This window comes from Bradyrhizobium sp. Leo78, assembly GCF_059512425.1.
On the sequence record NZ_JCAMOT010000025.1, the window covers coordinates 57,672 to 113,590 of the forward strand.

At 63.8% G+C, this 55,919-nt stretch carries 57 protein-coding genes, 2 tRNA genes and 1 pseudogene (2 of these 60 cut by a window edge); 34 read left to right on the plus strand and 26 right to left on the minus strand.

Going from position 1 to position 55,919, the window contains the following annotated elements; all coding sequences use genetic code 11:
- Positions 1–496: the 5' end (the start) of an ABC transporter substrate-binding protein gene (locus AC5ZG1_RS27570; protein WP_496134638.1), read on the minus strand. 722 nt of this gene lie to the left of the window's left edge; only the first 496 of its 1,218 coding nucleotides appear in the window; the start codon lies at positions 494–496; its stop codon lies off the left edge, out of view.
- Between the two features lie 154 nt (positions 497–650).
- Positions 651–1,178: an oxidoreductase gene (locus tag AC5ZG1_RS27575; protein ID WP_496134639.1), complete on the minus strand. Its 528-nt coding sequence runs from the start codon at positions 1,176–1,178 to the stop codon at positions 651–653.
- A 440-nt stretch (positions 1,179–1,618) separates the two neighbouring features.
- Here AC5ZG1_RS27575 and AC5ZG1_RS27580 point away from each other — a divergent pair, with 440 nt between their 5' ends.
- Positions 1,619–2,353 carry a helix-turn-helix domain-containing protein gene (locus AC5ZG1_RS27580; protein ID WP_496134640.1) on the plus strand — a complete coding sequence of 245 codons (735 nt, stop codon included), beginning with the start codon at positions 1,619–1,621 and terminating at the stop codon, positions 2,351–2,353.
- A gap of 285 nt (positions 2,354–2,638) precedes the next feature.
- Here the strand turns inward: AC5ZG1_RS27580 and AC5ZG1_RS27585 are convergent.
- The 4 genes from AC5ZG1_RS27585 to mnmA form a co-directional block, all read right to left on the minus strand.
- A tRNA-Met gene (locus AC5ZG1_RS27585) sits at positions 2,639–2,715 on the minus strand.
- 157 nt (positions 2,716–2,872) lie between these two features.
- Positions 2,873–3,232: a hypothetical protein gene (locus AC5ZG1_RS27590; RefSeq protein ID WP_130225247.1), complete on the minus strand. Its 360-nt coding sequence runs from the start codon at positions 3,230–3,232 to the stop codon at positions 2,873–2,875.
- 47 nt (positions 3,233–3,279) lie between these two features.
- Entirely contained in the window at positions 3,280–3,918 is a 639-nt protein-coding gene (locus AC5ZG1_RS27595; protein ID WP_496134641.1) for a class I SAM-dependent methyltransferase, read from the minus strand.
- 19 nt (positions 3,919–3,937) lie between these two features.
- Entirely contained in the window at positions 3,938–5,116 is a 1,179-nt protein-coding gene (gene mnmA / locus AC5ZG1_RS27600; protein ID WP_130225246.1) for a tRNA 2-thiouridine(34) synthase MnmA, read from the minus strand.
- A 383-nt stretch (positions 5,117–5,499) separates the two neighbouring features.
- On the opposite strand from mnmA, the gene AC5ZG1_RS27605 reads away from it, so the two are divergent.
- Positions 5,500–7,056, plus strand: coding sequence for a flagellar hook-length control protein FliK (locus tag AC5ZG1_RS27605; protein WP_496134642.1), 1,557 nt, complete (start codon positions 5,500–5,502; stop codon positions 7,054–7,056).
- Between the two features lie 11 nt (positions 7,057–7,067).
- Positions 7,068–7,826, plus strand: a complete 759-nt coding sequence (locus AC5ZG1_RS27610) for a flagellar hook assembly protein FlgD (protein WP_496134643.1) — start codon at positions 7,068–7,070, stop codon at positions 7,824–7,826.
- On the opposite strand, the gene AC5ZG1_RS27615 is transcribed toward AC5ZG1_RS27610, so the two are convergent.
- Positions 7,823–8,308, minus strand: coding sequence for an anthrone oxygenase family protein (locus AC5ZG1_RS27615; protein WP_496134644.1), 486 nt, complete (start codon positions 8,306–8,308; stop codon positions 7,823–7,825). The genes AC5ZG1_RS27610 and AC5ZG1_RS27615 overlap by 4 nt on opposite strands.
- Before the next feature lie 218 nt (positions 8,309–8,526).
- Between AC5ZG1_RS27615 and sciP the strand changes: the two genes are divergently transcribed.
- The 6 genes from sciP (at position 8,527) to flbD (ending at position 14,125) form a co-directional block, all read left to right on the plus strand.
- Positions 8,527–8,802 carry a CtrA inhibitor SciP gene (gene sciP, locus AC5ZG1_RS27620; RefSeq protein ID WP_002714638.1) on the plus strand — a complete coding sequence of 92 codons (276 nt, stop codon included), beginning with the start codon at positions 8,527–8,529 and terminating at the stop codon, positions 8,800–8,802.
- A 173-nt stretch (positions 8,803–8,975) separates the two neighbouring features.
- The gene (gene fliF / locus AC5ZG1_RS27625; RefSeq protein WP_496134645.1) at positions 8,976–10,607 is read left to right on the plus strand and encodes a flagellar basal-body MS-ring/collar protein FliF; all 1,632 of its coding nucleotides are present in this window, start codon (positions 8,976–8,978) and stop codon (positions 10,605–10,607) included.
- Position 10,608: 1 nt separating this feature from the next.
- Positions 10,609–11,694: a flagellar motor switch protein FliG gene (gene fliG / locus AC5ZG1_RS27630; RefSeq protein ID WP_028165359.1), complete on the plus strand. Its 1,086-nt coding sequence runs from the start codon at positions 10,609–10,611 to the stop codon at positions 11,692–11,694.
- Complete coding sequence (locus AC5ZG1_RS27635) at positions 11,694–12,317, plus strand: FliH/SctL family protein (protein WP_496134646.1); 624 nt, start codon at positions 11,694–11,696, stop codon at positions 12,315–12,317. The genes fliG and AC5ZG1_RS27635 overlap by 1 nt, the downstream gene beginning before the upstream one ends.
- A 22-nt stretch (positions 12,318–12,339) precedes the next feature.
- Positions 12,340–12,690 (plus strand): flagellar motor switch protein FliN, encoded by a 351-nt coding sequence (gene fliN / locus AC5ZG1_RS27640; RefSeq protein ID WP_028165361.1) that lies wholly within the window; start codon positions 12,340–12,342, stop codon positions 12,688–12,690.
- Positions 12,691–12,739: 49 nt separating this feature from the next.
- The gene (gene flbD, locus AC5ZG1_RS27645) at positions 12,740–14,125 is read left to right on the plus strand and encodes a sigma-54-dependent transcriptional regulator FlbD (RefSeq protein ID WP_496134647.1); all 1,386 of its coding nucleotides are present in this window, start codon (positions 12,740–12,742) and stop codon (positions 14,123–14,125) included.
- Between the two features lie 101 nt (positions 14,126–14,226).
- On the opposite strand, the gene AC5ZG1_RS27650 is transcribed toward flbD, so the two are convergent.
- From AC5ZG1_RS27650 to AC5ZG1_RS27685, 8 genes are all read right to left on the minus strand, one after another.
- The gene (locus AC5ZG1_RS27650) at positions 14,227–14,391 is read right to left on the minus strand and encodes a hypothetical protein (protein WP_165435215.1); all 165 of its coding nucleotides are present in this window, start codon (positions 14,389–14,391) and stop codon (positions 14,227–14,229) included.
- Between the two features lie 232 nt (positions 14,392–14,623).
- Positions 14,624–15,205 (minus strand): flavin reductase family protein, encoded by a 582-nt coding sequence (locus AC5ZG1_RS27655; RefSeq protein ID WP_496134648.1) that lies wholly within the window; start codon positions 15,203–15,205, stop codon positions 14,624–14,626.
- Between the two features lie 7 nt (positions 15,206–15,212).
- Positions 15,213–16,061 carry an ATP-binding cassette domain-containing protein gene (locus AC5ZG1_RS27660; RefSeq protein ID WP_496134649.1) on the minus strand — a complete coding sequence of 283 codons (849 nt, stop codon included), beginning with the start codon at positions 16,059–16,061 and terminating at the stop codon, positions 15,213–15,215.
- Positions 16,062–16,078: 17 nt separating this feature from the next.
- Entirely contained in the window at positions 16,079–16,885 is an 807-nt protein-coding gene (locus tag AC5ZG1_RS27665) for an ABC transporter permease subunit (protein WP_496134650.1), read from the minus strand.
- On the minus strand, positions 16,882–18,048 hold the full coding sequence (gene ssuD, locus AC5ZG1_RS27670; RefSeq protein WP_496134651.1) for an FMNH2-dependent alkanesulfonate monooxygenase: 1,167 nt from the start codon (positions 18,046–18,048) through the stop codon (positions 16,882–16,884). Before ssuD ends, AC5ZG1_RS27665 begins: the two co-directional genes overlap by 4 nt.
- On the minus strand, positions 18,045–18,998 hold the full coding sequence (locus AC5ZG1_RS27675) for a sulfonate ABC transporter substrate-binding protein (protein WP_456644830.1): 954 nt from the start codon (positions 18,996–18,998) through the stop codon (positions 18,045–18,047). The genes ssuD and AC5ZG1_RS27675 overlap by 4 nt, the downstream gene beginning before the upstream one ends.
- Positions 18,999–19,022: 24 nt before the next feature.
- The gene (locus AC5ZG1_RS27680; protein ID WP_456644829.1) at positions 19,023–19,973 is read right to left on the minus strand and encodes an aliphatic sulfonate ABC transporter substrate-binding protein; all 951 of its coding nucleotides are present in this window, start codon (positions 19,971–19,973) and stop codon (positions 19,023–19,025) included.
- Positions 19,974–20,350: 377 nt separating this feature from the next.
- Positions 20,351–21,565 carry an LLM class flavin-dependent oxidoreductase gene (locus tag AC5ZG1_RS27685; RefSeq protein WP_496134652.1) on the minus strand — a complete coding sequence of 405 codons (1,215 nt, stop codon included), beginning with the start codon at positions 21,563–21,565 and terminating at the stop codon, positions 20,351–20,353.
- 269 nt (positions 21,566–21,834) lie between these two features.
- On the opposite strand from AC5ZG1_RS27685, the gene napE reads away from it, so the two are divergent.
- From napE to msrB, 8 genes are all read left to right on the plus strand, one after another.
- Positions 21,835–22,020, plus strand: a complete 186-nt coding sequence (gene napE, locus AC5ZG1_RS27690) for a periplasmic nitrate reductase, NapE protein (RefSeq protein ID WP_028165371.1) — start codon at positions 21,835–21,837, stop codon at positions 22,018–22,020.
- Positions 22,021–22,048: 28 nt separating this feature from the next.
- Positions 22,049–22,375: a chaperone NapD gene (locus AC5ZG1_RS27695; protein ID WP_028165372.1), complete on the plus strand. Its 327-nt coding sequence runs from the start codon at positions 22,049–22,051 to the stop codon at positions 22,373–22,375.
- A 43-nt stretch (positions 22,376–22,418) separates the two neighbouring features.
- The gene (gene napA, locus AC5ZG1_RS27700; protein ID WP_496134653.1) at positions 22,419–24,932 is read left to right on the plus strand and encodes a periplasmic nitrate reductase subunit alpha; all 2,514 of its coding nucleotides are present in this window, start codon (positions 22,419–22,421) and stop codon (positions 24,930–24,932) included.
- Positions 24,929–25,399: a nitrate reductase cytochrome c-type subunit gene (locus AC5ZG1_RS27705; RefSeq protein WP_028165374.1), complete on the plus strand. Its 471-nt coding sequence runs from the start codon at positions 24,929–24,931 to the stop codon at positions 25,397–25,399. The genes napA and AC5ZG1_RS27705 overlap by 4 nt, the downstream gene beginning before the upstream one ends.
- On the plus strand, positions 25,396–26,034 hold the full coding sequence (locus tag AC5ZG1_RS27710; RefSeq protein WP_496134654.1) for a NapC/NirT family cytochrome c: 639 nt from the start codon (positions 25,396–25,398) through the stop codon (positions 26,032–26,034). Before AC5ZG1_RS27705 ends, AC5ZG1_RS27710 begins: the two co-directional genes overlap by 4 nt.
- A gap of 135 nt (positions 26,035–26,169) precedes the next feature.
- The gene (locus AC5ZG1_RS27715; protein WP_456644825.1) at positions 26,170–27,279 is read left to right on the plus strand and encodes an ATP-dependent DNA helicase; all 1,110 of its coding nucleotides are present in this window, start codon (positions 26,170–26,172) and stop codon (positions 27,277–27,279) included.
- A 241-nt stretch (positions 27,280–27,520) separates the two neighbouring features.
- Positions 27,521–28,240: a peptide-methionine (S)-S-oxide reductase MsrA gene (gene msrA, locus AC5ZG1_RS27720; RefSeq protein WP_456644824.1), complete on the plus strand. Its 720-nt coding sequence runs from the start codon at positions 27,521–27,523 to the stop codon at positions 28,238–28,240.
- Positions 28,241–28,357: 117 nt separating this feature from the next.
- Positions 28,358–28,768 carry a peptide-methionine (R)-S-oxide reductase MsrB gene (gene msrB, locus AC5ZG1_RS27725; protein WP_496134655.1) on the plus strand — a complete coding sequence of 137 codons (411 nt, stop codon included), beginning with the start codon at positions 28,358–28,360 and terminating at the stop codon, positions 28,766–28,768.
- Positions 28,769–28,911: 143 nt separating this feature from the next.
- Here msrB and AC5ZG1_RS27730 read toward each other — a convergent pair whose 3' ends face one another.
- From AC5ZG1_RS27730 to AC5ZG1_RS27740, 3 genes are read right to left on the minus strand one after another with little or no spacing between them, the layout of a single operon-like run.
- Positions 28,912–30,441, minus strand: a complete 1,530-nt coding sequence (locus AC5ZG1_RS27730) for an FAD-dependent oxidoreductase (protein WP_496134656.1) — start codon at positions 30,439–30,441, stop codon at positions 28,912–28,914.
- Between the two features lie 39 nt (positions 30,442–30,480).
- Positions 30,481–30,933, minus strand: coding sequence for a GatB/YqeY domain-containing protein (locus tag AC5ZG1_RS27735; RefSeq protein WP_028165380.1), 453 nt, complete (start codon positions 30,931–30,933; stop codon positions 30,481–30,483).
- A gap of 59 nt (positions 30,934–30,992) precedes the next feature.
- Positions 30,993–31,694 (minus strand): alpha/beta fold hydrolase, encoded by a 702-nt coding sequence (locus AC5ZG1_RS27740; RefSeq protein ID WP_496134657.1) that lies wholly within the window; start codon positions 31,692–31,694, stop codon positions 30,993–30,995.
- 158 nt (positions 31,695–31,852) lie between these two features.
- Between AC5ZG1_RS27740 and carA the strand changes: the two genes are divergently transcribed.
- The 6 genes from carA (at position 31,853) to AC5ZG1_RS27770 (ending at position 37,574) form a co-directional block, all read left to right on the plus strand.
- On the plus strand, positions 31,853–33,043 hold the full coding sequence (gene carA / locus AC5ZG1_RS27745; protein WP_496134658.1) for a glutamine-hydrolyzing carbamoyl-phosphate synthase small subunit: 1,191 nt from the start codon (positions 31,853–31,855) through the stop codon (positions 33,041–33,043).
- A 122-nt stretch (positions 33,044–33,165) separates the two neighbouring features.
- Positions 33,166–33,693, plus strand: a complete 528-nt coding sequence (locus AC5ZG1_RS27750) for a cupin domain-containing protein (RefSeq protein ID WP_496134659.1) — start codon at positions 33,166–33,168, stop codon at positions 33,691–33,693.
- Between the two features lie 383 nt (positions 33,694–34,076).
- Positions 34,077–35,534 (plus strand): DUF1254 domain-containing protein, encoded by a 1,458-nt coding sequence (locus tag AC5ZG1_RS27755; RefSeq protein WP_496134660.1) that lies wholly within the window; start codon positions 34,077–34,079, stop codon positions 35,532–35,534.
- Positions 35,535–35,782: 248 nt separating this feature from the next.
- The gene (locus AC5ZG1_RS27760) at positions 35,783–36,208 is read left to right on the plus strand and encodes a YeeE/YedE family protein (protein WP_496134661.1); all 426 of its coding nucleotides are present in this window, start codon (positions 35,783–35,785) and stop codon (positions 36,206–36,208) included.
- A gap of 8 nt (positions 36,209–36,216) precedes the next feature.
- Positions 36,217–36,669, plus strand: coding sequence for a DUF6691 family protein (locus AC5ZG1_RS27765; protein WP_496134662.1), 453 nt, complete (start codon positions 36,217–36,219; stop codon positions 36,667–36,669).
- A gap of 11 nt (positions 36,670–36,680) precedes the next feature.
- Positions 36,681–37,574, plus strand: coding sequence for an MBL fold metallo-hydrolase (locus tag AC5ZG1_RS27770; protein ID WP_035690640.1), 894 nt, complete (start codon positions 36,681–36,683; stop codon positions 37,572–37,574).
- 70 nt (positions 37,575–37,644) lie between these two features.
- Here AC5ZG1_RS27770 and AC5ZG1_RS27775 read toward each other — a convergent pair whose 3' ends face one another.
- Positions 37,645–38,184, minus strand: coding sequence for a Dps family protein (locus AC5ZG1_RS27775; protein ID WP_496134663.1), 540 nt, complete (start codon positions 38,182–38,184; stop codon positions 37,645–37,647).
- Between the two features lie 126 nt (positions 38,185–38,310).
- Here AC5ZG1_RS27775 and AC5ZG1_RS27780 point away from each other — a divergent pair, with 126 nt between their 5' ends.
- On the plus strand, positions 38,311–39,009 hold the full coding sequence (locus tag AC5ZG1_RS27780) for a class I SAM-dependent methyltransferase (protein ID WP_496134664.1): 699 nt from the start codon (positions 38,311–38,313) through the stop codon (positions 39,007–39,009).
- Positions 39,010–39,083: 74 nt separating this feature from the next.
- Positions 39,084–39,160 (plus strand) — tRNA-Ala (locus AC5ZG1_RS27785).
- 36 nt (positions 39,161–39,196) lie between these two features.
- Here AC5ZG1_RS27785 and AC5ZG1_RS27790 read toward each other — a convergent pair.
- Positions 39,197–39,565, minus strand: coding sequence for an ArsR/SmtB family transcription factor (locus AC5ZG1_RS27790; protein ID WP_130226020.1), 369 nt, complete (start codon positions 39,563–39,565; stop codon positions 39,197–39,199).
- Positions 39,566–39,680: 115 nt separating this feature from the next.
- Between AC5ZG1_RS27790 and AC5ZG1_RS27795 the strand changes: the two genes are divergently transcribed.
- From AC5ZG1_RS27795 to AC5ZG1_RS27810, 4 genes are all read left to right on the plus strand, one after another.
- Positions 39,681–40,853, plus strand: a complete 1,173-nt coding sequence (locus tag AC5ZG1_RS27795) for an MFS transporter (protein ID WP_464345434.1) — start codon at positions 39,681–39,683, stop codon at positions 40,851–40,853.
- Positions 40,854–40,997: 144 nt separating this feature from the next.
- Positions 40,998–44,327 (plus strand): carbamoyl-phosphate synthase large subunit, encoded by a 3,330-nt coding sequence (gene carB / locus AC5ZG1_RS27800; protein WP_496134665.1) that lies wholly within the window; start codon positions 40,998–41,000, stop codon positions 44,325–44,327.
- A gap of 231 nt (positions 44,328–44,558) precedes the next feature.
- A complete protein-coding gene (gene greA, locus AC5ZG1_RS27805; RefSeq protein ID WP_130226034.1) occupies positions 44,559–45,032 on the plus strand; it encodes a transcription elongation factor GreA in 474 nt (157 codons plus the stop codon).
- Between the two features lie 389 nt (positions 45,033–45,421).
- Positions 45,422–45,823 carry a DoxX family protein gene (locus AC5ZG1_RS27810; protein ID WP_130226022.1) on the plus strand — a complete coding sequence of 134 codons (402 nt, stop codon included), beginning with the start codon at positions 45,422–45,424 and terminating at the stop codon, positions 45,821–45,823.
- A 119-nt stretch (positions 45,824–45,942) separates the two neighbouring features.
- Here AC5ZG1_RS27810 and AC5ZG1_RS27815 read toward each other — a convergent pair whose 3' ends face one another.
- A complete protein-coding gene (locus tag AC5ZG1_RS27815) occupies positions 45,943–46,422 on the minus strand; it encodes an Lrp/AsnC family transcriptional regulator (RefSeq protein WP_028165395.1) in 480 nt (159 codons plus the stop codon).
- Between the two features lie 267 nt (positions 46,423–46,689).
- Between AC5ZG1_RS27815 and trxB the strand changes: the two genes are divergently transcribed.
- The 3 genes and pseudogenes from trxB to AC5ZG1_RS27830 all read left to right on the plus strand — a co-directional run.
- Complete coding sequence (gene trxB, locus AC5ZG1_RS27820) at positions 46,690–47,655, plus strand: thioredoxin-disulfide reductase (protein ID WP_456641001.1); 966 nt, start codon at positions 46,690–46,692, stop codon at positions 47,653–47,655.
- Positions 47,656–47,657: 2 nt separating this feature from the next.
- Positions 47,658–48,581, plus strand: coding sequence for a LysR family transcriptional regulator (locus AC5ZG1_RS27825; RefSeq protein WP_028165397.1), 924 nt, complete (start codon positions 47,658–47,660; stop codon positions 48,579–48,581).
- A 460-nt stretch (positions 48,582–49,041) separates the two neighbouring features.
- A pseudogene (locus AC5ZG1_RS27830) lies at positions 49,042–49,938 on the plus strand (4-hydroxy-tetrahydrodipicolinate synthase family protein); the annotation flags it as partial.
- Positions 49,939–50,027: 89 nt separating this feature from the next.
- Here the strand turns inward: AC5ZG1_RS27830 and AC5ZG1_RS27835 are convergent.
- On the minus strand, positions 50,028–52,418 hold the full coding sequence (locus AC5ZG1_RS27835) for a heavy metal translocating P-type ATPase (protein WP_496134666.1): 2,391 nt from the start codon (positions 52,416–52,418) through the stop codon (positions 50,028–50,030).
- A 66-nt stretch (positions 52,419–52,484) separates the two neighbouring features.
- Here AC5ZG1_RS27835 and AC5ZG1_RS27840 point away from each other — a divergent pair, with 66 nt between their 5' ends.
- On the plus strand, positions 52,485–52,760 hold the full coding sequence (locus AC5ZG1_RS27840; protein WP_028165400.1) for a metal-sensitive transcriptional regulator: 276 nt from the start codon (positions 52,485–52,487) through the stop codon (positions 52,758–52,760).
- A gap of 303 nt (positions 52,761–53,063) precedes the next feature.
- Entirely contained in the window at positions 53,064–53,198 is a 135-nt protein-coding gene (locus AC5ZG1_RS27845) for a hypothetical protein (protein ID WP_282531981.1), read from the plus strand.
- A 211-nt stretch (positions 53,199–53,409) separates the two neighbouring features.
- Here AC5ZG1_RS27845 and AC5ZG1_RS27850 read toward each other — a convergent pair whose 3' ends face one another.
- The 4 genes from AC5ZG1_RS27850 to AC5ZG1_RS27865 form a co-directional block, all read right to left on the minus strand.
- On the minus strand, positions 53,410–54,090 hold the full coding sequence (locus tag AC5ZG1_RS27850; RefSeq protein WP_028165401.1) for an AAA family ATPase: 681 nt from the start codon (positions 54,088–54,090) through the stop codon (positions 53,410–53,412).
- Positions 54,091–54,270: 180 nt separating this feature from the next.
- Positions 54,271–54,564 carry a hypothetical protein gene (locus tag AC5ZG1_RS27855; RefSeq protein WP_496134679.1) on the minus strand — a complete coding sequence of 98 codons (294 nt, stop codon included), beginning with the start codon at positions 54,562–54,564 and terminating at the stop codon, positions 54,271–54,273.
- Positions 54,565–54,721: 157 nt separating this feature from the next.
- On the minus strand, positions 54,722–55,006 hold the full coding sequence (locus AC5ZG1_RS27860) for a hypothetical protein (RefSeq protein ID WP_349642670.1): 285 nt from the start codon (positions 55,004–55,006) through the stop codon (positions 54,722–54,724).
- Between the two features lie 350 nt (positions 55,007–55,356).
- Positions 55,357–55,919 carry the 3' portion of a cation diffusion facilitator family transporter gene (locus tag AC5ZG1_RS27865; RefSeq protein ID WP_496134667.1) on the minus strand. Its footprint extends 325 nt past the window's final position, so the window shows 563 of its 888 coding nt (coding positions 326–888); the start codon falls outside the window, past its right edge — the gene reads right to left on this strand; its stop codon occupies positions 55,357–55,359.

The following is a 55,919-nucleotide window of genomic DNA, read 5'->3' on the forward strand; positions in this document are numbered from 1 at the left end:
CCTGGATGTAATTCGCGTAGATGCGTCCCTCTTCTCGGAACGAAGGCTGCCAGCCCATTGTCCATGGGAACGAGCTTGGATCGCTGAGATGATCGTCGCCGGAAGCAACAAACAGCTGAGGGATCTGTTTTTCATTCAAGTATTTGCGAACGGCGAAATTGCCTGGTGTACCGAAGGAACCAAACATCAGGAGAACATTGTCCTGCTCGACAAGCGCACGCGTCAAGCTCAGGGAGGATGCCGCATCAGATTTGTCATCGTAGGAGATGAAGCGCACTTTGCGGCCATTGATGCCACCGCGCTCATTGAGCATCTCAAAATAGGTCGCCTCGGCCTTGCCGATTGCCCCGAAGATCTCAAGGTTTCCACTATACGGCATGAGATTGCCGATGCGGATTTCGTTGTCGGCCACCTCCTCACGCACGCGCTCCGAGATCGCGCCCAACGAGGCAACAGCAACAGCGATGGTCAGCAGGGTCCGGAGCAGCATATCCATTGCAGAAACTCGACTAGATGGAGCGCGCTTGCCTAGATTTCGAGCCTGCCGGATTGATTACTTGATCTAGATCAATAGAGGGCTGCTTTGGCGGTATCAGCGGCGCGGCTGCCGCCGCGAGGTTGTTGTCTTTACTGCGGGCAAAAGTGGCGGGTCAATTTAGCTGACGCAAAAACGATCGGCGTCGCAACGGTATATGTTCGCCCGGAATGAGCGTCTGCCGGAGCGTGGGCATTTGACCTTTGACTACAGTGTTCTCCAAGACTTCCATCAGGAAGCGCGTGCGATCTTGCATGCGGCCCCCGCCGTAACTGTCGGTGCGCGTATTGAGCACCGAGTTCATGAACTGCTCGAACAGATAGCCGTTGGCTGCATGGAGTTCGACACCATCGAACCCGACCTTCCGTGCATTGGCGGCAGCTTTGGCAAAGGTGCCGACTATGGCCGACACTTCATCCGTGCTGAGGGGCCTCGGCGTCTCCGTAGGCATATAACCCAATCGGCCATCCGGGCCGTGGGCAAACACCGACGAGCCCTTTGCCCGTTGCTCGGTCACGCCCACCGGCGCCTGGCCGTTCGGCAGAATCGAGGAATGGGCCATCCTGCCGACGTGCCACAACTGCAGAAAGATCGTGCCTCCATGACGGTGAACCTCATCGGTCACCAGGCGCCAGCCCTGCATTTGGGCTCCCAGTGGATTCCGGGTGTCCTTGCGTAACCGTGGCTGGACTGATCCACGTCGGCGGCCTCGGTGATGATCAGGCTCTGGGTCTGGCTGGAGGCAAGCGTGACGATACCGCTTGACGTCTGCGCGTCGGTGCCGAGATAGACGATGACCGCCTTGATAGGCGCGCCCGCAGCGGCGAGCTTCAGGATAGAGCCGTTGAAAGCGCCGCCGAAGTCGATGTCACCGTCACTGCCGCCTGGATGTCCTGAGGGCCACTAATTGTATTGCCGATCCAGTTGAGTTTGACGGGCGCGAGGTATCCGAGCTCCTCGGCGAGCTCGGGGTAGAGCACGCGGCCCGACCAGCCCTGATATCGCAGCTCGAGCTTTCCGGCGCCCGCCCCGGCTGCTTCGGCGCATCCTCCGCACGGAGCAGACGGAAGATCCGCGACCCTCTTGCCCGGCGACGTCTTCTTCACCCATCACGCGCGCTCCAGTACGATCGCCTACTCGTCCTTCGAGTGTCTCCGGCTTCACATTCCACGCGCCATGGCGCCCGCCTTTCTGCGCGACAGCGACGTCAACGGAGCCGTTCTGAAGGAAGGGCGCGCCGGCACCGCGTTGCTCACCCGGCACATCGAGGGTCTGTGGTCCTCGCTCGCCGATCTTGCGCCAGACGAGATCGCCGCCTCGGTGGACGCTGCGTTTGTAATCGCCAGCGGAAGCCTTCATGCGACCATGCCATTGCAACCGGAGCATCGGCAAGCGATGAGCCGAACGGTGCTGCGTTCGATCCAGTCATTCATCCAGGACCGGCTCGCCGATCCGCGCCTTGGACCGGATGTCATCTGCGCGGCCTTCCGTATCTCGAAATCCACCCTTTACCGCCTGTTCGAACAGGAAGGCGGCGTCATCACCCATATTACGGCGTGCCGGCTCGACCGCTGCTGGCAGAAGCTAAGAACCCAAGGGCGCGAGGCTGGCCCGATCACCAGTCTCGCCTACGATTGCGGGTTCAATAGCGACGTCAGCTTCAGCCGCGCCTTTCGTCGCCGCTTCGGCGTCAGTCCGCGCGAAGTTCGCGATTCATTTTCTTCTGCTCCACGGGGCAGCGCGGGCGATGACACCATGCAATCGATCGAGCAGCGCATTTTGAGCAGATACCGCAACGTGGGTGGCTCCGCGCGCTAAGACTGGATCGCCAGTTGTGAACGAAGCTTGCTGTTGCGAATCGCTGCTGCTCAATAGCCATAGCTGCAGCCTTTTGCCTTGCATGCCTTCCTTTTGGAAGGCGCACACATCGTCGGCATCGAGTTCATGGACGATGGAGAGGCGGCAGAAGCCATTAAACCTGGCCGAGACACCGTGTTTCGCGATCCAGGACGCCCAGGTAGCGTAGCCGTTGAGAGAGCAGGCCGGCAATATAGCCTTCGGAAAAGCCCTATCCAAACCAGGTCAAAGGAGTGTGGTGAAAGCTGGTAGCGGGGGAGGGACTCGAACCCCCGACCCCAGGATTATGATTCCCGTGCTCTAACCAGCTGAGCTACCCCGCCACGGCGGCGCCGTTGCGGCATGCAGATGCCGCGGCGCGAATGCGCGGCATATAAGGAGTGGGCGGACGGCCTGTCAAGCAAAGCAGGCCGTCGGCCGGCCTTCTGCCAATATGCCTCCTGCCAACAAGCCGCCAGCCAAGGTGCTGCGAAACGGAGGCTATTTTGGCCGGACGGAGGGATCGCCGCCGGGGCTGCCGGGCGGCGGGATCACCGGAGTATTGCCGCCGTCCGGGGGCGGTGCCCGCATCTCGGGATCTACGCCCGCAGGCGGGCACAGCACGCCATCGGAGCGCGACAGTTTTTCGCCGAGCGGCTCGGATCGCTGCCCGGTGGTGGTATCCGGCTTTGCGTTGGGATTCGCCGGCTGTTGCATCGGCGTGCAATTCTCGCCGCGCTGGGGCTGGGGCGGCGCGGTCTGCGCCGGGGGCGTCGTCGGCGCAGGCGGGGCCTGTGCGACCGCCGCACCCGGCACCGCCATCAGCACACCGAAAAAGACAAGTGACTGGTTCATCCGCATGCGAAGCAAACGGCCGGCGCGCGCGGAGGTTCCGGCCAAAACCGCATTCACGATTTGCGGAAGCGGATCAGCGAAAAATGCCCCATTGGCGGCATTGGGCGCCGTTCGGCGAGGGTGACGCCGCCATGTTTCCTGGCCCAGTTGGCGAGCCGCGCCCATGGAAATTCCGGCCGCCAGCCGAGCCTTCGGGCAAGCGGCGCGAAAGCCAGTTCGAACAGGCGCCGCGGCCCGCTTTCGGCGCCGATGTGATTGACCAGGATCAACTCGCCGCCAGGCTTCAGCACGCGGATGAAATCATCCAGCGTCGCCTCGGGATCCGGAACCGCCGTGATGACATATTGCGCCACCACGGCGTCGAAGAACGAATCCGGGAACGCGAGGTTCTTGGCGTCCATCACCGCCAGCGTCTCGACATTGGTCAGGCCCAGCGCCCGCACGCGCTGCTGCGCCCGCCGCAGCATCGGCTCGGAAATATCGACACCGCAAAGTCTGGTGCTGCGCGAATAATCCGCCAGCGACAGTCCAGTGCCGACGCCGACATCGAGCACGCGACCACCGATCCGGTCGGCTTCGGCGATCGTCGATTGCCGGCCCTGATCGAACACCCTGCCGAACACGAAATCGTAGATCGGCGCCCAGCGCCCATAGGCCTTTTCGACCCCCTCGCGGTCGATATCCGCCGCCATCCCCTGCCCCGAATTTATGTCAGCGCACGGCCTCGGCGAGAGGCCGCACCATCGCAGCCACGTTCCTCGCGGCCGCGCTCTTGATGAATCCGCCGCCGAGCACGCGCGCCTGACCAGACGGCGCGTCGTAGAACACGCAGGCCTGCCCGGGCGATACGCCCTCTTCGCCGGCGACGAGCTCAACCTCGTAGCCGCGATCGGTCCTACGCAGCCAGGCCGGTTGCGGCGCGCGCGTCGAGCGCACGCGCACAAACAGCTCGATGCCCTCGCCGATGACGCGATCGAGCGCGCCATCGCCGATCCAGTTGACGTCGCGCAAGAGAATGCGATCCATGCGCAGCGCTTCGCGCGGGCCCACCACGACACGGCGGCTCGCCGCATCGAGCCTCACGACATACAGCGGCGCGCCGGTGGCGATCCCCAGCCCCTTGCGCTGGCCCACCGTGAAATGAACGATGCCCTGGTGCTGGCCGATCACCTTGCCGTCGAGATCGACGATGTCGCCGGGCGCGACCGCATTCGGCTTCAGGCGGCTGATGATGTCGGTGTAGCGGCCGGTCGGCACGAAGCAGATGTCCTGGCTGTCCTGCTTGTCGGCGATCTCGAGACCGAAGCGGCGCGCGAGTTCGCGAACCTGCGGCTTGGTCATATCGCCGAGCGGAAAGCGCAAATAGTCGAGCTGCTCGCGCGTGGTCGCGAACAGGAAATAGCTCTGGTCACGATCGGCGTCGGCGGCGCAGACCATCGCCCGCGATCCGTCGGCGAGGGGTCGCGAGGCGACATAGTGCCCGGTCGCGAGCACGGCGGCACCGAGCTCGCGCGCAGTCGCGAGCAGATCGCGGAACTTGATGGCGCGGTTGCACTCGATGCATGGCACCGGCGTCTCGCCGAGCGCGTAGCTGTCGGCGAAATTGTCGATCACCGATTCGCGGAAACGACTCTCATAGTCGAGCACGTAATGCGGAATGCCGATCCGCTCGGCGACATTGCGGGCGTCGTGGATGTCCCGGCCGGCGCAGCAGGCGCCCTTGCGATGGGTCGCGGCGCCGTGGTCGTAAAGCTGCAGCGTGATCCCGACCACATCGTAGCCTTCCGACTTCAAGAGCGCAGCCGTCACCGATGAGTCGACGCCGCCGGACATGGCGACCACGACCCTGGTGTCCTCGGGACGGCCTTCGAGATCGAGACTGTTGCGCATGGAAGAGGTCATCGATTTCTGTCGCGAGCAGCCGTTGCCCCCGCGACCAGCGTTAAAAGCGGACTTTACCCAGAAGGCTTTGGAGCATCGCCGAAAAAGGCCGATTTGCCTCGTCGGGGCGCAGGAAAAGCCACCCTTTAATATAGGCCGTATCGCCGCGAAGCAATCAGCCGTCCTTGGAAGAGATGTAGACGGCAAATCTTGCCGCCGGGCAAAAAGCGAACCGCCGGGCCATTGTTCCAAATCCCCCATCCTCCTCGTAAACCACTGTAATGTATGGATATTTTTTCGCAGACTTGCTGGCCCGCTCCTTGCTGATGGGGAACTGAATTCCATCCTGAGGGTCGGTTGTGGTCAAGGTCGCGCAAGAAGCATTGGCAGGCATGTCGTTTCAGGCCAATTCGCCGAGGTCGGCGCGACCGGATTCCGGCCCCGCGCCCGGAAATGACAGTTTTGCCGCACTGGTCGACAGCAACACGGCGGCCCGCAACGAGCGCCCCGACGACAGTTCCCGTGCGCCGCCTGCATCGGCGCGCCGGAACGATGATCCTGCTCCGGCGGCGGACTCGAGGTCGCGCGATGACGGCGCCGGCCCTGACCGCTCTGAGCGGAACGATGTCGGTGCGCGCAACGACGTCGGCTCCAGCACCCGGGCCGACAAAGCCGATCAGCCTGATTCGAAACCCGACACGCCAAAGTCCGATTCGGCAAAGTCGTCGAAGCCGAAGGACGATGTCCCAGCCAAGGACGATGCCAAGAATGGTGACAAGGATGGTGATGAGTCCAAGCAGGACGACGGCACCGCTGCAACCACGGTGATAACAGCGACGGTTTCCGCAGTCGTCGGGAGCCCCGCGAATGCAGCGCCCGCAACACCGCCGGTAGCGGACCCGGCCGCCGCTCCGCTCGCGACGGCAGCCGCGGCCATCGCGGCTGTGGCCTCGGTCGCCGGTACAGCTCCCGCAGCGGCCGACGCGGCCAAGACCGATGCCCAGGCCGAAGCTCAGGCGGACGCCAAAGCCGTAGCCGCCGTTTCCGTTAGCGCGGAGGCAGTTGGCGACACGGCAACCGGCATCGCACTGTCTGCAGCCGCCGCCCCCTCGCCGACGCCGCAGGCGAAGGCCACAGCCCAGTCAAAGCCGACGCTGACCGCGAAGGACGCCATCCCCACGTCCGGCGCACAAGACAGCGCGACAGACTCCACGCCGACCGAAACACCGACTGGCATTGTCCCGGATATCGCCCCGCCAGAAACAGCCGCCGGCAAGCAGAAAGCCGAGCACGCCTTTGTTGACGCGGTGAAAGCGGACGCCTCAGGCAATTCCGCGCAGACGCCGTCCACGCACGCGGCAAGCCATGTGGAGTCGGGCGCAGCGAACACCGCGCAAACGCTGGCCGCCGCATCTGACAACGCTGCGCAGGCGGCCGCCATGATCCAGCCGCAGATGCCATCCACGCCCACAACGCCATCGGCCAATGCGCCACTGACCGTGACCGCGGCAACAACCCATGGCAATGCGGTGCCGGTCAGCGGCCTCGCGCTGGAGATCGCAGCCTCGGCCAAGAGCGGCAAGAGCCGCTTCGAAATCCGGCTCGATCCGCCCGAGCTTGGGCGCATCGATGTGCGCATCCATGTCGACAATCATGGCCAGGTGACGTCGCATCTGACCGTCGAGCGGCCGGAAACGCTGCAGATGTTGCGCCAGGACGCCAACCAACTGCAGCGCGCGCTCGACAATGCCGGCCTCTCGACCGGCAACAGCGGGCTGCAGTTCAGCCTGCGCGACCAATCGTCGTCGGGGCAGAACGGCGGCCACCAGTCCAATCCCAATGCACATCGCCTGATCGTCAGCGAAGAAGACAGCGTGCCGGCGACCGTCGCCGGTCGCAGCTATGGCCGCATGCTCGGCGCGAGCGGCGGCGTCGATATTAGAGTCTAGAGGAGCGCACCATGGCAACCGACGTATCCATGCCGTCGCCGGTCGTATCGGCACCCGGGACCGGGACGGCCTCGGGCAATAACACCGCGTCGACCCAGACGAAGGGCATTGCCGACAACTTCCAGACCTTCCTGACGCTGCTGACGACGCAACTGCAGAATCAGAACCCGCTCGATCCGCTCGACACCAACCAGTTCACGGCGCAACTCGTGCAGTTCGCCGGCGTCGAGCAGCAGCTCAAGATGAACGACCAGTTGAGCTCGATCGTCGCCCTGGAGAAGAGCGCGCAGTCGACGCAGGCGCTGATCTATGTCGGCAATACCGTCGCGGTCGACGGCAGCAAGGCCAATTTCAACGGCTCGGCGACCTGGAACATCAATTCGCCGAAGGAGAGCAGCGCCACCATCACGATCACCGATTCGACCGGCCAGACCGCCTATTCCGGCAATTTTTCGCTGAAGACGGGCGGCTCCAGTTTCGTCTGGGACGGCAAGGGCAATGACGGCAGGCAATGGCCGCCGGGCAGCTACACGCTCACCGCAACCGGCAAGGACGCCTCCGGCAACAACGTCGCGATCTCGACCGAAGTCCAGGGCATTGTCGATTCCGTCGACCTGACCGCCACCCCGCCACTGCTCTCGATCGGTGGCCAGACCTATACAACCGACCAGATCAAGCGGGTGATCCGCCCGAGCACTGGCGGCAAGGATTCTGGTTCAGGGTCCGGCGATGGCTCTGGCAATGGGTCCGGCGATTCCGGCTCGACCTAATCCGCCGCGATGGCGGCAATGAAAAGCGCGCAGGCCGCCGTGGAGGCGATCGTCCGCACGTGATTCCAGAACGTCCATTCCTTGAGATACCGCGCCCATAGCGAAGCCGCCTCAGTGCTCGCCGGATCGGCCGCAGCCAGCGCATTGTTGAGGGGAACGTTGAAGATCATCGTCACGACGAACATGCCGACGACGTAGAGCACCCCGCCGGCGAGCATCGCCGCCGCGCCCGGCTCGCCCACGCGGAAGACCGCAAGGGCGGCGAGGATCGCGCTCACCAGCGTCGTGCCGAGGAAGAGCGGCATGAACGGAGAGCGGACGATGTCGACATTGATGGCATTCATGGCCGCGATGCCGGATGCCCGCTCGATGCGGCCGAGCGCCCTCATCACGAAGGTCGAGAACGCAAAATAGAGCCCGGCAAGCAGGCCACAGCCGATCGCCGCGAACCAGAGCAGGATCGGCACTACAATCTCGCCCACGGGCGACCTCGCTTCCGCTGGGTTGTGATTCGGACCCCACCAGGCGCCTGTCGGCTCCGGCCGGGGCCGCTTTCCCACACTGGGACAGGTGCCGGGGCGGAGCCACCCTACCGGCATTTCCAACGATTCGTATTGCAGGATTGCGCTTAGGCAAATTTTAAGCCGACACGCGTAGGTTGGCAGAGTGAGTTCAGTGGTCGAGAGTTTGTGAGTACGCCATGACAGAACCCCATCGCCCGAGGGTGAAATACGTCATCGGGCCCGACGGCAGTCCGCTAACCATTGCCGACTTGCCTGCGCCCGGTACAAAACGGTGGGTCATTCGCCGGAAGGCTGAAGTTGTTGCCGCGGTGCGCGGCGGTCTGCTTTCCCTGGAGGAAGCCTGCAGCCGCTACACGCTGACGGTCGACGAATTCCTTTCCTGGCAATTTTCCATCGATCAGCACGGGCTGGCCGGGCTGCGCACCACCCGGATCCAGCAATATCGACAATAAGCCCTCGAAACCAATCGAATTTGATGAAAACCGGCCTCGCTTTGCGAAGCCGGTTTTTTTCATGTCCTACTTTCTGCCGCGGTTCTTAACCGTCGTTAACCGGATGGAAACCATACCCTAGGCAATAATTGCCCAGTCGGACCCTCCGAGGGCCGAATCCCTGGGGGCCGTTGGTGCAAAGTCTGGTTGCTTTCCTGAAGGGCCTGGGCGCGGCCCGGTTGGCGGCGATGGTGGCGGTCACCGCCGCGCTCATCGGCTTCTTCGCGTTCGTCATCTTGCGCGTCACCACGCCGCAACTGACGACCCTGTTCACCGATTTGAGCGTCGAGGACTCCTCCGCGATCGTCAAGGAGCTCGAGCGGCAGGCGATCCCGTTCGAGCTGCGCAATGACGGCGCCGTCATCATGGTGCCAAAGGACAAGGTCATGCGGCTGCGCATGAAGCTCGCCGAGGGCGGCATGCCCAAGGGCGGCGGCGTCGGCTACGAGATCTTCGACAAGTCGGACGCGCTCGGCACCACGAGCTTCGTCCAGAACATCAACCATTTGCGCGCCCTGGAAGGCGAGCTCGCCCGCACCATCCGCGCCATCGACCGTATCCAGGCCGCGCGCGTGCACCTGGTGCTGCCGGAGCGGCCGCTGTTCTCGCGCGAGACGCCGGAGCCGTCCGCTTCCATCGTGGTGCGGGTGCGCGGCACCCTCGAGCCGCAGCAGATCCGCGCCATCCGCCACGTGGTCGCTTCCGCCGTCAACGGGCTGAAGCCGCAGCGGGTGTCGATCGTCGACGAGGCCGGCCAATTGCTCGCCGACGGCGCCACCAGCGATGCCGACAACGCCGTCGGCGACGAGCGCCGCGCTGCCTTCGAGAAACGGATGCGCAAGCAGGTCGAGGACATCGTGTCCTCCGTGGTCGGCCAGGGTCGCGCCCGCGTCCAGCTCTCGGCCGATTTCGACTACAACAAGATCACCCAGACCTCCGACAAGTTCGATCCCGAAGGGCGCGTGCTGCGCTCGAGCCAGACCCGGGAGGAATCAAGCCTCTCCGCTGACAATAGCGGTCAGGTCACGGTCAACAACGAGCTGCCCGGCAACCAGAATCAGGACAATGCCGCGCGCGCCCGCGACCAGAGCAAGAAGAGCGAGGAGACCAACAATTACGAGATCTCCCGCACCACCAAGACCGAGGTGACCGAAGCCGGCCGCGTCAACCGCATCTCGGTCGCCGTCCTCGTCGACGGCAGCTATGCCAAGAACGAAAAGGGCGAGATGGTCTACCAGGACCGCCCCAAGGAGCAGCTCGACCGCATCGCCGCCCTGGTGCGCTCGGCGATCGGTTTCGACCAGAAGCGCGGCGATCAGGTCGAGGTCGTCAACCTGCGCTTTGCCGAAGCGCCCTCGGTGGCCCCGCTCAACGAGCCCACCGGCTTCCTCGGCATGCTGCAGTTCACCAAGGACGACGTGATGTATGTGATCGAGCTCGGCGTGATGATGCTGCTCGGCCTGGTCGTGCTGTTCATGGTGATCCGCCCGCTGGTCAAGCGCATCCTGGCCAACGAGGTCGTACCCGGCCGCGCCGAGGCCTCGGTGCCCGCACTGGCCGACGCCAGCGCGCAGGCCGGCAGCGAAGGCGGACAGGGCCAGGCGCTCCTGACCGGCGGCGGCGCCGCGCACATGATCGACGTCGCCCAGATCCAGGGCCAGGTCCATGCCCAGGCCGTGAACCGCGTGGGCGAACTCGCCGAACGCAATCCGAACGAAACCGTCTCCATTGTTCGCCAATGGCTGACCGAGCCTGCCGAGACCTGAGATGGCCAGCGTCCCGCAAACCGCAAACGCCAACGACATCACGAGCGTCATCTCGACCCTGTCGAGCCGTCAGGGCGACCGTCCGAAGAGCAAGCCGATCTCCGGTCCGAAGCGCGCGGCGATCCTGATGCTGGCGCTCGGCGAGAAATATGGCGGCAAGGTCTGGTCGCTGCTCGACGATGACGAGGTGCGCGAGCTATCGATGGCGATGTCGACGCTCGGCACCGTGGAAGCCGACGTGGTCGAGGACCTCTTGCTCGAATTCGTCTCGCGGATGTCGGCCTCCGGCGCGCTGATGGGCAATTTCGACGCCACCGAGCGGCTGCTGCAGCAATATCTGCCGGCCGACCGCGTCAGCGGCATCATGGACGAGATCCGCGGGCCCGCGGGCCGCAACATGTGGGAGAAGCTCTCCAACGTCCAGGAAGAGGTGCTCGCCAACTATCTCAAGAACGAATATCCGCAGACCATCGCCGTGGTGCTGTCGAAGCTGAAGTCCGAGCACGCCGCGCGCGTGCTGGCGATCCTGCCCGAGGATATCGCTCTCGATGTCGTCGGCCGCATGCTGCGGATGGAGGCTGTGCAGAAGGAAGTAATCGAGCGCGTCGAGCAGACGCTGCGCACCGAATTCATGTCCAACTTGTCGCAGACCCGCCGCCGCGACGCCCATGAGGTGATGGCCGAGATCTTCAACAATTTCGACCGCCAGACCGAAACGCGCTTCATCACCTCGCTGGAAGAGGAAAACCGCGAATCCGCCGAACGCATCAAGGCGCTGATGTTCACCTTCGACGACCTGGTCAAGCTCGATTCCGGCTCGGCCCAGACATTGATGCGTCATGTCGACAAGGAGAAGCTTGGCATTGCGCTGAAGAGCGCCAATGAGGAGGTCCGCAACTTCTTCCTCGGCAACATGTCCTCTCGCGCCGGCAAGATGCTGATGGATGACATGGCGGCGATGGGACCGGTGCGCCTGCGCGACGTCGACGAGGCGCAGGCGCTGCTCGTCAATCTCGCCAAGGACCTCGCCGCCAAGGGCGAGATCATGCTGACCAAGAACCGCGCCGACGACGAACTGGTGTACTGATGGCCGCGCCCGCAAAATTCCTGTTCGATACCGACTTCTCGGTCCCCGCCAAGTCGCGCGAGCGCGCCGCAACCGCCGCCGAGATCGCCCAGAAGGTCGCGGAAGCCGAAGCGCGCGCCTATCGCAACGGCTACGATGCCGCCCAGCACGAAGCGAAGGTGGAGAGCGACCGCCGCGCCGCGCTCGCGCTGGAAGAGATCGGGCTTGCGATCAAGACCATCGCGTCGCGCTTTTCCGGCATCGAGGCGCGGATGGAGACCGAAGCCGTCGACGTCGCGGTCTCGGTCGCGCGCAAATTGTGCGGCGAAATGATCGCGCGCGAACCGCTTGGCGAGATCACGGCGCTGGTGTCCGACTGCTTCTCGCATCTGGTCTCGACACCTCACATCGTGGTCCGCATCAATGATGCGCTATACGAGGGCGCGCGCGATAAGATCGAGCGGCTGGCCGCGCAGAGCGGCTTTCAGGGTCGCCTCGTGATCCTGGCCGAGCCGACCATTGCGATCGGCGACTGCCGGATCGAATGGGCCGACGGCGGCATCGTGCTGGAACGCGCGGCGATCGACGCCAAGATCAACGAACTTGTCGGACGCTACATGGCGTCCCGTGACCAACGGCCATGAGGATTGAGCCAAAGGATCGACGATGAGTGACACCGACACACATGTCCCGCTCCCCGACCTCAACTCGGCGGACGCACCAAGGGACGACGATGTGGGCTATAACGAGGACGAACATGCTTCGCGCATCGCCTCCGACCTCGAAGCCGTCTTCGACGTGCCGGTGCAGGTCTCGGCCGTGCTCGGCCGCTCCAAGATGGATGTCGGCCAGCTCCTGAAGCTCGGCCCCGGCACCGTGCTCGAGCTCGACCGCCGGGTCGGCGAGGCCATCGATATCTATGTCAACAACCGCCTGGTGGCGCGCGGCGAAGTGGTGCTGGTCGAGGACAAGCTCGGCGTGACCATGACCGAAATCATCAAGGCAGAGCGTAGCTAGCCTTTAACCGATAGACGCGCGACGGACGCGCGGGAGACAGGAGACACTCATGCGGCTTCTCATCGTCGGCACCCTCAAGGGCCAGCTCACGACCGCCACCAAGATCGCGATGGACAACGGCGCCTCCGTGACGCACGCGGAAGGCAACGAGCAGGCGATGGCGGTGCTCCGCGGCGGCAAGGGCGCCGACCTGCTGCTGGTCGATGTCGGCCTCGACATTCGCGACCTCGTGATGCGCCTGGAAGCCGAGCACATCCACGTGCCGATCGTCGCCTGCGGTATCTCCAACGATGCCCGCGCCGCGGTGGCGGCGATCCGCGCCGGCGCCAAGGAATACATCCCGTTGCCCCCGGAGCCGGAATTGATCGCCGCCGTACTCGCCGCGGTCGCAAATGATTCCCGCGACCTCGTCTACCGCGACGAAGCCATGGGCCGTGTGATCAAGCTGGCGCAGCAGATCGCGGGCTCGGACGCCTCCGTGATGATCACCGGCGAATCCGGGACCGGCAAGGAAGTGCTGGCGCGCTACGTCCATTCCCGCTCGGCGCGCGCCAAACGGCCGTTCATCTCGATCAATTGCGCCGCGATCCCCGAGCATCTGCTGGAATCCGAATTGTTCGGCCACGAGAAGGGCGCGTTCACCGGCGCGATCGCGCGCCGTATCGGCAAGTTCGAGGAAGCCACCGGCGGCACGCTGTTGCTCGATGAAATCTCGGAAATGGACGTGCGGCTGCAATCGAAATTGCTGCGCGCGATCCAGGAGCGCGTGATCGACCGCGTCGGCGGTGCCAAGCCGGTGCCTGTCGACATCCGCATCATCGCGACCTCGAACCGCAATCTCGCGGACGCCGTGCGCGCCGGCACCTTCCGCGAGGACCTCTTGTTCCGCCTCAATGTCGTCAACCTGAAGATCCCGCCGCTGCGCGACCGGCCGGCCGACATCCTGGAGTTGGCGCAACATTTCGCGAAGAAATACGCCGAGGCCAATGGCGTGTCGGCGCGGCCGCTGTCATCCGAGGCACGGCGGGTGCTGACCACGAACCGCTGGCCGGGCAACGTCCGCGAGCTTGAAAACACCATCCACCGCTCCGTGCTGATGGCGCAGGGCGACGAGATCGGCCCCGATGCCATCGTGACTCCGGACGGCGACCGCCTCGACCTCGCCAAGACCGCGCCCGCGGTCGCTCACGCCACCCTCGCCGCCGAGCAGGTGACGCGCGCGCTGGTCGGCCGTACCGTTGCCGACGTCGAGCGCGATCTGATCCTGGAGACGCTGAAGCACTGCCTCGGCAACCGCACCCATGCCGCCAACATCCTCGGCATTTCGATCCGCACGCTGCGCAACAAGCTGAACGAATATGCCGATGGCGGCCTGCCGATCCCGCCCGCGGGATCGGGCACGGCGGACTATCAGCGCCTGGCGACGGCCGGGTAATCGCCACCACCGCCATTGCGAACGCAGCGAAGCAATCCATAGCGCCGCACGCGGAGGCATGGATTGCTTCGTCGCTTCGCTCCTCGCAATGACGCATGGAGCTACGAATAACTCGGCGCGTCCGGCTTGCGGAAGATGTGAATGGGATCACCGGGCGTAAAGTCGCGCCCAGTGAAGGCGACATAGGCATAGAGCGCGAGATAGGCGATCGCGAGCGCACCGATGCCGTAGAAGACCCAGGTTGCAAGACGTTTCATCGAGCCCATGACGCGCTTCGTTCCCTTCCGGCAATAGAAGACTGATGCCTTCTATTGCGCGAGGAGGCAAAACGCCACGGCTGGCGTGTCCGTTCCCAAAAGCGATGACGGCCGTTCTTCCTCGCCCCGTTCTTATGGGAGCGGGTTGGGGTGAGGGGCTGTCTCCGCGAATACGATAGCAGTTGCGCTCGCGGAGGCTCCCCTCACCCGGAATTCCGCTTCAAAGAGAAGTCATCGACCCTTAACGCAGATGCACGCCGCGTGTGGGTACGCTGACGTCGGCCAGCTTGGCGGCATCCTCGTCCTGGTCGACGGCGACATAGCGCCCCTGCCAATAGGCGAGCGCTCCCGTGCGCGAGGAGACCTGCAGGTCGAGCACGCGCCCGATGACGATTGCGTGCGAATGACGCTCCACGACGTCCTCGACCTCGCAATCGATCGCCGCCAGCGCGCCGACCAGAAGCGGCACGCCGGAGGCGCGCGTCGTCCATTCGGCGCCGGCAAAGCGCTCGGCGCCTTTCAGCCCGCCCTTGCCGGTGAAGCGCTCGGCGATCTCGACCTGGTCCGAACTCAGGATGTTCACGCCGAAAAAGCCGTGGCGCTTGACCAGCGGCCAGGACGATGCGGCGCGGTTGAGGCTCACGATCAGCGAGGCCGGCTCGACCGACAGCGAGGAGACCGAAGTCACCGTCATCCCGGAGATGTCCTTGCCGCGCCCCGCCGTGATGACGCTGACCCCGCCGGTCAGATGGCGCATGGCGCCGCGAAACTCGTCGGAGGTGACCACGGGATCGATCGCGATGTTGCGGACGGCGGAGTTCATGCGGGCCTCACAGGTCGTCGGAAGTGTCTTCGGTGCCTTCCAGGAGATTCTTCAGGATCGCGCCCTCGAGCGCCGCGAGTTCGGCCGAGCCGCGCTCGCGCGGGCGCGCGACGTCGACATTGAAATCGTGCGCGATGCGGCCGTTTTCAATGACCAGCACCCGGTCGGCGAGCGCCACCGCTTCCGAGACGTCATGCGTCACCAGGATCGCGGTAAAACCCTGATCGCGCCAGACCCGCTCGAGCAGCCGCTGCATCGAGATCCGCGTCAGCGCGTCGAGCGCGCCGAGCGGCTCGTCGAACGCCAGCACCCGGGGCTGGCTGACCAGCGCGCGGGCCAGCGCGACGCGCTGCTTCTGGCCGCCCGAGAGCACCGAAGGCCATTGCCCGCGCTTCTCGCCGAGGCCGACCTCGACCAGCGCCTTCTCGGCGCGCGCCTGTGCATTGGCGGACGAGCGCTCGCGGCCGAGGCCGACTTCGACATTCGACAGCACGCGCGCCCAAGGCAGCAGCCGCGGCTCCTGGAACATGACGCGGATATCTTCCGCGCGCGCCTGCTCGCCGAAACCGATGCTGCCCGCCGTCGGCTTCTCCAGCCCCGCGATCAGCCGGAGCAGCGTGCTCTTGCCGCAGCCGCTGCGGCCGACGATCGCGACCGATTGGCCGGCCGGAATGTGCAGGTCGATGCCGCGCAGCACCTCATTGTCGCCGAACGATTTGCGCAAGCCGCGGATGGTCAGCGACAGCCCGCGCGACGGCACGTCGGGGCTACGGCGGAACTGGCGCGCCTCCTCGACGAAATCCTCGCGCGCGACAGCCTCGGCCTCGAGCGGACGAAAACGAAGGACTTCCTGCATATTTCTTCCTCAGTTCCTCAATGTTTCTGGAAGGCCGGATGCCAGGACAGCGTCAGCCGCTCCAGCGCGCGCGATGCGCTGTCGGCGAGCTTACCGAGCAGGGCGTAGATCAGGATCGAAAGCACGACGACGTCGATCAGCATGAATTCGCGCGCCTGCATCGCCATATAGCCGAGCCCCGAGGACGCCGCGATGGTCTCGGCCACGATCAGCGTCAACCACATGATGCCGAGCGCAAAGCGCAGGCCGACGAAGATCGACGGCAGCGCGCCCGGGAAGATCACGCGGCGGAACAATTCGCCGTCGGTCATGCCATAGATGCGGCCCATCTCGATCAGTTGCGGATCGACGGTGCGGATGCCGTGCAGCGTGTTGAGATAGATCGGAAAGAACACGCCGAGCGCCACCAGGAACAGTTTTGCCGACTCGTCGATCCCGAACCACAGGATGACCAGCGGGATCAGCGCCAGATGCGGAATGTTGCGCACCATCTGCAGCGTGGTGTCCGTCAGTTTCGCCGAGAGTTGCGACAGGCCGTTGGCGAGGCCGAAGGCAAAGCCGATGGCGCCACCGATCAGAAAGCCGATGCTGGCGCGCCAGAAGCTGACCCAGATATTGCGGATCAGTTCGCCCGATAACAGCAGCTTCCACCCCGCCAGCGCGACGTCGGTCGGCGCCGGCAGCACGCGCGCGGGCACGAAGCCGGTGACGCAGGCGAGCTGCCAGATGACGATGATGGCGAGCGGCACGATCCAGGGGATTAGGCCGTCAGCCCGCGGCAATCTTGGCGCGCGGACGCGCGGGAGGCTGTCGATGAGACTCATGATTCCGATACCTCCTTTTGCGGCCGATAGTCGTTGCCGATGGTCTCGCCGAACGGCCCGGTGTTGACACGTATCGGCGTCACGTTATCCGGCCGCTCGAGCGAGAGCAGCGGGAACACCAGTTCGGCGAAGCGATAGGCTTCTTCGAGGTGCGGGTAGCCCGACATGATGAAGGTATCGATGCCGAGGTCCTGATACTCCCTAATCCGCGCCGCCACCGTCTGGGCATCGCCGACAAGTGCTGTGCCTGCGCCGCCACGCACCAGGCCGACGCCGGCCCAGAGATTGGGGCTGATCTCGAGCTTGTCGCGCCGGCCGCCATGCAGCTCTGCCATGCGCTGCTGGCCGACCGAGTCCATGCGCGAGAAGATCTTCTGCGCTGCCGCGACCGTGTCGTCGGTGACGTATTGGATCAATTCGTCGGCGGCCTTCCAGGCTTCCGCATTGGTCTCGCGCACGATCACGTGCAAGCGGATGCCGAAGGAGACCTTGCGGCCACGCTTGTCGGCGACCGCCTTCACGCGCGCGATCTTCTCCGCAACCTGCGCCGGCGGCTCGCCCCAGGTGAGATATTTGTCGACAGTGTCGACGGCGACGTCGATGCCGGCATCCGACGAACCGCCGAAATAGAGCGGCGGCCGCGGCGACTGGATCGGCTTGAACAGCAGGCGACCATCCTCGATGCGGATGTGCTTGCCCTCGACATTGACGGTCCTGCCGGCGAGCAGGTCGCTATAGACGTTGAGGAACTCGCGCGTCACCTCGTAGCGCTCGTCATGCGCCAGGAAGATGCCGTCGCCCTTGTTCTCGACGGGGTCGCCGCCGGTGACGACGTTGATCAAGAGCCGTCCGTTCGACAGCCGGTCCAGCGTCGCGGTCATGCGCGCGGCGACGGCGGGCGACTGCAGGCCGGGCCGCACCGCCACCAGGTAACGCAGCCGCTCGGTCTGCGGCGCGACCGCGGAGGCGACCACCCAGGAGTCCTCGCAGCTTCGTCCCGTCGGCAGCAGCACGCCGTAATAGCCGAGTTGGTCGGCCGCCTGCGCGATCTGGCGCAGATAGTTGAAGTTCACCTCGCGTCCGCCGATAGAGGTGCCGAGATAACGGCCATCGCCATGGGTCGGCAGGAACCAGAGGATGTTGGCGTTGAGTTGCTTAGTCACGATCCGGACCTCCGCGCGACGTCTGAAATCTTGATGGGTTTCGGCAACAGGCCGAGGGCAAAGAACGTGTCCGCCACCTGCTGCTGGTCGGCGATCACGGAATCGGTGAGCGGCTTGATGCCGTAGGACTGGCGCTTCAACGCCACCTCGACCACCGGCACCGAAAGGCCGATCGACGGCGCGAGTTGCTCGGCGACCGCGTGGATGTCGCCCTTGGCCCAGTCATCGACCTCGCTCAGTTGCGCGAGCACGAGATCGACGATCTTCGCATCGCTCTCCAGGAATTTCTTCGAGGAGAAATAGAACTGGTAGTTCGAGACGATGCCGGTGCCGTCGGCCAGCGTGCGCGCGCCGGTGGCAGCTTCCGCCGCGGCCTGGAACGGATCCCAGATCACCCAGGCATCGACCGAGCCGCGCTCGAAGGCGGCGCGCGCATCGGCGGGCGCGAGAAACACCGGCTCAATCTCGGAATATTTGACGCCGGCTTTCTCCAGGGCCTTTACCAGGAGATAATGGACGTTGGAGCCCTTGTTGAGCGCGATCTTCTTGCCCTTGAGATCGGCAACCGACTTCAGCGGACTGTCCTTCGGCACCAGGATCGCTTCGCCTTTCGGCGCCGGCGGCTCATAGGCGACATATTGGATGGGCGCGCCAGCGGCCTGCGCGAAGATCGGCGGCGCTTCACCGGTGTTGCCGAAATCGATCGCGCCGACATTGAGCGCCTCGAGCAGCGGCGGTCCGGACGGGAATTCGGTCCACACCAGCTTGTAGCCGACCGCCTTCAGCTTCTCCTCGAGCGTGCCCTTGCTCTTGAGCAGAACCAGCTTGCCGTATTTCTGGAAGCCGATGCGGACGGTTTTCTCCTGCCCGTAGGACGCGCTGACGGCGGCGGCGACAATGCTGACTGAAAGCACCGCACTGGTGATCCAGCGTTGAATGATACGTCGCATGATGACCTCTGCGTGGAAATGAACTCAGCTCTGGGGGTTGCGCCAGACGATGTCGCGGATCGCGATCTGCTTCGGGATCAGGCCGAGCTTGAAGAAGCGGTCGGCAACGCCCTGCTGGGTCGCGACGATGTCGTCGGTGACCGGTCCGATCTTGAACGCGGCGCGATTGGCAGCGACGGTCTGGATGTCGAGCGGAACGCCGGTCACAGCGCTGAGCGATTTGGCCACTTCGTTGCGGTGCGCCTCCGCCCACGTCGCGGTCGATGCGATGACGTCGTTGATCTGCTGCAGGATCGGTCCGTGATTCTTCGAAAAGTCGCGGTTGGCGATGAAGAACGAGTTGGTCTTGGTGATCTCGTAGGAGTTCACCAGGATGCGGCCGTTCTGCTTGGTCTCGGCGATGGCGAAATAGGGATCCCAGACCGCCCAGGCATCGATGCTGCCATTGGCGAATGCCGGGCCCGCGTCCGGCGGCGTCAGATAGACGGGCGTGATATCGTTGTAGGTGAGGCCGGCCTTTTCCAGCGTCTGCACCACGATGTTGTGCGCGCTGGAACCCTTGGTGAAGCCGATGCGCCTGCCCTTGAGATCGGCAATTGTGCGGATGGCCGAGTTCTGCGGCACCAATATCCCTTGGCCGTTGGTGATCGGCTGGCCGGCGGCATAAACGATCGCCGCGCCGGCAGCTTGCGCAAATACCGGTGGCGAGTCGCCGACCGCACCGTAGTCGATGCTACCGACATTCATCGCTTCCATCATCGGCGGGCCCGAGGAAAACTCGACCCATTTCACCTCGATGCCGGCCGACTTGAAATGATTTTCCAAGGTTGCGCGCTGCCGCGCGATAACCAGCACGCCGGTTTTCTGGTAGCCGACACGAATTTCCTTTAGCGCCGCCTCGGCCTGCGCGCGCAAGGGCAAAGCAGCGACGGCGGCAGAGCCGAGCGACAGTGTTAGGAACTCGCGACGCTTCACTACCAAATTCTCCTGACGATCGAGCGCGTTATCCGCGCGCCATCATGCGGCGTCAGGGAATGATGGGGGGCACGAATGAGGCTGTCGAGGACCCCGAAAAAATAGCGATGCCCGCACTGCCATCGGGCACCGGACGCGCGGTTTCTTTCAAGCCGCGGATTGTGCGTAGCGAAATATTTCCTTCACGAAATCGGGATGCAGACAGCTCTCCGCTGTCATCGTCCGCGAAAGCAGACGATCCAGTAACCACCGGCGCCAGAGCACGGGCCGAAATGCCGCGGCGCACTGGATGCCCGCCGGAGCCTGTCATCGGGCGGCGCTTCGCGCCGATCCGTTGGCGGGCATGACGGTGAAGTGTGGCGCTGCCTACAAATTTGTCAGCCGCTCGCTGCTGCCTTCTCCGCTTGCGAACCAGGGTTGATCGACAGTTTGCCGTAGCGATCCTTGAACGCCTCGGTGTCGATCTCCTCGAGCTTGATCTCGCCGCTCATCACGCCCTGCTTCCATTCATCGTGCTCGGGATCGTGCTGGAACTCCGGCATCACTTCGCTGGCAAACAATTCGAGCGACTCGCAGATGTGATCGTGCGTGTTCTTGCCGGCTTGATTGAGCAGGATCACCTGGTCGATGTGCGAGGTGCGGAAGCGGCGCAGCTTCCTGCGGATGGTTTCAGGCGATCCGATCAGACCGCCGCGCAATGCGGCTTCCTGCGCTTCCGGATTGTCGCGCTTCCATTTGTTGTACTCGTCCCACATGTTGACGGTGCCCGGCGCCGGCCGCTGCCGGTTCTGCGACGCGCCATAATAGCGCAGCGCGAACTGGAAGAAGGTGGCGCCGTCGGCGCGGGCGCGCGCTTCTTCATCCGTCCTGGCGCACATGAAGAACGACACCAGCGCCATGTTGGGATTGATCTGGTAATCGGCGAGCTTCTTCAGCCGCTTGGTGATCGCGTTGTAATAGGCATGCACCCAGGCATGCGCCGCGTCCGCGCTGACGAATTGAAAGCCGAGCGCGCCGAAGCCGTGCTGCCCGGCGCGCTCGATGGTCGGCAATTGCGAACACGCCATCCAGAGCGGCGGATGCGGCTTCTGCACCGGCTTCGGCACCACGTTGCGCAAGGGGATATCGAAATATTTGCCGTGATGCTCGGTGCCGATCTTGGTGAACATCGGGAAGATCGCCGCGACCGCCTCTTCGAACACTTCCCGCTTGGTCTCCATGTCGCGGCCGAACGGCGTCAATTCGGTGATCGAGGCGCTCTCGCCCATCCCGAACTCGCAGCGCCCGTTACTGAGGAGATCGAGGACTGCGACCCGCTCGGCGACACGCGCGGGATGGTTGGTCGTGAGCTGCAAGATGCCATGCCCGAGCCGGATGTTGCGGGTGCGCTGGCTTGCCGCACCCAGGAACGATTCCGGCGCCGGCGAGTGCGAGTATTCCTCGAGGAAATGATGTTCCACGACCCAGGCATAGTCGTAGCCGAGCCGGTCGGCGGTCTCGAGCTGCGTCAATGCGTCCTGATAAAGCTTAAGCTCGTCGCCCTCGTTCCACGGACGCGGCAGTTGCAGCTCGTAGAAGATGCCGAATTTCATGGCGTCGCTCCCGTACGTCTTGTTTGTTTGCGGCAGTGTATTGCCGGGGCGCGCGAAGTCCAGCCTTTGCCAATTCCGGATGGCGGAAGACGCGCGCCGCAACCAAACAGTAACCTTGCGGGTAGCGGCGCCGCCGAATCCGCTTCGAGCTAGTATAGTTTTGGCGCGCATTGATTTAGATCAGTGCTAAAGTATCCCAGCGACGTTACTTTTTTTCGGAAGGCAACGAGGCCTTCCCCCACACAATCCAAATCGAATCGAGACGACGTATGTCGGCAACCAGCGACGATGCGAGCGCGAGGCCGCGCCGTAGGCGCATGGAGATCTTCGCATTTCTTTTTCTCACGGCAGTTGTGATGCCCGCTTTGGCCGTGGCCACGGTGGGCAGCTACGGACTTGCTGTGTGGATCTATCAGATGATCGCGGGCCCACCGGGCCCTCCCCCGCCACATTGATCAGCCGATTTCTCAAGGAACACCCGACATGATCAGAGCTCAGACCACCATCGACCGCCGAGCGCTCATCACGGGCCGCGTCCTGCAGGCCGAGCCTGTCGTTCCGCCGCCCGGCGGCGAGATCGCCAGCATCCTCGTGCAAACCCGGCCTGAGCGGCTTGATGCCACCGAAGCTGCGATCACGGCACTGCGCGGCTGCGAGATTTACGGCCGCGATGAGAAGGGAAAGCTCGTGGTCGTCGTGGATGCGCCCGACGCAAGCTCGCTCGGCGCGACCCTCAACACGATTTCCGCGCTGCCCAACGTCTATTCCGCCTCGCTCGTGTTCCACGCCGTCGACGCCGATAACGTGTGATGACACGTGATCGGCCGCCCCTTGATGAAGGGAAGGAAATGCCATGACCGCCCCCAAGCTGGATCGCCGCCAGGTCCTGAAACTGGAAGCCGCCGCGATGGCGGCGCTCGCCGGAGGCATGCCGGTTGCGGCAGGTGCCGCCAACCTCGTCACCGAACGCGCCGAGAGCGAAATGAAGTGGGACAAGGCGCCGTGCCGCTTCTGCGGCACCGGCTGCAGCGTGATGGTCGCGACCAAGGACAACCGCGTCGTCGCCACCCACGGCGACATCAAGTCGGAAGTCAACCGCGGCCTGAACTGCGTCAAGGGCTATTTCCTCTCCAAGATCATGTACGGCCATGATCGCCTGACCAAGCCTTTGCTGCGCAAGAAGGACGGCAAGTACGACAAGAACGGCGATTTCACCGAAGTCTCATGGGACGAGGCCTTCGATGTGATGACGGAGAAGTTCAAGGCCGCGCTGAAGAAGCGCGGGCCGAGCGGCATCGGCATGTTCGGCTCCGGCCAGTGGACGATCTTCGAAGGCTACGCGGCATCAAAGCTGTTCAAGGCCGGCTTCCGCTCCAACAACATCGATCCCAATGCGCGGCATTGCATGGCCTCCGCTGCCGTCGGCTTCATGCGCACTTTCGGCATTGACGAGCCGATGGGCTGCTATGACGACATCGAGGCCACTGATGCCTTCGTGCTGTGGGGCTCGAACATGGCGGAGATGCACCCGATCCTGTGGACCCGGGTCGCCGACCGCCGCCTCTCGGCGCCGCATGTGCGCGTTGCCGTGCTTTCGACCTTCGAGCACCGCTCGTTCGATCTCGCCGACATCGGCCTCGTGTTCAAACCGCAGACTGACCTCTATCTGCTCAACGCGATCGCCAACCACATCGTCAAGACCGGACGGGTCAACAAGGATTTCGTCGACAAGCACACGCTGTTCAAGCGCGGCCAGACCGATATCGGCTACGGCCTGCGGCCCGACCACCCGCTGGAGAAGAAGGCGACCGGCCGCGCCAAGGCGGGCGATGCCCAGGACATGACTTATGACGAATACGTCAAGTTCGTCTCCGACTACACGCTGGAGAAGGCGGCCGACATGGCCGGCGTCCCGCTCAGCCGGCTGCAGGCACTCGCCGAGCTCTATGCCGATCCGAAGGTCAAGGTCACGAGCTTCTGGACCATGGGCTTCAACCAGCACACCCGCGGCGTCTGGTGCAACAACCTCGTCTACAACATCCACCTCCTGACCGGAAAAATCTCCGAGCCCGGCAACAGCCCGTTCTCGCTGACCGGCCAGCCATCGGCCTGCGGCACCGCGCGCGAGGTCGGCACCTTCTCGCACCGCCTGCCGGCCGACATGGTCGTGACCAACAAGGAGCATCGCGCGAAGGCCGAGCACATCTGGAAGCTTCCGGAAGGCACCATTCCCGACAAGCCCGGCTATCATGCCGTGCTGCAGAACCGAATGCTGAAGGACGGGCTGCTCAACGCCTACTGGATCCAGGTCAACAACAACCTGCAGGCCGCCGCCAACGGCAACGAGGAGACCTATCCCGGCTATCGCAACCCCGAGAATTTCATCGTGGTGTCGGACGCCTATCCGACCGTGACGGCGCTGGCCGCCGACCTCATCCTGCCGACGGCGATGTGGGTCGAGAAGGAAGGCGCCTATGGCAACGCCGAACGCCGCACGCATACCTGGCACCAACTGGTGTCGGCGCCGGGCGAGGCGCGCTCCGACCTCTGGCAGCTCATGGAGTTCTCCAAACGCTTCAAGGTCGAGGAAGTCTGGCCGGAAGAGCTGATCGCGAAGATGCCGGAGTATCGCGGCAAGACGCTGTTCGACATCCTCTACCGCAACGGCCAGGTCGACAAGTTCCCGGTCACCGACATCGAGGCCGGCTACGCCAATGACGAGTCGAAGGCCTTCGGCTTCTACGTCCATAAAGGCCTGTTCGAGGAATATGCCTCGTTCGGCCGCGGCCACGGCCACGACCTCGCGCCGTACGACACCTATCACCAGGTGCGCGGATTGCGCTGGCCTGTCGTCAACGGCCAGGAGACCCGCTGGCGCTTCCGCGAGGGGCTCGACCCCTACGTCCAGCAGGGCACCGGCGTTCAGTTCTATGGCTTCCCCGACGGCAAGGCGCGGATCTTCGCACTGCCCTACGAGCCGCCGGCGGAATCGCCCGACAAGGACTTTCCGTTCTGGCTCTCGACCGGCCGCGTGCTGGAGCATTGGCACTCCGGCACCATGACCCGCCGCGTTCCCGAACTCTACCGGGCATTTCCTGAAGCCGTCTGCTTCATGCACCCCGACGACGCTGCTGATCTGAAGCTGCGCCGCGGCGACGAGGTCAAGGTGGAATCCCGCCGCGGTTTCATCCGCGTCCGGCTGGAGACCCGCGGCCGCGACAAGCCGCCGCGCGGCCTGGTGTTCGTGCCCTGGTTCGATGAATCCAAGCTCATCAACAAGGTGACGCTGGATGCGACCGATCCGATTTCGCTGCAGACCGACTACAAGAAATGCGCTGTGCGCATCGAGAAGGTGACGACGACATGATCGGAAAGTCCGCTATCGTTGTTCTTGCCATTGCGCTTGTCGCCGCTTCAAGCTCGCTGCTCGCGCAAGGCGTCACGTCCGGCCTGCGCGGTCCCGCCCCGCTCAACGAGGAGGGACCGGCGCCGCCGATGACGCCGATGCGCAACACCGCTGAACGGGAGATCCGCAACTACCCGGAGCAGCCGCCGGTGATCCCGCATTCGATCGACGGCTACCAGGTCGATATGAACGGCAACAAATGCCTGTCCTGCCACGCCCGCGCCCGCACCGGCGAATCGCAGGCGCCGATGGTGAGCATCACCCATTTCATGGACCGCGACGGCCAGTTCCTCGCCTCGGTATCGCCGCGTCGGTACTTCTGCACGGAATGTCACGTTCCGCAGAACGTCACGACGCCGCCGGTGACCAATGATTTCGTCGACATCGACACCATCCTGAATCGCCCAGCACCCGGTGGCCACCGATGAGCGACGTCGACAAGGCGCCGCCAGGCCAAGGCTGGTTTGCGCGGCCGTGGCGTTTTGCCCTCGAACTATGGGACGTGCTGATCCGGCCGAGCTCGGTGTTCGGGCTCGGCGTCTTGGTGCTTGCCGGTTTCGTCGCCGGCGTGATCTTCTGGGGCGGCTTCAACACCGCGCTGGAACTGACCAACACCGAAAAATTCTGCACCGGCTGTCACGAGATGCGTGACAACGTCTTTGCCGAATTGAAGTCCACCATCCACTTCACCAACCGCTCCGGCGTGCGCGCGACCTGCCCGGACTGCCACGTCCCGCACAACTGGACCGACAAGATCGCCCGCAAGATGCAGGCCTCCAAGGAAGTCTGGGGCCATCTTTTCGGCAGCATCAACACCCGCGACAAGTTCGTCGACAATCGGCTCGAGCTCGCGCTGCATGAATGGGCGCGGTTCAAGGCCAATGATTCGCTCGAATGCCGCAACTGCCACAGCGCGCAATCGATGGACATCACCAAGCAGTCGCCGCGGGCGAGCGTGGCGCATCAGCGCTTTCTGTTCACGGGCGAGAAGACCTGTATCGACTGCCACAAGGGTATCGCTCACCACCTGCCGGATATGCGCGGCGTTCCCGGCTGGCAATAGGCTTGGGTATGGCTTGGGTATCTTTGGGTATCCTGGGGCGGCCGGCCGGCACCTTGCGCCGGCAGCCTGAATGGCTAGGTTGAGGGGCTGAGTCGGCGGGCGATCGCCCGCTTGTCCTCTCCTCCGCCGAGACCCATGACCACCTTTACGCCGCATCAGGATTCCGCGCTGAAAGCCGTCGCCGACTGGCTCAAGGCAAAACCGGGTAAGAACGGCACACCGCCGATCTTCCGCCTGTTCGGCTATGCCGGCACCGGCAAAACGACGCTGGCGCAACATATCGCCGACGGCGTCGACGGCGAGGTGAAATTCGCGGCATTCACCGGCAAGGCCGCGCTGGTCATGCGCAACAAGGGCTGCGAGAACGCCTCCACTATCCATTCGCTGATCTACCGCGCCCGCGAATCCGGCGTCGAGCAGCCGACTTTCGAATTGTGGGACGACGCGCCGGCATCGAAAGCCAAGCTGATCGTGATCGACGAATGCTCGATGGTGGACGCCGATCTCGGCCGCGACCTGATGTCGTTCGACTGTCCACTGCTCGTGCTCGGCGATCCCGCGCAGCTTCCGCCGATCCAGGGCGCCGGCTTCTTCACCAATGCCGAGCCCGACGCGATGCTGACCGAGGTGCATCGCCAGGCGCAGGACGATCCGATCGTGCGGATGTCGATGGACATCCGCGAAGGCCGCGAGCTCGAGATCGGCCGCCATGGCGAGAGCGAGGTGGTGCCGCGCAACGAGCTCGATCCCGAGCGCGTCATGAATGCCGACCAGGTGCTGGTGGGCCGCAACAACACCCGCCGCGCCTACAACATGCGGATGCGACAGCGGCAGAACATCGAGGATCCCTTGCCGGTCGCCGGCGACAAGCTGGTCTGCCTGCGCAACAACCGCAAGAAGGGCCTGTTCAACGGCGGCCTGTGGCGGGTGAAAGCGCGCGCGCAATCGAAATCCAAGATCATCACCATGCGCGTGATGCCGGACGAGGATTTCGGCCACAAGGTCACCAAGGTCTCCGTGCGCGGCGAATGCTTCGGCGGCGCCATCGAGACCATCCCATGGGAACAGCGCAAGCCCTACGACGAATTCGACTACGGCTATGTGCTCACCGTGCACAAGTCGCAGGGCTCGCAATGGGACGACGTCGTACTGTTCGACGAAAGTTTTGCGTTCCAGGACAGCCGCGCGAGGTGGCTGTACACGGGGATCACGCGCGCGGCGAAGCGGCTCTCCGTGGTGGTGTGATCCTCTCCCCCGTCATTGCGAGCGAAGCGAAGCAATCCATTTATCCCCTTGCGGAGGCATGGATTGCTTCGTCGCTCCGCTCCTCGCAATGACGGGGCTGGTTCACAGACTCGTGTCCATCCGGCCGTAACACCCCCCTCCCCAGCCCGTATCTTCGGCATCCAGGGGAAGACCGCCCGATTTCCGAAACCTGGCTTCCGTTCTAGACTGGCTCCAGGCCCTCCCATCCAAAGAGGAAACCATGTCCAATCGCCCGTTCCGCCGCCTGTCGCTCTGCGCTGCCGCCCTCGGCGCGCTGGCCATCGCCTCCTTCGCCGCAGCCCCCTCGCGGGCGGCTGAAGACGCCGTGATCATTCCCGTCCCGACGCTCGACGCAAAGGCCACCGATGGCATCCAGACCGCGGTGCTCGCGGGCGGCTGCTTCTGGGGCGTGCAGGGCGTGTTCCAGCACACCGCTGGCGTCGTCAGCGCGGTTTCCGGCTATGCCGGCGGCAACAAGGCGACCGCCGACTACAACATGGTCTCCACCGGCACGACCGGACACGCGGAATCCGTCGAGATCAAGTACAACCCGAAGCAGGTTTCCTACGGCAAGCTCCTGCAGATCTTCTTCTCGGTCGTGCACGACCCGACGCAGTTGAATCGCCAGGGTCCGGACACCGGCACGCAATACCGCTCGGCGATCTTCGCCACCAGCGACGATCAGAAGAAGGTGGCGGAGGCCTATATCGCCCAGCTCAACGCCGCCAAGGTCTACAAGAAACCGATCGTGACCAAGGTCGGACCGCTCGAGGGGTTCTATCCCGCGGAGGCCTATCACCAAGACTACCTGACGCTGCACCCCAACCAACCCTATATTGCGTATAATGACATCCCGAAGGTCGAGAACCTGAAGAAGATCTTCGCGGAAAACTACATCGAGAAGCCGACACTGGTCGGCAACACCAAGGTCACGAATTAAGCGCCACAGTTTCCGTCATTGCGAGGAGCGAAGCGACGAAGCAATCCATCTCTGCACGTGCTGCGGCATGGATTGCTTCGCTTCGCTCGCAATGACGGCATAGTGAGAGGAGCCTCCATGTCCGACACCAAGACCCCAGACAAGGTCGTCAAGAGCGACGCCGAATGGCGCAAGGAATTGACGCCGATGCAATATGCGGTGCTGCGCGAGAAAGCGACCGAGCGTCCCTTCACCGGCGAATACGAGCATGAGCACCGCAAGGGCACCTATGTCTGCGCCGGCTGCGGCCAGACCTTGTTCGAATCCGATGCCAAGTTCGATTCCGGCTGCGGCTGGCCGAGCTTCACGCAGCCGGCGACGGAAAGCCATATCGACGAGGAGACCGACCACAGCCACGGCATGGTGCGCACCGAGGTGCTGTGCTCGAAATGCAGTGGCCATCTTGGCCACGTCTTCCCCGACGGCCCCGGCCCGACCGGCCTGCGCTACTGTATCAACTCGGCAGCGCTGAAGCTGCAGCCGAAGTGATCAATTCTCGTCATGGCCGGGCTTGTCCCGGCCATCCACGAAGACACTTGCTCAAGCTACAAAGACGTGGATGCCCGGGACATCTGCGCGAAGACGCGCTTCGCGCTTTTGCCCGGGCATGACGGCATTGTACTGAGGTCAGGCTACGCCGCCAACGCGCCGCGCTCCATGGCGAGCTCAGCCTCGAGGCTCGCAATATCCCGATAGATTGATGCCACCGCGAGCACGCGGCCGCCTCTCTTGTAGCGCACCACGCAGTCCTTTGCGGCAATATCGCCGTCAACGTCGATCTCGTCCCATTTCTCGGCATGGCCGACATAGTTGATCGGCACGTCGTAATGCTGGCTCCAGAAGAACGGCACCGTATTGAACACTTCCCGCTGACCGAGCATGTTGCGCGCGGCAGTCTGGCCCTGGCGCTCCGCCACCACCCAGTGTTCGACGCGGATGTTCTCGCCGGAATGCGGATCCGGCCAGCGGGCGATGTCGCCCGCTGCATAAATGCCGGCGCTGCTGGTTTCGAGATAGGCATTGACGGTGACGCCGCGATCGATCGCAAGCCCGGCCTTTTCGGCCAGCGCGAGACGCGGCCGCACGCCGACGCCGATCACGACGAGATCGGCCTCGAGCACGCCGCCGCTCTGCAGGCTCGCGCGCTTGCCGTCCATCGCGGTGACGGTATCGCCGAGGTGAAAGACAACGCCGTGCTCTTCGTGCAGGCTGCGGACGAAGTCGCCCATTTCGGGCCCGAGCACGCGCTCCATCGGCCGCTGCTCCAACCCGACGACGTGGACCTCGATATCCCTCGCCCGCAACGAGGCCGCGACCTCGAGCCCGATGAAACTTGCGCCGATCACAACCGCGCGGTGCGCGCCGCTCGCTGAAGCGATGATCGCGCGGCAATCATCCAGCGAGCGCAAAAGATGAACATGGGGCTGGTCCGCGCCCGGTATCAATAGACGCACCGGCTCCGCGCCGGTCGCCAGCAACAACCGGTCATAGGGCAAGGCCTTGCCATCGGCGAGAACCACCTGGTGCGCAGCCGGATCGATCGACGCGACCTTGGTCTTGAGCCGCAGATCGATCGCGGCGTCAGAATAGAAATCGTCAGGCCGCAGCGGCAGCCAGTCCTCCGGCGCGCTGCCGGCAAGATAGTCCTTCGACAGGTTCGGCCGATCGACAGGCGCCGCGGCCTCGCCGCTCAGCATCGTGATGCTGCCGTGATAATCCTGTCGTCGCAGCATCTCGGCGGCGGCAAATCCCGCCGCGCCACCGCCCACGATCACGATGCGGCCGGGCGCATCGATCGCGCCTTTCACGCGAGGCTTGGGCTGCTCGCGCTTCTCGCGGACAAAGATGCGCTCGCCTTCGTGCTCGACCTTCCACACCGCGAGCGTGCTCAACGCCGGAGCGCGTGCAGCCTCGCCGGTGCGCAGATCGAAACAGGCGTGATGCCAGGGACAGCGGACGCTCTCGCCGACGACGAGGCCTTCCGCCAGCGGCCCGTGATAATGGCTGCAATGGGCGTCGATCGCGAAGACGTCCGACCCTGAACGCACCAGCAATACGTCTTCATCGCCGACATGGCCGAGCAGAGTGGCGCCGGAGAAGTCGGAGGGCGCCACGCCTTGCGACAGATCGGGACCGGAGGGTTGGGCTTGCTGGTCGGCCATGATGTCCTCCGTCGGTTTGAAACTGGTCCGTTCGAAGCCCTATCCCAGCGCCGCCTTCACCAGGCCACTGGCCTTCGCGAAATCCATCTGCCCGGTGTACTTCGCCTTCAACGCGCCGATTACCTTGCCCATGTCCTTGACCCCGGCAGCATTGGTCTCGGCGATCGCGGCTGATATCGCGGCCTTCACCTCATCCTCCGACATCTGCTTCGGCAGATAGGCTGAGATCACCGCGATCTCCTCGCGCTCCTGCGCGGCGAGCTCGGCGCGACCGCCCTTGTCGTAGAGCTCGACCGCTTCCTGGCGCTGCTTGATCATCTTCTGCAGCACGCCGAGCAATTCGGCATCAGAAAGCGGCGGCTTGCCTTGGCCGCGCGCGTCGATATCGGCGTTCTTGATGGTCGAATTGACCATGCGCAGCGTGGAGAGCTTGCGCTCCTCCTTCGCCTTCATGGCGTCCTTGACCGCGTTGTTGATGTCGTCGCGCAGCATGGCCGTGTCCCTGAATGATGAAACCTTCCATCTAGGCCGTTCGTTCCGCGAGAACAACCTCAGTTCCGCAGCCACTCGACCAGTGCGTTCGCGGTCGCCTCGGGCTGTTCCGGCTGCGGCAGGTGCCCGCAATCGGGCAGGATCACGAGCCTGGCGCCTGGAATGCCGTTCGCCATCTCAACCGACAGCGAATTCGGGATGGTATGGTCCTCGTCGCCCGTCAGCACCAGGGTCGGGCACCTGATCCAGGCCAGCGTCGGCCGCGAGTCGGGGCGGCTGATCACCGCCGTCTGCTGGCGGATGAAGCCCTCGACCCCGACATCCTCGCCCATCTCGTGGACAAGCCGGCGCAGGCTGGCGTCCTCGCGCCGCGACGGGTGCACGAAGCCGGGAAACAGCTCATCCAACACACCGCGGAAATCGCCGCTTTTGGCGCGAGCCATCATGCTGCGGCGGCGCTCGGAGGCCTCCGGCGTATCGGGGCGGGCCTGGGTGTTGATCAAGGCCAGCTTTGCCACCCGCTCCGGCGCCTGGCGCATGATCTCGAAGGCGATGTAGCCGCCCATCGAATGCCCGGCCAGCGCAAAGCGCGGCGGCGCCTCGGCCAGGATCCGGCGCGCGATCGCCCCCATATGGTCGTCGCGGATGTGGTTGGCGACCGTGACCGGCCCGCACCGCCACAACGCCGGTACGACAGGGGCAAAGATCCGCGGCGACGAAACCAGGCCCGGGACGAGCAGGATCGGCATCGTGTTGTCCATGCGGGCTCCGAAACGGGCAATTTGGGCCGGGAAACGAGGTTATGGCGGGAACCCTAGCTTAAAACCCCGGAACCGCCAGTCAAATAGGCGCAAAACCCGTGTGAATGGACGCCCTTTCGCTTTGACGCGGCAGGATGTGGGAACTATGTAAAGGGCTCATGACCACATCCGAAAACGCTTCAGCCTGGCCGGACCACAAACCGACCGCGCTCCTCGCGCTCGCCGATGGCACCGTGCTGGAAGGCTTTGGCCTCGGCGCGGAAGGCCAGGCCGTCGGCGAAGTCTGCTTCAACACCGCCATGACCGGCTATGAGGAGATTTTGACCGATCCCTCCTATGCCGGGCAGATCATCACCTTCACCTTCCCGCATATCGGCAACGTCGGCACCAACGACGAAGACATCGAGACGGTGAACATGGCGGCAACGCCGGGCGCGCGCGGGGTCATCCTCCGCACCGCGATATCGGATCCCTCGAACTACCGCGCCACCCGCCATCTCGATCAATGGCTGAAAGCGCGCGGCATCATCGGCCTGTCGGGCATCGACACCCGCGCGCTCACGGCGCTAATCCGCAGCAAGGGCATGCCGAACGCCGTCATCGCGCATTCAAAAGACGGCAGGTTCGACCTGCACGGCCTCAAGGAAGAAGCGCGGGAATGGCCCGGCCTCGAAGGCATGGACCTGGTGCCGATGGTGACCTCCGGTCAGCGCTTCACCTGGGACGAGACGCCTTGGGAATGGGACAAGGGCTACGGCCGGCAGACCACCCCTGAATTCAACGTGGTCGCTGTCGACTACGGCATCAAGCGCAACATCCTGCGCCTGCTCGCCGGCGTCGGCTGCAAGGTCACGGTGGTGCCGGCGACCACGTCGGCCGAAGACATCCTCGCGATGAACCCGGACGGCGTGTTCTTGAGCAACGGCCCCGGCGATCCCGCCGCGACCGGCAAATATGCCGTGCCCGTCATCCAGAAGGTGATCGAGTCGGGTACGCCGACCTTCGGCATCTGCTTGGGGCATCAGATGCTCGGGCTCGCCGTCGGCGCCAAGACCAAAAAGATGCACCAGGGCCATCACGGCGCCAATCACCCGGTAAAGGACGAGACCACCGGCAAGGTCGAGATCACCTCGATGAACCACGGCTTTGCTGTGGACCAGGCGACATTGCCCGCCGGCGCAACGCAGACCCATATCTCGTTGTTCGACGGCTCCAATTGCGGCATCCAGCTCGACGGCAAGCCGGTGTTCTCCGTGCAGTATCACCCGGAGGCGTCGCCCGGCCCGCGCGACTCGCATTACCTCTTCAAACGCTTCGCCGACCTGATGCGCGACAAGAAGCGGGCGTAGGAACGTAGGCGGCCGAAATGACGTTGTAGGATGGGTAGAGCGAAGCGAAACCCATCATCTGGTGGCTCACGGCAATCGCGATGGGTTTCGCTTTCGCTCTACCCATCCTACGGGAGCTTCCCATGTCCGTCGTCAAGGCCGATGCAACGCCGCTCACGATCGTCTTCGAGGATGACGGCCTGGTGCCGAACAATCCGCTGCCGTTCCTGGTCTACAAGGCGACCGTCGACGTCGACAACGAGCATCCGGAGAAGACTATCGAAGGGTTGTTCGGCGCCAATGGCTGGGGCGCGATGTGGCGCAACGGCGTCTACGATTACCTGCACTATCATTCGACCGTGCACGAGGTGCTCGGCGTCTCACGAGGACATGCGCGCGTACAGTTCGGCGGCGATCGCGGCAAGGTGCTGGAGATCTCCGCCGGAGACGTCGCGATCCTGCCCGCCGGCACCGGGCACCAATTGATTGCCGCGAGCGATGATTTCTGCGTGGTCGGCGCCTATCCGCCGGGACCGCCGATGGAGATCACGCGACCGACGCCCGAAAATCACGTCAAGGCGCTGAAGACGATCCCACAGGTCGCGACACCCAAGACCGATCCGGTGATGGGCGGGAATGGGCCGCTTGTGAGGTTGTGGAAGCGCGGCTGATCGTGCGGGCCAAGTGGCACCATCGCGCGTCGCCATGGGGTCAGCAGGACCGAAAGATGCGGGAAGTGCCCGCGGGGATATGCCCACGAGCGGGCACACAGCGCAACGAGCTAGCGATGGCCCGACTGGTTCACATTCACGCTTGTGCTAGATTGTACTCGTGGAGGTAGTTGAAACAGTCGTTCTTCGACATCGGACTTTATAGCATTTGATTCAATAATCTGCCCCGCGGGCGTCGTGTGGCGTCTTATGCTGCACACCCCCTCTTGCACACCTGACATCCCTTGCCTGAACGCGAAGACTTCGAAGTCGAAGCATCCAACGATTGTAGAGGCCTGCCCCCATAAATCACGACAGCACACATCAGTTGAGGAGTAGTCGATATGTTTCGAGGAATTCTGACGCTGACTTTGTCTCTCGGCCTGGGTGCGGCGGCTCTGCCCGCTGCGCTTGCGCAACAAGCGGCGCCGGCAATCACCGAGCAGGAAGCGCACGCCATCGCGGTGGACGCCTATATTTATTTCTACCCTATCCTGTCGATGGACGTGACGCGGAAGCAATTCACCAACGGCACCACCGATTTCAAGGGCCCGATGAACACGTTCGTCAACGTATCAGAATATCCGCCGGCGAATTTCAAGGGCGTGGTGCGCTCCAACTTCGACACGCTCTATTCCGTATCATGGCTCGACATGACCAAGGAGCCCGTCGTGGTCTCGGTCCCTGATACCGACGGGCGCTATTATCTGCTGCCGATGCTGGACATGTGGACCGATGTCTTTGCCTCGCCGGGGTGGCGGACGACGGGCACCAAGGCGGGCACCTTCCTGCTGACGCCCCCCGGCTGGCGACCGGATCTGCGTGACAGATTTGTCGATGAGTTCAAGCTCCCGAAGGACACGCAGCGGATCGACGCACCAACGCCTTATGTCTGGGTGATCGGCCGTACCAAGACCGACGGCCCGGCAGACTACGATGCGGTTCACAAGATCCAGGCGGGTTACAAGGTCGCGCCGCTTTCAGAATTCGGCAAGACGCCCAAACCCGTCGAATTCAAGCCCGACCCAAGCGTCGACATGAAGACGCCGCCGAAGGTCCAGGTCGATGCGATGACGGCCGGCGTGTATTTCGCCTATGCGGCCGAACTGCTGAAGCTTCACCCGCCTCATATCACCGATCAGCCGATCATCGCGCAGATGAAGAAGATCGGCATCGAGCCAGGCAAGAGCTTCGACATCGGCAGGATCGACCCTGTCCTGCAGCGCGCCTTCGAGACCGCCCCGCAGGACGCGCAGAAGCTGATGGCCTGGAAGGTGCCGACGCTGGCGAGGGTTGCCAATGGCTGGTCGATGAACACCGATACGATGGGTGTTTACGGCAACTACTATCTGAAGCGTGCCATCGTCTCGCAATTGGGGCTCGGCGCGAATCTGCCCGAGGACGCCATCTATCCGCTCAATCTCGGCGACGAGACCGGCAAGCCGCTCGACGGCGCAAGCAAGTACACCATCACGTTCGAGAAGAATGCCGCCCCGCCGGTCAACGCGTTCTGGTCGATCACGCTGTACGATCCGGAAGGCTTCCAGGTCGGCAATGTGCTGAACCGCTTCGCAGTCAGCAGTTGGATGCCGTTCAAGTATAACGCGGACGGCTCGCTCGATCTTTACTTCCAGAACGAAAGCCCGGGCAAGGACAAGGAAGCCAATTGGCTTCCGGCGCCGAAGGGCCCCTTCAACCTGACCATGCGCCTCTACAGTCCGAAGTCCGAGGCGCTGACCGGAAAATGGAATCCTCCGCCCGTCGTCAAGACGCAGGCAACGCTGGGATTGTCGGCACAGTAAATCTCGATCGGGCGTCGGCGCCGTCTCAAGACCCACTAAAGCGGGATGACTTTTCTTCGAATCGTCATCCCGCTTTGATCTTTTTCGGAAAACCGGTGCCCACTTTTCTGGATCATGCTCTAGATTGGCTCGCGCAATCAATTGGGCGAGTTGATCAGACGGCTGGCGGATGACGGATCCGGTTCGCAGCCTCCGCACTTTCGGACGCCGCCCCCGTCTCAGTGACGGCCCATCGAGGGAGCAAGAAGATGCCGACCACCTTCACGCCGATGACCGCGCTGCTGGGCGGAGCCTTGATCGGCCTTTCCGCCGTGGCGTTGATGGCGTTCGCCGGTCGGATCGCGGGAGTGAGCGGCATCGCCGCCCGCCTGCTTCCGCCGTTCAACGATCAGGAATGGCCCGGTCGCCTCGCCTTCATTGCCGGGCTCGTCGCCGCGCCCGTCGTGGTACGTGTTGCGATCGGCAGCCTTCCGCCGCAAGCCATCGAGACCGGCGGTATCCTTTTGGGGATCGCGGGCCTTTTGGTTGGCTTCGGTTCGGTATGGGGCAGCGGCTGCACCTCCGGCCACGGCGTCTGCGGCATATCGCGGCTGTCGCTTCGATCCATTGTCGCTACACTGGTCTTCATGGCGACGGGATTTGCGACGACCTTCGTCATCCGGCATCTCGCATGAGGTCCCGCATGTCTGTTCTGATCCAGTTCGTCATCGGCCTGGCATTCGGACTCGGGCTCCTGGTCTCCGGCATGTCCAATCCGGCGAAGGTCCTGAACTTCCTCGACCTCGCGGCGATTCGCACGGGATCGTGGGATCCCAGTCTCGTGTTCGTGATGCTAGGTGCCGTCACCATCACGTTTATCGGCTTCAGGGTTGTGCTGAGGTGGCCACGACCGGTTCTTGCGGGTGCATTCCATCTGCCGACCAAAACCGATTTCGATTTGCGCGTGATCGTCGGACCTGCGATTTTCGGGGTAGGCTGGGGTATCGCCGGTTTCTGTCCCGGTCCCGCCTTCGTGGCGCTTGGTTATGGATCGTCGGCGTCGATCCAGTTCATGATTGCCATGCTGGTCGGGATGGCCGGCGCCCGCGCGCTCGCCGACCGGCAGCCGGCGCTTGCCGGATCACTTTACGAGTAGAGGAGCAGCCCATGTCCGACATTCCTCACACCGTCGACCTCTCCGTGAAGCCCGAGGTCACCGCATTCTTCGATCCGGCGACCAACACCGTCAGCTACGTGGTCAAGGACCCCACATCGAAGGCCTGCGCCGTGATCGATTCCGTGATGGACATCGATTACGCGGCCGGCCGCATCGCCTACCAATCCGCCGACAAGATCATCGATTTCATCACGAAGCACCGCCTCAAGCTGGAATGGCTGATCGAGACCCATGTTCATGCCGACCATTTGTCGGGCGCGCCCTACATCCAGAGCAGACTCGGCGGCAAGATCGGCATCGGCGAGAAGATCACGGTCGTGCAGGAGACGTTCGGCAAGATCTTCAACGAGGGCACCGAATTCCAGCGCGACGGCAGCCAGTTCGACCGCCTGTTCAAGGACGGCGACACCTACCAGATCGGCGCGATGAAGGCCTTCGCGCTCTATACGCCCGGCCATACGCCCGCCTGCATGACGCATGTGATCGGTGACGCGGCCTTCGTCGGCGACACCTTGTTCATGCCGGACGGCGGCTCGGCGCGCGCGGATTTCCCGGGCGGCAACGCCCGCGATCTCTACCGCTCGATCCACCGGATTCTGTCGCTGCCGAACGAGACCCGCCTGTTCATGTGCCACGATTACGGCCCGAACGGCCGCGAGATCCGCTGGGAGACGACGGTGGCCGAGCAGCATGCCCACAACATCCACGTCCATGACGGCATCACGGAGGACGAATTCGTCGCCACGCGCGAAGCGCGCGACAAGACGCTGCAGATGCCGAAGCTGATCATCCCCTCGCTGCAGATCAACATGAAGGGCGGCAAGCTTCCGGCGCCGGACGCCGACGGCAAGCAATATCTGAAGGTGCCAATTAACCTGTTATAAGCTCAAACGGCGGCCAGGCAGCCCGCTCCCGTTCCGCGCTCTTCGTCGCCATTGCGCACCGTCTTTGGTGCTACGCCGCATTACTGCCTTCCTGGCGGCTGGCCTCGAACAGGAACCAGGTGCGCCGCTCGGTCTCGTCGATGAAGGTCTCGAGGATGCTTGCGGTCGCAGCGTCGCCGTGCTCGTCGGCGAGGTTGCGCGCCTTCCGCATTGCGGCCGCGACGTGCTTGTTGTCTTCCATCAATTCGCGCAGCATCTCGCGCGGCGGCACGTAATCCTCGTTGTTGTCCTTGATGGTCTGCAATTTGCTGACCTGGCTGATCGATTTCAGCGTGGTCCCGCCGATCTTGCGCACCCGCTCGGCCAGTTGATCGGTGGTGGCGAAGATTGCGTTCGACTGCTCGTCCAGCATCAGGTGGTAATCGTGGAAATGCCGGCCACTGACATGCCAGTGGAAATTCTTGGTCTTCAGGTAGAGTGCGAAGGCATCCGCGAGCAGCGTATTGAGCGCCGCCGAGACCTTCGTGACCGCCTCGTTGGGCAGGTCGGTCGGGGTATCGAGGTCGGGGGAGATTTTGTCGGATTTTGGATCAGGCTTGGCTTTGCTCACGTTGAACCTTCCTGTTAGGACACCGGACACCGGCGGCCCGAACTCCTGGTCGCCGGCCCCTCTAACGCATCATACGGATGCCGGTTCCTATGCCGGAACCCCAAGTTTTTGCCGGGCCCACTGCCGATGGATGAATGGATCGATTATTACGATTCCACGCATACGATTTATGTCAGCAAGCTGCATCGCGACCTGCATTTCCGGATCGTTGCGCGGGATATCATTGCCTATATCTCCTCGCCCGACGCCGTCGTGCTCGACTATGCCTGCGGCGAAGCGCTGTCCGCAGCAGAGGTCGCGGATGCCTGCGCCACCCTCTATCTCGCGGAGCCCGCGCCCGGCGTGCGCGGACGGCTGATCGCGCGCTTTGCGCCCAACACCAAGATCCGGGTGCGTTCGCTGGATGAGGTGGGGCAGATGGCCGAAGGCTCGGTCGAGCTCGTCGTCATGAATTCGGTTGCGCAATACATGACACCGGAAGAGCTGGACGCCGCATTCGCCGTCATTCGCCGCCTGCTCAAACCCTCCGGGCGCCTCATACTCGGCGATGTCCTGCGACCCGAAGTCGGCATGGGCAGGGACGTTCTCGCGCTGTTGGGTTTCGGCGCCCGCCACGGCTTCCTCAAGGATGCCCTGCTCGGGCTGATCAGCACGGCGCTGTCGGACTATCGGCAATTGCGCACACGGATCGGCCTTCAGCGTTACGGCGAGGAGCAAATGCTGAAGAAGCTCGCGGCCGCCGGCTTCAAAGCCTCCCGCGCCCCCCGCAATATCGGCCACAATCCATGGCGGATGACGTTCGTCGCGCATCGTCCCGACGCGTGATCGTGCAACGCAACCGTTAGGGTTAATCCGGGCTAAGGATGGCTAGCGCCTGCGAAATAGGCAATGATCGCCTCGGCCCGGTGGCGGAACGCGTCGACGCGGGAGCAGTGCATTGCTCTTTATCCTGGTTCAAATCCAGGCCGGGCCTCCAACCTTCGCCGCTTTGCGGTTTCCGCTCGCGAGCCAGTCAGCTCGCAGCCACCACTTCGCATTCAGGAAATTGTAGCCGGTCGGCATCCCGCGCGGCCGAGGCGATGATCACATCGAGCAAACCGGGAAAGCGCGCGTCGAGATCCGCGCGGCGCAGCCTCATATAGCGCGTGGTCCCGGCGATGCGGGTCTGCACCAGCCCGGCCTCGCGCAATTTCGCAAAGTGATAGGCGAGGTTCGACTTGCCGCTGAAGGCGTTGAAGTCGCCGCAGCGCAGCTCCGTGCTCGCGGAATCATATTTCGCCAGATTGTAGACGATCGCGAGCCGCGTCGGATCGCTCAGGCAGTCCAACACCATCGGCAATTCAAGTTGATCCCGCGTGGGGTGCAAGGGCGTTCGGCTCATGACCCAAACATAACCGCGCGGGTTTGCTGTCGCAATGTTCAATTATCATTGAACCAATTGACATTCGTCACCGCCCGCTCAATAGTTCAATAAACCTTGAACATCGGGGACCATCATGAGCGTGTTCTGGCTGGCGCTTGCCGCCTTTGCGATCGGCACTGAAGCCTTTGTGATTGCTGGTCTTTTGCCAGGGATCGCCAGCGACGTTCAGATCTCGGTCGCGGCCGCCGGCCAACTGGTAACGGCTTATGCCCTTGCCTACGCGATCGGCTCACCGATCCTGGCCGTCGCCTTCAACAATTTCGACCGCCGGAACGTACTTGCGCTGGCGCTTTCCTGCTTCATCGCGGGCAATCTGGTGGCCGTATTCGCTCCCGGGTTTCCGCTACTGCTGGCCTCGCGCGTGCTGATGGCGCTTGGCGCCGGCCTTTGCATGCCAACGGCGCTCGGCGTTGCGGTTGCCGTTGCCTCGCCCGAACGGCGTGCCCGGGCGGTTGCGCTGGTCACCTCAGGCATCACGGTCGCAACCGTGGTCGGTGTTCCCCTGGGCACCCTGATCGGGCATCAGTTCGGCTGGCGCGCGACCTTTGTCATGGTGGCGATCCTTGGCGCCATCGCACTGGCTGGCCTGCTGTTCGGCTTGCCGCGTGGCCTGCCGAGCAGCACCGCAACGCTCGGCGAACGGCTCGCGGTGGCGCGGCACGGCGCCGTGCTCCATGCGCTCGGCACCACCGTGCTGTGGGCGCTCGGCGGCTTCACCGTCTTCACTTATCTCTCGGTCCCACTGCAAAAGCTCGGCTTCGACGCCTCGGATATCAGCCTGACGCTGCTGGTGTTCGGCTCGGCCGCCGCGATCGGCAACATGCTCGGCGGCACGCTGGCGGATCGATTTGGCACAACGCCGACCTCGGCGCTCGGACTTGCCGGCATGTCGATGGCGCTGATTCTGCTGTCGGTCACGCTGAAGACCGCCGCTCCCGAAGCGGCGCGCTACATCGTGCTTCTGCTGGTATTTTGCTGGGCGATCTCGGGATGGGCGTTCTATCCCGCCCAGATCGCCAGCATCATCCGGATCGAGCCGCAGGCCGCGATGATCGCGGTCTCGCTGAACGCCTCCAGCATGTATCTCGGTTTCGCCCTCGGCGGGGCGGCCGGGGGCGCGGTGCTCTCGGCGCTCGGGCCGACCGACCTCGGCTGGGTCGGCGGTGCCAGCGTCGCTGCGGCACTTGCCGTGCTGTGGCGACGCGCCCGGCAGGAACGGCTGAGACTCTACAAAATTGCCGGTTGACGGGGACTTTTTCGGGGTTTCGCAGGCCAAAAATCTGGTCTAAAGACCACCCGCGCGCGAGGGCATCCCTCACGCTGTGGCGATAGGGACGCGCGGTAGCGCGCCCTTTTTTTGTGCCCGAAAATTCCTGTTCCGCGAGAGCCGATGCCCAAACGAACCGACATCTCCACCATCCTGATCATCGGCGCCGGTCCCATCGTGATCGGCCAGGCCTGCGAATTCGATTATTCCGGCACCCAGGCGGTGAAGACGCTGAAGGAAGAGGGCTACCGCATCGTCCTGGTCAACTCCAATCCGGCGACGATCATGACCGATCCGGAGCTCGCGGATGCCACCTATATCGAGCCGATCACGCCCGAAATCGTCGCCAAGATCATCGAGAAGGAGCGCCACGTCATCCCGGGCGGCTTTGCGCTGCTCCCGACCATGGGTGGCCAGACCGCGCTGAACTGCGCGCTGTCATTGCGCAAACAGGGCACGCTCGAGAAATTCGACGTCGAGATGATCGGCGCCACGGCCGATGCCATCGACAAGGCCGAGGACCGCGGCCGCTTCCGCGAGGCGATGACCAAGATCGGCCTGGAGACGCCGCGCTCGACCCAGACCAAGACCCTGCCCGACGCGCTGCGCGCGCTCGACCATATCGGCTTGCCCGCCATCATTCGCCCGTCCTTCACCATGGGCGGCACCGGCGGCGGCATCGCCTATACCAAGGCGGAATTCATCGAGATCGTCGAGCGCGGCATCGACGCCTCCCCCACCGACGAAGTCCTGATCGAGGAAAGCGTCCTCGGCTGGAAGGAATTCGAGATGGAGGTGGTGCGCGACAAGAAAGACAACTGCATCATCATCTGCTCGATCGAGAACCTCGATCCGATGGGCGTGCACACCGGCGATTCCATCACGGTGGCGCCGGCGCTGACGCTGACCGACAAGGAATACCAGGTCATGCGCGACGCCTCGCTGGCGGTGCTGCGCGAGATCGGGGTGGAGACCGGCGGCTCCAACGTGCAGTTCGGCGTCAACCCCGCCGACGGCCGCATGGTCGTGATCGAGATGAACCCGCGCGTCTCGCGCTCCTCCGCGCTCGCCTCGAAGGCGACGGGCTTCCCGATCGCGAAAGTCGCAGCCAAGCTCGCGGTCGGCTACACGCTCGATGAGATCGCCAACGACATCACCGGCGGCGCGACGCCGGCCTCGTTCGAGCCGACGATCGACTATGTCGTGACCAAGATCCCGCGCTTCGCGTTCGAGAAGTTTCCGGGCGCCTCCATCACGCTGACCACCTCGATGAAATCCGTCGGCGAGGTGATGGCGATCGGCCGCACCTTCCAGGAGAGCCTGCAGAAGGCGCTGCGCGGACTGGAGACCGGGCTGACCGGCCTCGACGAGATCGAGATCGAGGGCCTCGGTCAGAGCGACGACAAGAATGCGATCCGCGCCGCACTCGGCACGCCGACGCCGAACCGCTTGCTGCAGGTGGCGCAGGCGATGCGGCTCGGCTGGTCGAATGAGGAGATCTTCAATTCCTGCAAGATCGACCCCTGGTTCCTCACCGAGCTGCGGGGCATCGTCGAGATGGAAGCCAAGGTCCGCGCCCACGGCCTGCCGCCGAACGGCTACGGCATGCGCATGCTGAAGGCGATGGGCTTTTCGGATGCGCGGCTCGCCGTGCTGGCCGACACCACGGAAGGTGAGATCACTGCCAAGCGCCACGCGCTCGGCGTCCGCCCCGTATTCAAGCGCATCGACACCTGCGCCGCCGAATTCGCCTCGCCCACGGCCTATATGTACTCGACCTATGAGGCCCCGTTCGCAGGTCTCGCTGCCGATGAGAGCGCGCCGTCGGACAAGAAAAAGGTCGTCATCCTCGGCGGCGGCCCGAACCGCATCGGCCAGGGCATCGAGTTCGACTATTGCTGCTGCCATGCCTGCTTCGCGCTCGACGATGCCGGTTATGAGACCATCATGGTCAACTGCAATCCGGAGACGGTGTCGACCGACTACGACACCGCCGACCGGCTCTATTTCGAGCCGCTCACCGCTGAGGACGTGCTCGAGATCATCGCGACCGAACGCAAGAACGGCACGCTGCACGGCGTGATCGTGCAGTTCGGCGGCCAGACCCCGCTGAAGCTCGCGCGCGCGCTCGAGGCCGCGGAGGTGCCGATCCTCGGCACCTCGCCCGATGCGATCGATCTCGCCGAGGACCGCGACCGCTTCAAGCGCGTGCTCGACAAGCTCCGCCTGAAGCAGCCGAAGAACGGTATCGCCTATTCGGTCGAGCAGGCGCGCCTGGTGTCCGCCGATCTCGGCATGCCGCTCGTGGTGCGCCCATCCTACGTGCTCGGCGGCCGCGCGATGCAGATCATCCGCGACGAAAACCAGCTCGCCGACTACCTGCTCGGGACGCTGCCCGAGCTGGTGCCGGGCGACGTCAAGGCGCGCTACCCGAACGACAAGACCGGGCAGATCAACACCGTACTCGGCAAGAACCCGCTGCTGTTCGACCGCTATCTCTCCGATGCGACCGAGGTCGATGTCGACTGCCTCTGCGACGGCAAGGACGTCTTCATCGTCGGCATCATGGAGCATATCGAGGAGGCCGGCATCCACTCTGGCGATTCCGCCTGCTCGCTGCCGCCGCATTCGCTCGATGCCAAGACGATCGAGGAGCTCGAGCGGCAGACCCGCGAGCTTGCGCTCGGCCTCGACGTAGTCGGGCTGATGAACGTGCAATATGCGATCAAGAACGGCGATATCTACGTGCTCGAGGTCAATCCGCGCGCCTCGCGCACGGTGCCGTTCGTCGCCAAGGTGATCGGCACGCCGGTCGCGAAGATCGCGGCGCGCATCATGGCCGGCGAGAAGCTCGCCGACTTCAATCTCAAGAAGAAGAAGCTCGAGCATGTCGGCGTGAAGGAATCGGTGTTTCCGTTCGCGCGCTTCCCCGGCGTCGACACCGTGCTCGGGCCGGAGATGCGCTCGACCGGCGAGGTCATGGGCATCGACCGCTCCTTCGAAGTCGCCTTCGCCAAGAGCCAGCTTGGCGGCGGCACGCGCGTACCGCGCAAAGGCACGGTGTTCGTGTCGGTGCGCGAGACCGACAAGAACCGCATAACCGATGCGGTCAGCCTGCTGCATGGACTCGGCTTCAAGGTGATGGCGACGTCGGGCACCCAGCGCTTCCTCACCGACAAGGGTGTGCCGGCAGAAAAGGTGAACAAGGTGCTGGAGGGGCGGCCGCACATTGTCGACGCCATCACCAATGGTGACGTCCAGTTGGTGTTCAATACCACCGAGGGTCCGCAGGCACTCGCCGACAGTCGTTCTCTGCGGCGCGCTGCCCTCTTGCATAAAGTGCCGTATTACACCACTCTTTCAGGCGCTGTAGCGGCGGCCCAGGGCATCCGTGCCTACCGGGACGGGGACCTTGAGGTCCGGACGCTGCAGAGTTACTTTTCCGAGAACTGACCGTCAGCCTCGGCCCGAGATTTGTTCCCAGGGCCCGCTAAACGGTTGGTAATGAAGCCGATACGGCTGGAACTCACCGCCCGTTTGGATGTGTCTCGGCCCCTCAGGGGCCGCGAATCACTAAGCGGGCGGGCTGGCGTTTTGAGCCGTGATGGCCGGAGTCTAGCGCAACCGAAGCAACGCCTGCCCGCGCTCCGCTGCGGTTCGCCCCGATTTGAAGGATGAGAGATGATGGAAAAGGTTCCGATGACCGCGACCGGATATGCGGCTCTCACGGACGAATTGAAGCACCGCCAGTCGGTGGATCGTCCGCGAATCATCGAGCATATCGCCGAGGCGCGATCACATGGCGACCTCTCGGAAAACGCGGAATATCATGCCGCCAAGGAAGAGCAGTCCCATAACGAGGGCCGCATTGCGGAGCTCGAGGACAAGCTCGCGCGCGCCGACGTCATCGACATCACCAAGCTCTCGGGCGACACCATCAAATTCGGCGCCACCGTTACGCTGATCGATGAGGATACCGAAAAGAAAGCGGTGTGGCAGATCGTCGGCGAGGTCGAGGCGGACGCCAAGAAAGGCCGCATCTCCATCACGTCGCCGCTTGCGCGCGCGCTGATCGGCAAGACCAAGGGTACGACCGTGGAAGTGATGGCGCCCGGGGGCGCCAAGGCCTACGAGATCACCAAGGTCGAGTGGCGCTAGATCTATTCCATTTCGCGCATTCAAAAGAGGCCGCGTTCTCCCGACGCGGCTTTTTTCTTGCTGTAGCCCGGTGGGAGCCATCGGGTCGCGCGAACGCGCGCCCCGTTGGCTCCGCCCGGCTACAGGTTACGGTTTATATTCCGTTAACGGGATTGTGAGTGGAACCGCTGTCGCATTTCCCTCGTCTGCGACACGTACACTTGATTATGCTTCATAACTATCGCGAGGGGACATTCCGGTAACGGCGCCGATTTTTTGGTTCGGCACAAGGAACTGCGCGCGCAGTTCTGCGTATCGAGCTGACCGCCTGTGGACAGCGGCATTTCATCGCGAGACGACCATTCGCCGCGGACGATGCCCGCGGTCATGCACCAGAGGGGGTAGAACATATGGACCAGATTTTCTCGAAATGGCAGCCGCTCGCGCTCAGCCTGTTTCGCTTCATTACCGGGCTTCTGCTGTTTCAGTACGGCATCGCCAAGATCTTCAAATTTCCGGTCATCCCCTATTTCGCCGACATCCCGCCGCTGATCGTGGCCGCCGGCATGCTCGAGCTCGTGCTCGGCGCGCTCCTGATGGTTGGCCTGTTCACTCGGCTGTCCGCGTTCATCCTGTCGGGCGAGATGGCCTTCGCTTACTTCCTCGGGCACATGTTCAAGAACCCGTCCGCGCCGGTGTTTCTCCCGTTGCTCAACAACGGCACCGCAGCGATCCTGTTCTGCTTCGCCTGCCTCTATCTCGCAACCGCCGGCGGCGGCCCCATCAGCATCGACGCCGCAAGGAAGAAGTAGACTTTAGCCTTCGTAGCCCGGGTGCAGCGCCAGCGTAACCCGGGCACCTGCACCAGCGCGACGAGCGGCCGCGGGTTGCGCGTTCCGCTCTACCCGGGCTACCGATCGTCATCGCCACCTCACCCCGCCGCTTTCACATCCAGCGGCACGGCGGCCTCGTATTTCGAATTATGAAGCACCAGCGATGTCCTGACATTGCGCACGTGAGGCGCTGCGGTGAGGTGGGTGACGAAGTTCTGGAACGTCGCCATGTCAGGCGCCACGCATTTCAGGATGAAATCCACCTCGCCCGACAGCATCCAGCACTCCCGCACCAAGGGTTCCTTGCGCACGAAATCCTCGAACGCGCGCAGATCCGCGTCCGCCTGGCTCGACAGGTGCACCGCGGCAAACACCGTCACATCGAAGCCGAGCCGCTGCGGGTCGAGCAATCCGCGATAGCCCAGGATATAGCCCGCTTCCTCCAGCGCCCGGACGCGGCGCAGGCAGGGCGGCGGCGAAATGCCGACGCGCTTGGCCAATTCCACATTTGTGATTCGGCCATCGGCCTGGATTTCGGCGAGAATCCGAAGATCAATCTCGTCAAGATTCTTAGACACGCGGGTCTGGTTCCCAAGGCTTGGAGGATTTGGTGGTTCTGATGGCAACTCTCATAACCCAGTCGGCTCGACAGCCGCAATTTTATTGCGCGTGCAGTGCGAGATTTGACGCGGTCCCGGGGAAAAACCGCTGATATGGATTGCAATTCTTGCATAGCTACCCAGATATATTAGAGTTGGGTTTGACTCTGGCGGCGCCGCCGCGATGCCTTTCCAGGCGCTTTCCGCACAAGTCCTGACAAAATCGCCCCTGAGAAGGGATTCGCTATGCCTGCTCCAATCCATGCCAAGGTCGTCATCATCGGGTCCGGTCCGGCCGGCTACACCGCGGCGATCTACGCGGCGCGGGCGATGCTGGAGCCGGTGCTGATCCAGGGCATCCAGCCGGGCGGGCAGCTCACCATCACCACCGATGTGGAGAACTATCCGGGCTTCGCCGACGTAATCCAGGGCCCCTGGCTCATGGAACAGATGGAGAAGCAGGCCGCGCATGTCGGCACCAAGATCGTCACCGATCTCGTGAGCAAGCTTGACCTGTCGCAGCGGCCGTTCCGCCTGACCTGCGATAGCGGCGATGTCTATCTTGCCGAGACCGTCGTGCTCGCCACCGGCGCGCAGGCGCGCTGGCTCGGGCTGCCGTCGGAAGAGAAGTACAAGGGCTTCGGCGTTTCGGCCTGTGCAACCTGCGATGGCTTCTTCTATCGCGGCAAGGAGGTCATCGTGGTCGGCGGCGGCAACACCGCGGTCGAGGAAGCGCTGTTCCTCACCAACTTCGCCTCGCAGGTCACCATCGTGCATCGCCGCGATCATTTCCGCGCCGAGCGCATCCTGCAGGACCGCCTGTTCAAGCATCCGAAGATCAAAGTGGTCTGGGACAGCGCCATTGACGAGATCCTCGGCGCTGAGAACCCGACCAAGGTCACCCATGTACGCTTGAAGAACGTCAAGACCGGCGCACTGACCGAAGTGCCGGCCGACGGCGTCTTCATCGCCATCGGTCATGCGCCTGCGACAGATCTCGTCAAAGGCCAGATCAAACTCAAACCCTCCGGCTATGTCGAGGTGGCGCCCAATTCGACTGCGACCTCCGTGCCCGGGCTGTTTGCCGCCGGCGACGTGGCGGACGAAACCTATCGCCAGGCGGTGACGGCCGCCGGCCTCGGCTGCATGGCAGCGCTCGAGGCTGAACGCTTCCTGGCTTTGCGCGCGAGCGATCGCGCGGCGGCGGAATGATCATGGCTAGAACACGCGATGGATTTACGGACATGGACTGGGACAAGCTGAAGGTGTTTCACGCGGCGGCGGAAGCGGGAAGCTTCACGCATGCCGGCGAGCAGCTTGGCCTCTCGCAGTCGGCGGTCTCCAGACAAGTCAGCGCGCTGGAGCAGGAGCTTTCGGTCTCGCTGTTCCACCGCCACGCCCGCGGCCTGATCCTCACCGAGCAGGGCGACCTGTTGTTCCGCACCGCCCATGACGTCTTCATGCAGTTGCAGGCGGCGCGGGCAAAGCTCACCGACAGCCGGGAGCGGCCGAGCGGCGACCTCAAGATCACGACGCCGCCGGCGCTCGGCATCAACTGGCTGATCCCGCGGCTCGACGAATTCACCCAGCTCTATCCGGATATCCGGATCTCGCTGATCGTCACCGACGAGGATCTCGATCTCTCGATGCGCGAAGCCGATGTCGCGATCCGCACCCGCAAGCCGACGCAGCCGGACCTGATCCAGCGCAAACTGTTCTCGATCGGCTTCCACGCCTATTGCTCGCCGGAATACATCAAGCGCTTCGGCACGCCGCGCACGCTCGACGATCTCGACTCGCACCGCATCATCATGCTCGGCGACTCCCAGGTCCCGACGCATCTGCAGAACCGCGCCTGGCTGATCGATGCCGGCCGCAACGGCTCGGGTCCGCGCGAACCCTACTTCAAGGTCAATAACATCCTGGGGTTGGTACGCGCCTGTCAGCAGGGCCTCGGCATCGCCGCGCTGCCGGATTACCTGGTCGAGGAAGATAGCCGTCTGGTGCAACTGTTCGGCGAGTCCGACTCGATCCAGCTCGACACCTACTTCGTCTATCCGGAAGAGCTGAAGACGGTGGCGCGCGTGCAGGTCTTCCGCGACTTCGTGGTCAGTAAGGCGCAGCGCTGGCCCTCGTGATCGGCCTGTTTCATAGAGGCCCGGACTCCGCATGTCTGACATGCGGCTCGGACGGTTGCTGCATGGCACTGATGGGGATCATAGTGGTTGTGCGCTGAGCGGTCGCGCTACGCTTATGTCCCCCTCCTCCAGTGGTGCGGAAGCTCAGTAATCCCTCTTGGAAGGTGATTGTGTCGGCCTCACGTGGCCAATACCTTAAGCCGGGCTCGATCGAGCCCGGCTTCTTTTCGCCTTCTGCCCTCAACCGTGCATTGACAACCTCCGGCTGTCCCAGCAGTATCGCGACATGATCACGAATTCGTGCGCAGCTCTGTCGAAAAAAGCTCCCCATGCGGGGAGCCGAGATCGACGCGCGCGATAAAGTTATATCGACCGAACCGATCCCGAAGACCCCGCCGCCTGGACGGGGTTTTTTATTGGTCCCGTCTCCGGCGTTTCACGCTACTCAAGGAGAAGGACCATGACTGATCTATCCGACCCACTACAGGGCCTGTGGCTGCCCCTGATCACGCCATTTCGCGACGGCAAGCTCGACGAGCCGTCGCTGCGCCGTTTGGTGCGACACTACGCAAGCGGCCCGGTCGACGGATTGATCCTCGGCGCCACGTCAGGCGAAGGCATGTCGCTGGCTATCTGCGAGCTCGAACAGCTTGTGGAGGTGGTACGGTCAGAGATCAACGATGTCGGCCGTTACCTGCCGATCTGTCTCGGCCTCTCCGGCGCCAGCACCGCCAAGATCAAGGACGTGCTGGACGAGACGGCGGCCTGGCCGATCGACTTCTACCTGATCGCGAGCCCCTATTACGTCAGGCCGTCGCAGCGCGGCCTCCTGCAGCACTTCACCGCGTTGGCCGATCACGCCTCCTGGCCGCTCCTGATCTACAACATTCCCTACCGGACCGCGGTCAACATCACCAACGAGACGCTGCTCGCGCTCGCAGAGCATCCGAACATCGTCGGCATGAAGGATTGCTGCGCCGACCGCGCGCAATCGATCGACTTCCTGAAGCGGCGGCCCGCCGGCTTCCGCGTGCTGACCGGCGAGGACGCGCAATATTTCGACGCACTCAGCGACGGCGCCGACGGCGCGATCCTGTTGTCCGCGCATGTCGAAACCGAAGCATTCGCCTCGGTGCGATCGCTGCTGAGGCAGGGCAAGCGCGAGGCCGCATCGGCAGCGTGGCAAGGCATTTCCGACTTGACGCGCCTGTTGTTCGTCGAGCCGAGCCCGGCGCCAGCCAAGCATTGGCTGTGGCGCACGGGTTTGATCGACAGCGCGGAAGTGCGACTGCCGATGGTCGAGGTGAGCATGGAGCTTGCGGCGCGGCTGGATCGCGAGATCGAGCGCAGGAGTCGTCAACGCGAGGAGAGCCTCGTCGTCCCGGCTCAAGGCCGGGACGACACCGGTGCTACCATTGTGAGCAGCGTAGCGCGAAACAGCGACAATCAATCCAGCTTCGCTCTTGCGAGCCTCAGTGCGTTGCCGATGACGCTGACCGAGGACAGCGCCATCGCGGCGGCGCCGATCATCGGCGATAGCAAAATGCCGAACACCGGATAGAGCACGCCGGCCGCGATCGGCACGCCGGCGGCGTTGTAGACGAATGCGAACATCAGGTTCTGGCGGATGTTGCGCATAGTCGCGACCGACAGGTGCCGCGCCCGCACCAGGCCGCGGAGATCGCCGGTGAGCAGCGTCACGCCGGCGCTCTCGATCGCGACGTCGGTGCCGCCGCCCATGGCGATGCCGACATCGGCGGCCGCCAGCGCCGGCGCGTCGTTGACGCCGTCGCCGACCATCGCGACGACACGGCCCTCGCCGCGCAGCCGCTCCACCACCTCGCTCTTGCGGTCCGGCAGCACGCCGGCTTCGACCTCCTCGATGCCGAGCCGCTTCGCCACCGCGCGCGCGGTGGTCGCATTGTCGCCGGTCAGCATCACCACGCGCAGGCCGTCGCCGCGCAGTGCCGCCAGCGCGTCCCTGGCCGACGGCTTGATCGGATCGGCGATCGCGATCACGCCGGCCGCACGCCCGTCGACCGCAACATAGATCGCGGTCGCGCCGTCCTGCCGCGCGGTCTCCGCCGCCGCATCGAGTGCGCTGGTTGCGATCCTCAATTCGCCCATCAGCATGGCATTGCCGAGCGCGACCTGCCTGCCTTCGATCGCGCCGGTCGCGCCCTTGCCGGACGGTGAGGTGAAGCCGCTGACCTCGGCGAGTGCAAGCTGGCGCTCCTTGGCGGCGTTCAGGATCGCCAGCGCCAGCGGATGCTCGCTGCCCCGCTCGACGCTGGCGGCAAGGCGCAGCAGTTCGGTCTCGTCGAACTCCTTCGCGGCAATCACGCCGACCACCTTCGGCTTGCCCTCGGTAAGCGTGCCGGTCTTGTCGAGCACCAGCGTGTCGATGCTCTCCATCCGCTCCAGCGCCTCCGCGTTGCGGATCAGGATGCCCGAATGCGCGCCGCGCCCGACGCCGACCATGATCGACATCGGCGTGGCAAGCCCGAGCGCGCAAGGGCAGGCGATGATCAGGACGGTGACGGCCGCGACCAGTCCGAAGGTGAAGCGCGGCTCGGGCCCGAACACCGCCCAGGCGGCGAACGCCAGCACCGCGACCGCGATCACCGCGGGCACGAACCAGCCGGCGACGCGATCGGCGAGCCGCTGGATCGGCGCCCGCGAGCGCTGTGCCTTCGCGACCATGTCGACGATCCGCGCCAGCATGGTGTCGCGGCCGATCTTCTCGGCGCGCATGACGAAGCCGCCGCTCTGGTTGACGGTGCCGCCGATCACGCGGTCACCCTCGTTCTTGGACACCGGCATCGATTCGCCGGTGACCATGGATTCGTCGAGCACCGCGTGACCTTCGATGACGATGCCGTCGACCGGCACCTTTTCGCCGGGACGCACACGCAGGCGATCGCCAACCGCGATCGCCTCGATCGCGACGTCTTCATCGCCATGGTCGGTGATGCGCCGTGCCGTCTTCGGCGCCAGCCCGAGCAGCGCGCGGATCGCGCCCGAAGTCTGCGCCCGCGCCCGCAACTCGAGCACCTGCCCGAGTAGCACCAATATCGTGATCACGGCGGCAGCCTCGAAATAGACCGCGACCTGGCCGTGCATGTCGCGGAACGCCGGCGGGAACAGATGCGGCGCCAGCGTGCCGACCACGCTGTAGACATAGGCGACACCGACGCCCATCGCGATCAGCGTGAACATGTTGAGATTGCGCGTCACCAGCGACTGCCAGCCGCGCACGAAGAACGGCGCGCCGGCCCACAACACCACCGGCGTCGCCAGCGCGAACGAGATCCAGTTCGCCCATCCCATCGGCACCAGTTCGAGGCCGAAGGCATGGCCGCCCATCTCGATCGCGAACACCGGCAGCGTCAGCACCAGCGCGATCCAGAACCGGCGTGTCATGTCGACGAGCTCCGGATCGGGCTTGTCGTCGAGTGTCACCTCTTCCGGTTCGAGCGCCATGCCGCAGATCGGGCAGGAGCCCGGCCCGACCTGCCTCACTTCCGGATGCATCGGACAGGTGTAGATGGTGCCGGGGGGCAGCGCCGGCTCGCTCTCGCGGGGCTTTAAAAATTTCTCCGGCTCGGCCGCAAACCGTTCACGGCAGCGCGCGCCGCAGAAGACGTAATCCTCGCCCTTGTAGCTGAAGCGGTGCTTGGCGGTGGCACGATCGACCTTCATGCCGCAGACGGGATCGGTCGCAAGCGCGCCGCCCTCGTCCGCGGCGCCGTGCTTGCCGCCGCAGCAGCTAGCCACCGGGACGCCATGATGATGCGCGTGCCCCTCATGCGCGTGACCGTGCCCTGCCTCTGTCATAGCGAACTCTTCCCGGGCCGAGCTCCGGCCCTTGAACCTGATACCCTGTGGGGGTATATGAACCCTATGCGTGACGAGATCAAGAGTTCCTGCCTCAAACGGCTGAAACGAATCGAAGGCCAGATCCGCGGCCTCGCCAAGATGGTCGAGGACGACCGCTATTGCATCGACGTGGTGACCCAGATCGCCGCCGCACGCGCCGCGCTGCGGCGGGTCGAGGAGGAAGTGCTGCGCGACCACGTCGCCCATTGTGTCGAGCACGCGATCTCCTCCGGCGACAAGGCCGACCAGCGCCAAAAGATCGCCGAGTTGATGGACGTGATCGGCCGCGCCGATCGGTGATGCTCTCGCTTCCCATCAGACAGCGTGAATCGCGGCAGACCCCCATCCCAGCCTTCCCCGTTTCAGGGAGAAGGAGCGCAGGGAGTCAGCGGCTGCGTGATCACCTCCCCTTGAAAAGGGGAGGCCGGTTTGCGCGTCAGCGCAAACCGGGTGGGGATCAGCTCTCTCCACACGCGCAAGAAGAGGCCGCCGCGCCGTAGTTAATCCGCGGTAGCACCTGTGGTCAAATGCAAGCGAAACTGCGAGCGGAACCTTAAAAGGCTTCAGCTATCCATCGCCCCGCCAAAGAATACGGGGCGCATCGTGCACAAAGAATTTGATCCAGTTTTAGACCATCAAGGATTTACGACCGGCGACATTCTCTGGGCGCTCGGCATCTGGTCGGTGATCCTCACCCTCTCGCCAGTCATCATCTTCTACATGCTGATGGTGGCGTAAACGCCACCACGCACTCAGTCATTCCGGGGCGCGCATCGCGCGAACCCGGAATCCATTCATCCGCAGACCGCGCGGCGAAATGGATTCCGGGCTCGCGCCAAGAGGCGCGCCCGGGAATGACGGAGTGTGTTGGTACGTCACCAACAACCAACCACCAACAAAAACGCGCGGGGGGCCGCGCGTTTTTGTCAGTCCGGAGGCCTGTCGTTGATCAGGCCGCCTGCTTGTGCATCGCGCCGCTGGCCGATGCCGCGCCGCGGATCGCCTTGATCGAACGTTCGATCGCGGCCCACAGCCGGCCGATCTCGGCGGCCGCGCGCCCCTCGGCATCATATTCGCGGGCGCCTTCACCATGGCTCAGCGCCATCAGCAGATCGGCGCGATTGGTGATCTGTCCGCTCCAAACCGGTGCACGGAACTTCGCCAGCGACTCGCGCGCGATCGTGACGATCGGGCTCTCGGCGCCATCGCGCTGAGCCGGCGCGCCGTTGATCACGACCGCATAGGGCTTGCGCGTTGAACGGCAGGTCTGGATCGTTTCCTGCACCGCGTTGACGTCGAACACGCCAGGCCGCGCCGGAATGATCACCATGGTCGCATTCTTGATGGCATCGTCGACGACGGCCGACAGGTTCGGCGGCGTGTCGATGAACACCCACTCGATCCCGTCGCGCTTGGCCGCAGCCACGATGCCGCTCACGGAATTGACGGCGGCCTTGATCGGCGGTTCGTTGGTGCCGCGCAGCTTGTGCCACAGCGTCAGCGAGCCCTGCGGATCCGCGTCGATCAACAGACAAGGCTTGGTCGATTTGTGTACATGGGCAGCCAGATGAGCAGCCAGGGTGCTTTTGCCCGAGCCCCCCTTACGCGAAGCAAAAACAATCACGTTCATTACGTTGGCCTCCAGATTGACCCCAGACCACGAAAATGAATCAGCGTGGTGATTCGCGAAAGCAGAAATTTGCGGACAATGGGGCGTGAGCCGCAAATTGCCGGAAAATGTTGTTGTTTGAGTCACACCTTGCAGTGCACACAACCAGCAATAGAAGCGAATGCGCGTTTTTGCCGCGAATCACGGCAGGTTTTTTGCGCGCTGGCGCTCCGTCCACTTGCGCTCAACCCACCCGAGAGTCCGCGCGGTGGGCTTTTGTAACACTGGCACGTCTTGCGCGAACAAAAGGAGTCCAAGCGGCAGCATCCATAGGCCGAGCACCGGCAGGAAGCTGAAGACGCCGCCGAGCATCAGCAGAACGGCAAGCGGCATCCGAGCGTAGCGCGACGACGGCTTGCGCAGCCACCCGACAAACCTTGCGGGCCGCGGCGGCAGCTTGCCTTCGAACCAGGCAAAGTGCCGGTCCATTTCCATTCTGTCGTGTTCGCTCACCGGATTCTCCTCTGGTGAGAAGATGTTGATGAGCGAAAACGCCGCAAGGCGTCAGTCTGTCGCGCGCGCAGGACTTGAACCAGCGCTCGTCCGACTCACGCCGGACTCGCGTAGCTTCGCGATTTCGCGATGTCGCACCTTATTCCGCGGACCTTGCGCGACGCCTGCGCTCCCGTCGTTCCTCCGGGTCAGCACTGAAGAACACGCGGCACGGCGGCGAGAGCTGCGCCTTGTTGCGGACCATGCAGGCGGTGATCATGTCGACATCAGGAATGAACGCGCTGCAGAGTCGCATCGCATCGGGCGAGCAAGCCTGCTGCTGCTCGGGCGTGTAAGCGGCGCCGGGTCGTGGCCACGTTGCGACGATCACCGTCGCGGCCAACAGCAAACCGAACCTGTAATAAGTGGAGCCGAGAATCGTCATTGTTCCTCTCGTCATCGATCTGCGGAAATAGTCGATGAAGGCTGTTGGATTGGCAAGCCAAGGTGACGGGAACATCACAGCCGAAGCGCGGCACGGCGTCAGCAGTAAGATGGCCAGAACAAGGAAGGATGATGGCTTGATGGAGCGATACAGGCGCCGGAATTGCAGCGGACGGACTTAGCCGCTGATAACGCTGAAGAAATTCTTTCCAGTAATGTTACATTCGTATCAGGCGCGGGTGTTGCGCAAAAGCTTCATCGGATGGCGAGTTTATGCAGACTCATTCACTCGCTTAGGGATCACCTGATGTCCCGACCTCGATAAGGTCACGCTCAGGCGACAAGCCGGTATCAGACGACGACGATGCCGGAATGTTTGGCCTTCTCTTCCGGCTCCACATGGATGGTGATCCGCCTGTCTTCATCCTCCGCCCGCAAGGCTGCTTCGAGACGGTCACATATCCGATGCGCCTCTGACACCGTCATCTGCCCGGGGACGACGAGGTGGAACTCAATGAACGTGACACGCCCCGCGTGGCGCGTGCGGACGTCGTGAGCTTCCAGCGCACCGGCTGCATGGTCGGCAATCGTCCGCCGAATCGCGTTCAACGTTGCCTCGGGCACCGCTTCATCAAGCAGGCCGCCGGCGGACTCCTTGAGGACCCCCCAACCGGACCACAGGATTGTCGCAGCGACGATCAGGGCAAGCGCAGGATCGAGAAACTCCCATTTCATGACGAGCGCGAGCACAAGCCCGATCAGTATGCCGACGGAAGAGATCACATCGGTCAGGAGATGTCGGCCGTCCGCAACCAGCGCCGGCGAGCGCATGCGCCGTCCCCGCACGATCAACACCCAGGCCCAGGTGGCGTTGACGATGCTGGCGAGCCCGTTCACGAGCAGCCCTTCCGGCA

Coding starts and splice junctions, on each gene's coding strand:
- AC5ZG1_RS27575 (WP_496134639.1), bottom strand. CDS start 1,178: ATGCAGGGCTGGCGCCTGGTGACCGATGAGGTTCACCGTCATGGAGGC.
- AC5ZG1_RS27590 (WP_130225247.1), bottom strand. CDS start 3,232: ATGCGGATGAACCAGTCACTTGTCTTTTTCGGTGTGCTGATGGCGGTG.
- AC5ZG1_RS27595 (WP_496134641.1), bottom strand. CDS start 3,918: ATGGCGGCGGATATCGACCGCGAGGGGGTCGAAAAGGCCTATGGGCGC.
- mnmA (WP_130225246.1), bottom strand. CDS start 5,116: ATGCGCAACAGTCTCGATCTCGAAGGCCGTCCCGAGGACACCAGGGTC.
- AC5ZG1_RS27605 (WP_496134642.1), top strand. CDS start 5,500: ATGTCGTTTCAGGCCAATTCGCCGAGGTCGGCGCGACCGGATTCCGGC.
- AC5ZG1_RS27610 (WP_496134643.1), top strand. CDS start 7,068: ATGGCAACCGACGTATCCATGCCGTCGCCGGTCGTATCGGCACCCGGG.
- sciP (WP_002714638.1), top strand. CDS start 8,527: ATGACAGAACCCCATCGCCCGAGGGTGAAATACGTCATCGGGCCCGAC.
- fliG (WP_028165359.1), top strand. CDS start 10,609: ATGGCCAGCGTCCCGCAAACCGCAAACGCCAACGACATCACGAGCGTC.
- AC5ZG1_RS27635 (WP_496134646.1), top strand. CDS start 11,694: ATGGCCGCGCCCGCAAAATTCCTGTTCGATACCGACTTCTCGGTCCCC.
- fliN (WP_028165361.1), top strand. CDS start 12,340: ATGAGTGACACCGACACACATGTCCCGCTCCCCGACCTCAACTCGGCG.
- flbD (WP_496134647.1), top strand. CDS start 12,740: ATGCGGCTTCTCATCGTCGGCACCCTCAAGGGCCAGCTCACGACCGCC.
- AC5ZG1_RS27650 (WP_165435215.1), bottom strand. CDS start 14,391: ATGGGCTCGATGAAACGTCTTGCAACCTGGGTCTTCTACGGCATCGGT.
- AC5ZG1_RS27655 (WP_496134648.1), bottom strand. CDS start 15,205: ATGAACTCCGCCGTCCGCAACATCGCGATCGATCCCGTGGTCACCTCC.
- AC5ZG1_RS27660 (WP_496134649.1), bottom strand. CDS start 16,061: ATGCAGGAAGTCCTTCGTTTTCGTCCGCTCGAGGCCGAGGCTGTCGCG.
- AC5ZG1_RS27665 (WP_496134650.1), bottom strand. CDS start 16,885: ATGAGTCTCATCGACAGCCTCCCGCGCGTCCGCGCGCCAAGATTGCCG.
- AC5ZG1_RS27675 (WP_456644830.1), bottom strand. CDS start 18,998: ATGCGACGTATCATTCAACGCTGGATCACCAGTGCGGTGCTTTCAGTC.
- AC5ZG1_RS27685 (WP_496134652.1), bottom strand. CDS start 21,565: ATGAAATTCGGCATCTTCTACGAGCTGCAACTGCCGCGTCCGTGGAAC.
- napE (WP_028165371.1), top strand. CDS start 21,835: ATGTCGGCAACCAGCGACGATGCGAGCGCGAGGCCGCGCCGTAGGCGC.
- AC5ZG1_RS27695 (WP_028165372.1), top strand. CDS start 22,049: ATGATCAGAGCTCAGACCACCATCGACCGCCGAGCGCTCATCACGGGC.
- napA (WP_496134653.1), top strand. CDS start 22,419: ATGACCGCCCCCAAGCTGGATCGCCGCCAGGTCCTGAAACTGGAAGCC.
- AC5ZG1_RS27705 (WP_028165374.1), top strand. CDS start 24,929: ATGATCGGAAAGTCCGCTATCGTTGTTCTTGCCATTGCGCTTGTCGCC.
- AC5ZG1_RS27710 (WP_496134654.1), top strand. CDS start 25,396: ATGAGCGACGTCGACAAGGCGCCGCCAGGCCAAGGCTGGTTTGCGCGG.
- AC5ZG1_RS27715 (WP_456644825.1), top strand. CDS start 26,170: ATGACCACCTTTACGCCGCATCAGGATTCCGCGCTGAAAGCCGTCGCC.
- msrA (WP_456644824.1), top strand. CDS start 27,521: ATGTCCAATCGCCCGTTCCGCCGCCTGTCGCTCTGCGCTGCCGCCCTC.
- msrB (WP_496134655.1), top strand. CDS start 28,358: ATGTCCGACACCAAGACCCCAGACAAGGTCGTCAAGAGCGACGCCGAA.
- AC5ZG1_RS27730 (WP_496134656.1), bottom strand. CDS start 30,441: ATGGCCGACCAGCAAGCCCAACCCTCCGGTCCCGATCTGTCGCAAGGC.
- AC5ZG1_RS27735 (WP_028165380.1), bottom strand. CDS start 30,933: ATGCTGCGCGACGACATCAACAACGCGGTCAAGGACGCCATGAAGGCG.
- AC5ZG1_RS27740 (WP_496134657.1), bottom strand. CDS start 31,694: ATGGACAACACGATGCCGATCCTGCTCGTCCCGGGCCTGGTTTCGTCG.
- carA (WP_496134658.1), top strand. CDS start 31,853: ATGACCACATCCGAAAACGCTTCAGCCTGGCCGGACCACAAACCGACC.
- AC5ZG1_RS27750 (WP_496134659.1), top strand. CDS start 33,166: ATGTCCGTCGTCAAGGCCGATGCAACGCCGCTCACGATCGTCTTCGAG.
- AC5ZG1_RS27755 (WP_496134660.1), top strand. CDS start 34,077: ATGTTTCGAGGAATTCTGACGCTGACTTTGTCTCTCGGCCTGGGTGCG.
- AC5ZG1_RS27760 (WP_496134661.1), top strand. CDS start 35,783: ATGCCGACCACCTTCACGCCGATGACCGCGCTGCTGGGCGGAGCCTTG.
- AC5ZG1_RS27765 (WP_496134662.1), top strand. CDS start 36,217: ATGTCTGTTCTGATCCAGTTCGTCATCGGCCTGGCATTCGGACTCGGG.
- AC5ZG1_RS27770 (WP_035690640.1), top strand. CDS start 36,681: ATGTCCGACATTCCTCACACCGTCGACCTCTCCGTGAAGCCCGAGGTC.
- AC5ZG1_RS27780 (WP_496134664.1), top strand. CDS start 38,311: ATGGATGAATGGATCGATTATTACGATTCCACGCATACGATTTATGTC.
- AC5ZG1_RS27790 (WP_130226020.1), bottom strand. CDS start 39,565: ATGAGCCGAACGCCCTTGCACCCCACGCGGGATCAACTTGAATTGCCG.
- AC5ZG1_RS27795 (WP_464345434.1), top strand. CDS start 39,681: ATGAGCGTGTTCTGGCTGGCGCTTGCCGCCTTTGCGATCGGCACTGAA.
- carB (WP_496134665.1), top strand. CDS start 40,998: ATGCCCAAACGAACCGACATCTCCACCATCCTGATCATCGGCGCCGGT.
- greA (WP_130226034.1), top strand. CDS start 44,559: ATGGAAAAGGTTCCGATGACCGCGACCGGATATGCGGCTCTCACGGAC.
- AC5ZG1_RS27810 (WP_130226022.1), top strand. CDS start 45,422: ATGGACCAGATTTTCTCGAAATGGCAGCCGCTCGCGCTCAGCCTGTTT.
- trxB (WP_456641001.1), top strand. CDS start 46,690: ATGCCTGCTCCAATCCATGCCAAGGTCGTCATCATCGGGTCCGGTCCG.
- AC5ZG1_RS27825 (WP_028165397.1), top strand. CDS start 47,658: ATGGCTAGAACACGCGATGGATTTACGGACATGGACTGGGACAAGCTG.
- AC5ZG1_RS27835 (WP_496134666.1), bottom strand. CDS start 52,418: ATGACAGAGGCAGGGCACGGTCACGCGCATGAGGGGCACGCGCATCAT.
- AC5ZG1_RS27840 (WP_028165400.1), top strand. CDS start 52,485: ATGCGTGACGAGATCAAGAGTTCCTGCCTCAAACGGCTGAAACGAATC.
- AC5ZG1_RS27850 (WP_028165401.1), bottom strand. CDS start 54,090: ATGAACGTGATTGTTTTTGCTTCGCGTAAGGGGGGCTCGGGCAAAAGC.
- AC5ZG1_RS27855 (WP_496134679.1), bottom strand. CDS start 54,564: ATGGAAATGGACCGGCACTTTGCCTGGTTCGAAGGCAAGCTGCCGCCG.
- AC5ZG1_RS27860 (WP_349642670.1), bottom strand. CDS start 55,006: ATGACGATTCTCGGCTCCACTTATTACAGGTTCGGTTTGCTGTTGGCC.